General features: G+C 32.2%; 54 protein-coding genes and 2 pseudogenes (2 of these 56 only partly in view). 14 read left to right on the forward strand and 42 right to left on the reverse strand.

Annotated elements, in window-relative coordinates; genetic code table 11:
• Positions 1 to 826 carry the 5' portion of a serine hydrolase domain-containing protein gene (locus JHL18_RS16640; RefSeq protein WP_200271250.1) on the reverse strand. Its footprint begins 344 nt before the window's first position, so 826 of the gene's 1,170 nt are visible here — the first part of the coding sequence; its start codon is at positions 824 to 826; the stop codon falls past the left edge of the window.
• A 40-nt stretch (positions 827 to 866) separates the two neighbouring features.
• Positions 867 to 1,664 (reverse strand): hypothetical protein, encoded by a 798-nt coding sequence (locus tag JHL18_RS16645; protein ID WP_200271252.1) that lies wholly within the window; start codon positions 1,662 to 1,664, stop codon positions 867 to 869.
• 399 nt (positions 1,665 to 2,063) lie between these two features.
• On the opposite strand from JHL18_RS16645, the gene JHL18_RS16650 reads away from it, so the two are divergent.
• Entirely contained in the window at positions 2,064 to 2,870 is an 807-nt protein-coding gene (locus tag JHL18_RS16650) for a hypothetical protein (RefSeq protein WP_200271254.1), read from the forward strand.
• Positions 2,871 to 3,061: 191 nt separating this feature from the next.
• Here JHL18_RS16650 and JHL18_RS16655 read toward each other — a convergent pair whose 3' ends face one another.
• The 10 genes and pseudogenes from JHL18_RS16655 to JHL18_RS16700 all read right to left on the reverse strand — a co-directional run bounded on the left by JHL18_RS16655 (position 3,062) and on the right by JHL18_RS16700 (position 11,246).
• Complete coding sequence (locus JHL18_RS16655) at positions 3,062 to 3,217, reverse strand: hypothetical protein (RefSeq protein WP_200271256.1); 156 nt, start codon at positions 3,215 to 3,217, stop codon at positions 3,062 to 3,064.
• An 81-nt stretch (positions 3,218 to 3,298) separates the two neighbouring features.
• On the reverse strand, positions 3,299 to 4,363 hold the full coding sequence (locus JHL18_RS16660) for a DMT family transporter (protein ID WP_200271258.1): 1,065 nt from the start codon (positions 4,361 to 4,363) through the stop codon (positions 3,299 to 3,301).
• A gap of 319 nt (positions 4,364 to 4,682) precedes the next feature.
• Positions 4,683 to 5,978, reverse strand: coding sequence for an MFS transporter (locus tag JHL18_RS16665; protein WP_200271260.1), 1,296 nt, complete (start codon positions 5,976 to 5,978; stop codon positions 4,683 to 4,685).
• Positions 5,979 to 6,303: 325 nt separating this feature from the next.
• Positions 6,304 to 6,426, reverse strand: a pseudogene (locus tag JHL18_RS16670) (flavin reductase family protein); the annotation flags it as partial.
• Between the two features lie 26 nt (positions 6,427 to 6,452).
• On the reverse strand, positions 6,453 to 6,671 hold the full coding sequence (locus tag JHL18_RS16675; protein WP_200271263.1) for a hypothetical protein: 219 nt from the start codon (positions 6,669 to 6,671) through the stop codon (positions 6,453 to 6,455).
• Positions 6,672 to 6,686: 15 nt separating this feature from the next.
• Complete coding sequence (locus JHL18_RS16680; RefSeq protein ID WP_200271265.1) at positions 6,687 to 7,259, reverse strand: TetR family transcriptional regulator; 573 nt, start codon at positions 7,257 to 7,259, stop codon at positions 6,687 to 6,689.
• A 216-nt stretch (positions 7,260 to 7,475) separates the two neighbouring features.
• Positions 7,476 to 9,029, reverse strand: coding sequence for an ABC-F family ATP-binding cassette domain-containing protein (locus JHL18_RS16685; protein ID WP_200271267.1), 1,554 nt, complete (start codon positions 9,027 to 9,029; stop codon positions 7,476 to 7,478).
• A 308-nt stretch (positions 9,030 to 9,337) separates the two neighbouring features.
• The gene (locus JHL18_RS16690; RefSeq protein ID WP_200271268.1) at positions 9,338 to 9,613 is read right to left on the reverse strand and encodes a CD3324 family protein; all 276 of its coding nucleotides are present in this window, start codon (positions 9,611 to 9,613) and stop codon (positions 9,338 to 9,340) included.
• A 320-nt stretch (positions 9,614 to 9,933) separates the two neighbouring features.
• Positions 9,934 to 10,734, reverse strand: a complete 801-nt coding sequence (locus tag JHL18_RS16695) for an EFR1 family ferrodoxin (RefSeq protein WP_200271269.1) — start codon at positions 10,732 to 10,734, stop codon at positions 9,934 to 9,936.
• A 113-nt stretch (positions 10,735 to 10,847) separates the two neighbouring features.
• Positions 10,848 to 11,246: a MerR family transcriptional regulator gene (locus JHL18_RS16700; RefSeq protein ID WP_200271271.1), complete on the reverse strand. Its 399-nt coding sequence runs from the start codon at positions 11,244 to 11,246 to the stop codon at positions 10,848 to 10,850.
• Positions 11,247 to 11,466: 220 nt separating this feature from the next.
• On the opposite strand from JHL18_RS16700, the gene JHL18_RS16705 reads away from it, so the two are divergent.
• A complete protein-coding gene (locus tag JHL18_RS16705; protein WP_200271273.1) occupies positions 11,467 to 12,408 on the forward strand; it encodes an Rpn family recombination-promoting nuclease/putative transposase in 942 nt (313 codons plus the stop codon).
• Between the two features lie 130 nt (positions 12,409 to 12,538).
• Here JHL18_RS16705 and JHL18_RS16710 read toward each other — a convergent pair whose 3' ends face one another.
• Together JHL18_RS16710 and JHL18_RS16715 are read right to left on the reverse strand one after the other, a co-directional pair.
• Complete coding sequence (locus JHL18_RS16710) at positions 12,539 to 13,300, reverse strand: class I SAM-dependent methyltransferase (protein WP_200271276.1); 762 nt, start codon at positions 13,298 to 13,300, stop codon at positions 12,539 to 12,541.
• 103 nt (positions 13,301 to 13,403) lie between these two features.
• Positions 13,404 to 13,856: a VOC family protein gene (locus tag JHL18_RS16715; RefSeq protein WP_200271279.1), complete on the reverse strand. Its 453-nt coding sequence runs from the start codon at positions 13,854 to 13,856 to the stop codon at positions 13,404 to 13,406.
• Between the two features lie 418 nt (positions 13,857 to 14,274).
• On the opposite strand from JHL18_RS16715, the gene JHL18_RS16720 reads away from it, so the two are divergent.
• Positions 14,275 to 14,697, forward strand: a complete 423-nt coding sequence (locus JHL18_RS16720) for a hypothetical protein (RefSeq protein ID WP_200271282.1) — start codon at positions 14,275 to 14,277, stop codon at positions 14,695 to 14,697.
• 249 nt (positions 14,698 to 14,946) lie between these two features.
• Positions 14,947 to 16,296 carry a helix-turn-helix domain-containing protein gene (locus tag JHL18_RS16725; protein ID WP_200271285.1) on the forward strand — a complete coding sequence of 450 codons (1,350 nt, stop codon included), beginning with the start codon at positions 14,947 to 14,949 and terminating at the stop codon, positions 16,294 to 16,296.
• Between the two features lie 115 nt (positions 16,297 to 16,411).
• On the opposite strand, the gene JHL18_RS16730 is transcribed toward JHL18_RS16725, so the two are convergent.
• From JHL18_RS16730 to JHL18_RS16740, 3 genes are all read right to left on the reverse strand, one after another.
• A complete protein-coding gene (locus tag JHL18_RS16730) occupies positions 16,412 to 16,633 on the reverse strand; it encodes a DUF2922 domain-containing protein (RefSeq protein WP_243277908.1) in 222 nt (73 codons plus the stop codon).
• A gap of 82 nt (positions 16,634 to 16,715) precedes the next feature.
• On the reverse strand, positions 16,716 to 16,937 hold the full coding sequence (locus JHL18_RS16735) for a DUF1659 domain-containing protein (protein WP_200271288.1): 222 nt from the start codon (positions 16,935 to 16,937) through the stop codon (positions 16,716 to 16,718).
• Between the two features lie 410 nt (positions 16,938 to 17,347).
• Positions 17,348 to 18,346, reverse strand: a complete 999-nt coding sequence (locus tag JHL18_RS16740; protein WP_200271481.1) for a YeiH family protein — start codon at positions 18,344 to 18,346, stop codon at positions 17,348 to 17,350.
• A gap of 311 nt (positions 18,347 to 18,657) precedes the next feature.
• Here JHL18_RS16740 and JHL18_RS16745 point away from each other — a divergent pair, with 311 nt between their 5' ends.
• The gene (locus tag JHL18_RS16745; protein ID WP_200271291.1) at positions 18,658 to 19,545 is read left to right on the forward strand and encodes a LysR family transcriptional regulator; all 888 of its coding nucleotides are present in this window, start codon (positions 18,658 to 18,660) and stop codon (positions 19,543 to 19,545) included.
• A gap of 125 nt (positions 19,546 to 19,670) precedes the next feature.
• On the opposite strand, the gene JHL18_RS16750 is transcribed toward JHL18_RS16745, so the two are convergent.
• From JHL18_RS16750 to JHL18_RS16770, 5 genes and pseudogenes are all read right to left on the reverse strand, one after another.
• Positions 19,671 to 20,510, reverse strand: coding sequence for a P-loop NTPase family protein (locus tag JHL18_RS16750; protein ID WP_200271293.1), 840 nt, complete (start codon positions 20,508 to 20,510; stop codon positions 19,671 to 19,673).
• Positions 20,511 to 20,561: 51 nt separating this feature from the next.
• Positions 20,562 to 21,362, reverse strand: a complete 801-nt coding sequence (locus JHL18_RS16755) for a phosphotransferase (RefSeq protein WP_200271296.1) — start codon at positions 21,360 to 21,362, stop codon at positions 20,562 to 20,564.
• Between the two features lie 30 nt (positions 21,363 to 21,392).
• Complete coding sequence (locus JHL18_RS16760; RefSeq protein WP_200271299.1) at positions 21,393 to 21,806, reverse strand: GNAT family N-acetyltransferase; 414 nt, start codon at positions 21,804 to 21,806, stop codon at positions 21,393 to 21,395.
• 248 nt (positions 21,807 to 22,054) lie between these two features.
• Positions 22,055 to 22,192, reverse strand: a pseudogene (locus JHL18_RS26625) (methionine aminopeptidase); the annotation flags it as partial.
• 204 nt (positions 22,193 to 22,396) lie between these two features.
• Positions 22,397 to 23,443, reverse strand: coding sequence for a CatB-related O-acetyltransferase (locus tag JHL18_RS16770; protein WP_200271305.1), 1,047 nt, complete (start codon positions 23,441 to 23,443; stop codon positions 22,397 to 22,399).
• Between the two features lie 306 nt (positions 23,444 to 23,749).
• Between JHL18_RS16770 and JHL18_RS16775 the strand changes: the two genes are divergently transcribed.
• Positions 23,750 to 24,208 carry an NUDIX hydrolase gene (locus JHL18_RS16775; RefSeq protein ID WP_200271308.1) on the forward strand — a complete coding sequence of 153 codons (459 nt, stop codon included), beginning with the start codon at positions 23,750 to 23,752 and terminating at the stop codon, positions 24,206 to 24,208.
• A 17-nt stretch (positions 24,209 to 24,225) separates the two neighbouring features.
• On the opposite strand, the gene JHL18_RS16780 is transcribed toward JHL18_RS16775, so the two are convergent.
• Entirely contained in the window at positions 24,226 to 24,789 is a 564-nt protein-coding gene (locus tag JHL18_RS16780; RefSeq protein ID WP_200271313.1) for a GNAT family N-acetyltransferase, read from the reverse strand.
• Positions 24,790 to 25,175: 386 nt separating this feature from the next.
• On the opposite strand from JHL18_RS16780, the gene JHL18_RS16785 reads away from it, so the two are divergent.
• Together JHL18_RS16785 and JHL18_RS16790 are read left to right on the forward strand one after the other, a co-directional pair.
• A complete protein-coding gene (locus tag JHL18_RS16785; RefSeq protein WP_200271316.1) occupies positions 25,176 to 26,036 on the forward strand; it encodes an alpha/beta hydrolase in 861 nt (286 codons plus the stop codon).
• A 377-nt stretch (positions 26,037 to 26,413) separates the two neighbouring features.
• A complete protein-coding gene (locus JHL18_RS16790) occupies positions 26,414 to 26,920 on the forward strand; it encodes a hypothetical protein (RefSeq protein ID WP_200271319.1) in 507 nt (168 codons plus the stop codon).
• A gap of 159 nt (positions 26,921 to 27,079) precedes the next feature.
• Here JHL18_RS16790 and JHL18_RS16795 read toward each other — a convergent pair whose 3' ends face one another.
• The 3 genes from JHL18_RS16795 to JHL18_RS16805 all read right to left on the reverse strand — a co-directional run bounded on the left by JHL18_RS16795 (position 27,080) and on the right by JHL18_RS16805 (position 29,618).
• On the reverse strand, positions 27,080 to 27,907 hold the full coding sequence (locus tag JHL18_RS16795) for a GNAT family N-acetyltransferase (RefSeq protein WP_200271321.1): 828 nt from the start codon (positions 27,905 to 27,907) through the stop codon (positions 27,080 to 27,082).
• A gap of 14 nt (positions 27,908 to 27,921) precedes the next feature.
• Positions 27,922 to 28,794 (reverse strand): AraC family transcriptional regulator, encoded by an 873-nt coding sequence (locus JHL18_RS16800; RefSeq protein WP_200271323.1) that lies wholly within the window; start codon positions 28,792 to 28,794, stop codon positions 27,922 to 27,924.
• Positions 28,795 to 28,946: 152 nt separating this feature from the next.
• On the reverse strand, positions 28,947 to 29,618 hold the full coding sequence (locus tag JHL18_RS16805; RefSeq protein WP_200271325.1) for a hypothetical protein: 672 nt from the start codon (positions 29,616 to 29,618) through the stop codon (positions 28,947 to 28,949).
• Positions 29,619 to 29,868: 250 nt separating this feature from the next.
• On the opposite strand from JHL18_RS16805, the gene JHL18_RS16810 reads away from it, so the two are divergent.
• Positions 29,869 to 30,288, forward strand: a complete 420-nt coding sequence (locus JHL18_RS16810) for a pyridoxamine 5'-phosphate oxidase family protein (RefSeq protein WP_200271327.1) — start codon at positions 29,869 to 29,871, stop codon at positions 30,286 to 30,288.
• A 53-nt stretch (positions 30,289 to 30,341) separates the two neighbouring features.
• On the opposite strand, the gene JHL18_RS16815 is transcribed toward JHL18_RS16810, so the two are convergent.
• The gene (locus JHL18_RS16815) at positions 30,342 to 30,911 is read right to left on the reverse strand and encodes a TetR/AcrR family transcriptional regulator (RefSeq protein ID WP_200271329.1); all 570 of its coding nucleotides are present in this window, start codon (positions 30,909 to 30,911) and stop codon (positions 30,342 to 30,344) included.
• Between the two features lie 238 nt (positions 30,912 to 31,149).
• On the opposite strand from JHL18_RS16815, the gene JHL18_RS16820 reads away from it, so the two are divergent.
• Together JHL18_RS16820 and JHL18_RS16825 are read left to right on the forward strand one after the other, a co-directional pair.
• The gene (locus JHL18_RS16820; RefSeq protein WP_200271330.1) at positions 31,150 to 32,397 is read left to right on the forward strand and encodes a glycosyltransferase; all 1,248 of its coding nucleotides are present in this window, start codon (positions 31,150 to 31,152) and stop codon (positions 32,395 to 32,397) included.
• Between the two features lie 538 nt (positions 32,398 to 32,935).
• A complete protein-coding gene (locus JHL18_RS16825; RefSeq protein WP_200271332.1) occupies positions 32,936 to 33,277 on the forward strand; it encodes a hypothetical protein in 342 nt (113 codons plus the stop codon).
• Positions 33,278 to 33,434: 157 nt separating this feature from the next.
• On the opposite strand, the gene JHL18_RS16830 is transcribed toward JHL18_RS16825, so the two are convergent.
• Entirely contained in the window at positions 33,435 to 33,725 is a 291-nt protein-coding gene (locus tag JHL18_RS16830; RefSeq protein ID WP_200271335.1) for a hypothetical protein, read from the reverse strand.
• Between the two features lie 252 nt (positions 33,726 to 33,977).
• On the opposite strand from JHL18_RS16830, the gene JHL18_RS16835 reads away from it, so the two are divergent.
• Positions 33,978 to 34,373 carry a winged helix-turn-helix transcriptional regulator gene (locus JHL18_RS16835; protein WP_200271338.1) on the forward strand — a complete coding sequence of 132 codons (396 nt, stop codon included), beginning with the start codon at positions 33,978 to 33,980 and terminating at the stop codon, positions 34,371 to 34,373.
• Positions 34,374 to 34,787: a GNAT family N-acetyltransferase gene (locus JHL18_RS16840; protein WP_200271341.1), complete on the forward strand. Its 414-nt coding sequence runs from the start codon at positions 34,374 to 34,376 to the stop codon at positions 34,785 to 34,787.
• A gap of 124 nt (positions 34,788 to 34,911) precedes the next feature.
• On the opposite strand, the gene JHL18_RS16845 is transcribed toward JHL18_RS16840, so the two are convergent.
• The 12 genes from JHL18_RS16845 to JHL18_RS16900 all read right to left on the reverse strand — a co-directional run bounded on the left by JHL18_RS16845 (position 34,912) and on the right by JHL18_RS16900 (position 52,381).
• Positions 34,912 to 36,207 carry a hemolysin family protein gene (locus tag JHL18_RS16845; RefSeq protein WP_200271344.1) on the reverse strand — a complete coding sequence of 432 codons (1,296 nt, stop codon included), beginning with the start codon at positions 36,205 to 36,207 and terminating at the stop codon, positions 34,912 to 34,914.
• Between the two features lie 497 nt (positions 36,208 to 36,704).
• Positions 36,705 to 36,920 carry a hypothetical protein gene (locus JHL18_RS16850; protein ID WP_200271347.1) on the reverse strand — a complete coding sequence of 72 codons (216 nt, stop codon included), beginning with the start codon at positions 36,918 to 36,920 and terminating at the stop codon, positions 36,705 to 36,707.
• Between the two features lie 182 nt (positions 36,921 to 37,102).
• Positions 37,103 to 37,927: an SDR family NAD(P)-dependent oxidoreductase gene (locus JHL18_RS16855; RefSeq protein WP_200271350.1), complete on the reverse strand. Its 825-nt coding sequence runs from the start codon at positions 37,925 to 37,927 to the stop codon at positions 37,103 to 37,105.
• Between the two features lie 9 nt (positions 37,928 to 37,936).
• Positions 37,937 to 39,397, reverse strand: a complete 1,461-nt coding sequence (locus JHL18_RS16860; RefSeq protein WP_200271353.1) for a methyl-accepting chemotaxis protein — start codon at positions 39,395 to 39,397, stop codon at positions 37,937 to 37,939.
• Positions 39,398 to 39,431: 34 nt separating this feature from the next.
• Positions 39,432 to 40,727 carry a glycoside hydrolase family 1 protein gene (locus tag JHL18_RS16865; protein WP_200271356.1) on the reverse strand — a complete coding sequence of 432 codons (1,296 nt, stop codon included), beginning with the start codon at positions 40,725 to 40,727 and terminating at the stop codon, positions 39,432 to 39,434.
• A 399-nt stretch (positions 40,728 to 41,126) separates the two neighbouring features.
• Entirely contained in the window at positions 41,127 to 43,382 is a 2,256-nt protein-coding gene (locus JHL18_RS16870) for an alpha-L-rhamnosidase (RefSeq protein ID WP_200271358.1), read from the reverse strand.
• 132 nt (positions 43,383 to 43,514) lie between these two features.
• Positions 43,515 to 44,360, reverse strand: coding sequence for a sugar phosphate isomerase/epimerase family protein (locus JHL18_RS16875; RefSeq protein WP_200271360.1), 846 nt, complete (start codon positions 44,358 to 44,360; stop codon positions 43,515 to 43,517).
• A 35-nt stretch (positions 44,361 to 44,395) separates the two neighbouring features.
• Positions 44,396 to 46,198, reverse strand: coding sequence for a family 43 glycosylhydrolase (locus JHL18_RS16880; protein ID WP_200271362.1), 1,803 nt, complete (start codon positions 46,196 to 46,198; stop codon positions 44,396 to 44,398).
• A 122-nt stretch (positions 46,199 to 46,320) separates the two neighbouring features.
• Entirely contained in the window at positions 46,321 to 47,130 is an 810-nt protein-coding gene (locus tag JHL18_RS16885) for an SDR family NAD(P)-dependent oxidoreductase (protein WP_200271365.1), read from the reverse strand.
• Positions 47,131 to 47,486: 356 nt separating this feature from the next.
• Positions 47,487 to 48,896, reverse strand: coding sequence for an MFS transporter (locus tag JHL18_RS16890; RefSeq protein ID WP_200271368.1), 1,410 nt, complete (start codon positions 48,894 to 48,896; stop codon positions 47,487 to 47,489).
• A gap of 302 nt (positions 48,897 to 49,198) precedes the next feature.
• The gene (locus JHL18_RS16895) at positions 49,199 to 51,502 is read right to left on the reverse strand and encodes a glycoside hydrolase family 2 protein (protein WP_200271370.1); all 2,304 of its coding nucleotides are present in this window, start codon (positions 51,500 to 51,502) and stop codon (positions 49,199 to 49,201) included.
• A 54-nt stretch (positions 51,503 to 51,556) separates the two neighbouring features.
• The gene (locus JHL18_RS16900; RefSeq protein ID WP_338025477.1) at positions 51,557 to 52,381 is read right to left on the reverse strand and encodes an SDR family NAD(P)-dependent oxidoreductase; all 825 of its coding nucleotides are present in this window, start codon (positions 52,379 to 52,381) and stop codon (positions 51,557 to 51,559) included.
• A 411-nt stretch (positions 52,382 to 52,792) separates the two neighbouring features.
• On the opposite strand from JHL18_RS16900, the gene JHL18_RS16905 reads away from it, so the two are divergent.
• Positions 52,793 to 54,043 carry an AraC family transcriptional regulator gene (locus tag JHL18_RS16905; protein ID WP_200271374.1) on the forward strand — a complete coding sequence of 417 codons (1,251 nt, stop codon included), beginning with the start codon at positions 52,793 to 52,795 and terminating at the stop codon, positions 54,041 to 54,043.
• A gap of 158 nt (positions 54,044 to 54,201) precedes the next feature.
• Here the strand turns inward: JHL18_RS16905 and JHL18_RS16910 are convergent, their stop codons facing one another.
• Both JHL18_RS16910 and JHL18_RS16915 read right to left on the reverse strand, forming a co-directional pair.
• Positions 54,202 to 54,825, reverse strand: a complete 624-nt coding sequence (locus JHL18_RS16910) for a GNAT family N-acetyltransferase (protein ID WP_243277914.1) — start codon at positions 54,823 to 54,825, stop codon at positions 54,202 to 54,204.
• A 415-nt stretch (positions 54,826 to 55,240) separates the two neighbouring features.
• A protein-coding gene (locus tag JHL18_RS16915) for an ATP-binding protein (protein ID WP_200271378.1) crosses the window boundary here: on the reverse strand, positions 55,241 to 57,671 show its 3' portion. The gene runs 272 nt beyond the window's last position; 2,431 of the gene's 2,703 nt are visible here — the last part of the coding sequence; the start codon falls outside the window, past its right edge; its stop codon occupies positions 55,241 to 55,243.

Raw genomic sequence — 57,671 nt, forward strand, 5'->3', positions numbered from 1 at the left:
TAGGCTTCATAAACAAGTTACCACCGCCAAAATTATAGCCCTTTTTGTCCTTTTCCCAATAAACTTCTTTTATTCCCAAGGTTTTAAAAAGAAACTTATTAGCAAAATCATAGGTGCTCATTTTTGTTACATTGGATAAAACTCCAGATAAGAGATGGGTGTTTGCAGAATTGTATAAAAACCTTTCACCTGGGCTAGCCTCCATTGGTAAGCTTAAGATACTTTTAATCCAATCACCATCACTGAAAAGCATTTCAAAAGTTTTTGCTCCCTTTTCTATAGAAGCTAATCCTGATTTCATAGTTATGAGATGCTCTATGGTTATCTCTTTTTTGAGTTCATCATTTTCAAAATAGTAATCTGGCAAAAACTTATACACCTTTTCTTCTATACTATTTATATATCCCTTATCTAATACAATCCCTAATAATATAGACATTATGCTTTTAGTGGCAGATCTTAAGTTATAACATTCACCATGTTCATCAATTAAAGTTTCGTTTGGCTTTCCTAAAACTCTTAGCGTTTGATATAGACTCTTTCTAATTATTAATGAGCTATTTTTTTCATAAGTATTTTTATTTTGGCATTCATATATTAAGTGTCCATTTTTTATCATCATAAAGCTCCGATAGCTCCGAAAGTTTTCTTGTAGATATGGCTCAATCTTTTTGATATATAAAGAATTAACGCCTTCATCTTCAGGTTTTGAGGATTTCCACCCGTTATTTGGATAATAATCTCTTTCTTTAAATATTTGTTTAACTTCCATCTTAGATACTCGCCTTTCTAGCTTTATGTCACCTATGGATGAAAATTTATTCAAGCTTTCACCTTAACCAAACTTAAATACTCCACCAAAATACTTACATTTTAACATCAAAATGCAATCTACCGTCTTTTTCAGAAACAAATGGTTCTCTTTCCTTTATATATTTAAATTCCTCCAATCTCGTTAGACAGTTACGAAGTATATATTTATCCAATACATTAATATATTTATCATTTTCACTATTCATAACGTAACTTTTTCCTAGCTGTTGTAGAAGCATACCTCTGATATTGCTAATTTCCCTAACAGCAATTGAATTAGGCAATTCAGACAAGGTCAAACGATAATAGAACGCTGTCCCCGAATGACGTTTTTTATCACCAAAATGAGATTTTATTACTTGAATTAAATTTTGTATAAGTTCAATTTCCTCTGGAAATGCTGTTCCAATAAATCGCAAAGCAACAATAGAGATCTCAAAGTATTCACCTATATTACAGCTACTGTCAAAGTTCATCCTAGAAATCCTTTCCTTAGTTCTCTGAAGCATATCTTTCACTTTTTCACTTTGTCCATCAAATATTGCAAGAATACGTAGGATTTCAAGCTCATAAGCATTTGCAGTAAACATAAGAGTATGAGGAGTGACCATTGTTATAGTTCTATATTTCTTTCCTTCATTATATGGAGGAATATAAAATAGAGGATATATTTCAGTCAGCTTAATATTACCTTTTGGGATTTTCATATTACTGTAAAAATGTTCTATAGTGCTTTTATCTGCAACACTTTTTAATAGGATATCAGAAATTTCTCTTTTTTCATCATCAGAGATGATTTTATCTTTTATGATCGATTCGTTTATTTTAAATACAATCTCGTATGGACTCATCTTACCTCTCCTAAATTTACACAAAAAATATTTGCGGTATTCTGTCTATTTATCTATAAACTTCTTCAAATTACAAAAGTAATTGCTACATTAAAATTATATTACATTTTAATCCAATTTTATTAGGACAATAAAAAAAAGTTCTACATCCTGAAAATATAGAACTCTTTTTTACTTAAATTTAATTAATTTTACAACTAAAACGTTGTAAAAACTTTATACTTCAAATAATTTGACATCTTTTAAACATATAATTCTTTTTTTATTTTATTATCCATTTTTATTGAGCTAGGAACTCTATATTACCTACAAGTTCATATTTTAGATATAATAGTATTGAACACTTTTATAGTGATATGCAGCAACATTGCATTTTATATTTTAAGGTTGGTGATTATAGTGAATATTAATATTGGAAAACATGAATTCAGCATTATTTGGGATGGTATATATTATCATGCATTGTCCAATTATCCTAATATAACAGAATGGGAACTAAGTGGAATTATTAAGTTTGTAGACTATGAAAGTATTCATGGGAGAAAGGTCGAAATTGTTAGTGATAATCAAGAAATAATAGAAAAAGTAAATTATGCTTTATCCAATAAAAATCAGTATATAAATGTAGAAAGACCAGAAAAAATAACAGAATGTACTGCATGTAAACAAAAAGGTTGTATAACTAAGTATCTTTGCCACACAGCACCGGTTGAAAACGCTTTGTCCATTATTAGAAGTGGGCGTATACTTTCTGCTGTTAAAGCAAGAAACATATCAGCAGAGCAATTAAAATTAGAACAAAGGAATGCAGCCAAAGACCCTACAGATTATTTTGAATATTTAATGCTAGCTTGGGGGAATTGCCAGGCTGGTGATAGACTTGTTATGGAAAGAAAATTAGAGCGCCAGCCCAATGAAGAGGACTTAAAGGAAAATTTTACTCCCGGAGTACGTTTCTTTTTTAATTATGATGAATTAGTAAAACATCCTAATGCTGTTTTTGATGGATATCATCCACTGAAAATTAAATATGAATTAACATTAGCAGATAATGTATTTGCAATTATAATTCCTGAGTTATATAGCGAGATTTTTGAAAATATAATCACTGATGACATCAAAGATAGAGTGTATTACATTGATAGCATGAACAAAGATATATGGCAATGGTCTGAAAATGTTTATAACTTTATTGATACATTATAAGTTTAGCTTATCAATAAATTATTGGGTGATTTTATAATGTAATAAAAAAAGTAGCAGTTATACTTATTTATATCACTGCTACTTTTTATTATTTAATCTTCTATAAAGCAAATATAATTATACGATTTTGGTAGTATATTCCTTACAAGTAACCCCATAATAATAATTATCTTTATGTTATTAAATACTACCTACTCATCAATATCGCTGCTATCATGCTCTGAAACATAAAAGCAGATAGGAACATGTCTTTCATAACAATCTTGGCACATTTCCTTTAAACATTCAGGACATTCTGTCATATCCTCTTCTTCGAAATACTCTTCACATAGCTGACATTCTATCATAGATTTTAACCTCCAAATTATATGTCATAAGATTATACCACTAGATTGTATCTCTGTAAAAGGCTTTATTTATTTCACTTTTCAATGCACATGCCTATGATGAATATCTGGCGAATGTGAATGGATATGCTCTATGAGTTCATGACTATGAAGATGTGAATGGTTTCCACTTATGATACTACCATCTATATGCTCATGGTCATGGTGTTCATCGTTATGATTATGCCTATGTTCATGTTCAATTGCTTCATGTTTATGCATATGCTGGTGTTCTTCCCTAAGCAAAAATACTGTTCCTATAATCATAATAGGTAACGCTATAAAAAACATAATATTAGGAGTATCGCCTAGCAAAATAAAAGACAAAATAGAACCAATAAATGGTGCAGTGCCAAAAAGTGCACTTGTTCTTGTACTTCCTATATGCCTCATAGCAAATACAAATAATACAATGCTTACTCCATAACAGAAAAAGCCAATAATCATAGCGATTATTACCAGCCTAAATTCTGGGATTCTATTATTCAGTAGCTTTGCCAAGACTAATGAAAATGATCCTGCTACTATCCCCTTCATAGTAACGATAGTGAATGGATTTTTTGCAGATATATTTCTCGTAAAATTATTATCTATCCCCCAACAAAAACATGCTAGAACAACTCCAAGTGAGCCTATTGAAACTCCCCATTGATTCTTAAAATCCCATGATAAAATAATACTTGCGAGCGTAAGAAGTACTACCGCACTCAAGATTTGTTTTCCTGCACTTTCTTTAAAAAATAGAATTGCTATTATTGTGGTTGCAACACTTTCAAAGTTTAATAATAATGAAGCTGTTGAAGCAGGCGTTATTTTAAGGCTGCTCAATAAAATAATTGGAGCAATAACCCCACCTGCAATAATTGCACCCAGTAGCCACTTTAAGTCTTTTTTCTTTAAGGGAGCTTCACTTATACCTTGTCTATTTATTAATAAACTAACTAATTGAAACACTACTAGACCTATTCCACTACCAAGATATAAAAATGCAGCAAGAGCAACAGGTTCAATTTGACCTAATAATATTTTTGTTATGGGAGCACTTGCTCCAAATAGAATAGAGGCTACTAATGCCATAATAACTGGGTAAATTTTTGATTTATTCATGCATACTCCCCCACAATTCATTTACTTCTCAAGCCTAAGGATTTATTATATTTATTGTATTTCCATTATACTCCAGATCATAAATAATTGAATATAAAATAGCAGAAATACTTGGAGTATTCCTGCCGTTCTAACACAATTAGAGTAGTCCGTAATATTGTATAACATATACAGCTGTTATGCTATTTTTGTCATCCATTCCCCACACTCCCAAACCTCCCTCACAACATAACTATAAAATTCCGTTTCATAGCACACTAAAATTATGTTGTCCCATATTCCTTTACTTTTCTTTATCTTTATTATATCTATACCTTTATTAATTATTTTCCAACTGCCATATATACCTATTTTTTCGGAAGATAAGACATGTCAACATCCCTACAATACCAAGGATAAAAAACAAAAATGCCGCACCTGACCCTTTTCCCATTCCGAATATCACTGCGAATACCCCACTTGGCTTTTGCAGTGCCATAAATGGTTCAAATACTTTATCAACTAAGAACCCACCCAAGAAATATCCAATGGGGATTGTAAAAAACTGCAAGGTATTCCTTGCAGAGTAAACTCTCCCCTGCATCTCTATCGGAATGTAATTTCTAAATAATACATCCATATTAGAGCTCATAATAGGAATAGCAATCCATCCTAAAACTGCACCTACACATAATACTGGTATTGATTTTCCAAAGGCTAAAAAGAAGTTTTCAGTGCTCATTGAAAGTAGTAACGCATTGCAAATCATTCGAACACGACTTTTAGGCGTTGGAAGAATAGAAGCAAAAATGCTGCCTACCAGCATAGCAATTCCAGTAACAGTATTAATAATTCCAAGAGCTACCTCTCCATCTCCCTCTCTAGATAAAAGCATAGCTGGTAAAGTGGCATTGAACATCGAAGCAGTAAAATTTATAGCGGCCAAAAACAGAATCAAATCCAGAATTCCACGGTTATGCTTCAAGAAGAGCAATCCATTTTTTGCTGACTTAAGCACTGATTCTTTCTCCATATTTTCATGCTGCACCTTTGGTATTTTTACAAAACATAATAGAGAAATAAAAGCAACTGCAAAGGTTAATAAATCAAATACTATAATCATATCCATGCTGATTAGGGTTAAAAGGGCCGTTGCCATAATTGGAGTCATTATATTTATAAGAGAATTAGAAAAGGATCGCATTCCACTGACCTTTTGGTAGTGCTTTTTTTGTGTAAGAATACTAATAGTTACATCTGCCGCTGGTTGCTGAATTGTATTCATAAGTCCATTTAATGCATTTAGACAGTAAAGATGCCATATCTCCAGCCTACCAGTTTTCAATAGAATCAATACTACAACAGTACACAAAGCCGCAAAGCTATCGCTTATAAGTATTGTGATTTTCTTGTTCCACTTATCACTTAGAGCACCTGCAAATATACTCATAACTACATAGGGCAAATAGGTGCAGACAGAAAGTAGCGCAGTTATAAGTGCAGAGCCATGTTGCTGATAAGACCATATGATTAAGGCAAAATTGGTCATAGAACTACCTAAGGAGGAAAGTGCTTGCGTAAGCCATAAAATTAAAAAGCTTCGAAGCTCTATGATAGAAGTTTTAAAGGATTCCATATTGACCCAGCTCCTTTTTATAGAATTAAATTATAAAAACTTAAGTTATGCTTGTTCAAAAATCTAGTGTTTGAAGGTTCTCAGACATATATTAATAATAGTTAAACTAAAAACTATATGTCTCCCAGTTCAATGAGTTGAAATATAACTGTTAAAACAACCCGGTACATCAATATAGTATCATCTGGTGTTAATAGGTCCAAGGTCGCAGATACTTCTGTAGTAAATATGCTCATATGAAATAGAAAAAGGCATATTCTCCACAGAACTAACTGTGAAAAATACGCCTCATCTATCATCCTGTTACCTTAAAGAGGTACCCATTTTACTTACTGCCGCTACAGGCTTTAAATATAGAACCAACTCTACTATTTAAGTCAAAGTAACCTGAATCCATTAGTATTGTCGGCTTAACCTTTAGAGCATTTGGTCTTCCATTATCTAAACACTTTCTTATCAATCGTAAGAGTACCCTTATTTCTTTCCATTATCAAAGAAAGATTCTGTTATATGAAATAACCAAAGACTAATTAAAATCAAAATAATTGAAATAACTATGACTATTATATTTGAAAGTCCAAATATCCCAAGTTTATATCCATGTCCAAGAATGCCTGGAATTATTCCTCTTATAAGATGTTGTGCTGGTACAACTAATAGTATCATTGCTAAAATTCTTAAAACCACTTTCATCATTATTCCTCCTATTTATCTTAATACTGTAGCAGATTCAAAAATACTTTTTACCTCTTCCACTGCTTCATCTACATCTTTGATTTCATCTTTTGCAATTGCAAGACTTACAGAATCAATAATACTTCTAACACATCTTGCCATAATTTCTCGTGAAAAATCTCTATAACTTTTTTCAATTTCTTGCCCATATTTAAATATTTCAATTAAAGGTTGATATATACTATCATCTTCTCCATTAAACAACGCTTTTCCATCCTCAGTGCGGCTATTTAAAATAATATCTACTATTGCTATTGTTTCCTTCTTTTTTTTCCTTGCAAAATATAAACATGATTCAATATAACTATTCAATGTATCCATTGAGTTTTTATCAACTCGTATATGCTGCTCCATATACATAGCTGCTTCCTCATAATAATTTGCTACTGCAGATTGTAATAATAAATCTTTTGTCGGAAAATGATAAGTTATAACACCTTTACTTACATTGAGTTTATTTGCAACCTTTCCAACGGAAAAATTTGCAAATCCCAATTCCATAATTAATTCAACTACTGCATCTACAATTTGTTCTTTTTTACCCACTTCTTCGTCTCCTTATTAGTACTATCGTACTAATATATTAGCACGAACGTACTAATCAATCAATACTATAAGTATATTAAAAATAGAAATTCACTGAAATATCTAGATTTAGCTATCTTAAGTACTTCATCATCTCCTATACATAAAAAAACAGCAGTTACACAATAACTGCTGCTCCTATTCTAATTATAATATTGTTATAGCCAATATAATCTTTTATACAATTTTTGTGGCCCACTCCTCACAATCCCAAACCTCCGTCACAATATCACTATAAAACTCCGGCTCATGGCATACTATAATTATGCTACCCTCATATTCTTTTAAGGAGCGTTTAAGTTCCTCCTTAGCATGAAGATCCAAATGATTTGTAGGCTCATCTAAAACCAAAATATTAGAAGGCTTATTGATTAGCTTACATAATCTTACTTTAGCCTGTTCTCCTCCGCTTAATATATTAAAGGGACTTTCTATGTGCTGCCAGGTTAATCCGCACCTAGCAAGGCTTTTCCTTACTTCAGTGATGGTAAAGTCCGGGAATACATTCCACACATCGTGTAAAACTGGAGTAGTATTATCCTCCGTGAGCTCCTGCTCAAAATACCCTATCTTCGTGTATTCACTTAAAGCTATTTCTCCATCTATAGGTTTTAGAAGTCCAAGTAAACTTTTTAGAAGAGTTGTTTTTCCTAAACCGTTGGCTCCAGTTATTGCTATCTTCTGCCCTCTCTCCATCTTTAAATTAAGAGGCTTACTTAAAGGCTTGTCGTAGCCAATAGCTAATCCTTTAGTCTCAAAAATTATCTTTTCAGGCATTTCTACAGTTTTAAAATTGAAATATGGCTTTTTAATATCCTTTTTTATCTCTATTCTTTCAATTTTATTGAGCTTTTTTTCTCTGGCTTTAGCTTGCCTTGCTGTTGCAGTTCTCACCTTGTTTTTTCTTATATATTCCTCAAGCTTTTCAATTTCCTTTTGCTGCTCCTTATACTCTATTATTCTCTGTTGTTTTCTTATGTCATAAAGCCTAAGAAAGTAATCATAGTTTCCTTCATATCTTGTAAGCTCCTTGTGCTCAAGATGATAAACCACATTAACCACTCTGTTTAAAAAACTATTGTCATGGGATATCACTATAAAAGCACCTTTATAATCTATCAAGTATCCTTTAAGCCACTCTATATGCTCTTCATCCAGATGGTTAGTTGGTTCATCTAAAAGTAAAATATCTGGCTTTTCTAAAAGCAGTTTTGCAAGTAGAATCTTAGTTCTCTGCCCTCCACTTAGAGCTGATACCTCTTTCTCTAAAAGCTCCTTAAAGCCAAGTCCCGCTGCCGTTGCCTGTATTTTTGAGTTAATGCTGTAAAAATCATTTTTATCTAAGGCTTCTTGAATTGTTGCTATTTTGCTTAAAGCTTGATTCATTTCCTCTGTATCCATATTGCCAAGCTTATTATATAAATCATTAATATTATCTTCCATATCATATAGCTTTACAAAGGCTTCCTTCAAAAAATCTATGGCAGTAATTCCTTCTTTTAAATCCACAAGCTGATCCATATATCCTATGGTATACTTTCTATTCCACTGAATAGTGCCTCCATCAGGCAATATTTGATTTGTAATAAGCTTCATAAAGGTTGATTTACCTTCTCCATTAGCACCAATAAGACCAACATGCTCTCCTTTAAATAATTTAAAGGATGCATTGGCGAACAGTATCCTATCGCCAAAAGAATGGTTCATATTTTCAATTGTTAAAATGCTCATATGTCTGCACCTCCTTGCACTGTCATAAGATAAAGCTGTACCAGTTCAATGCCAAATCTATTTTTAAAACTCTAGCGGGGTTTGGCGAGAGAATTTAAAAATAATAAGTTTTACTACGAAGTGGTACATCAATATATAAATATTGCAGTTCCACTCTATAAATACTAAAACGAAGTGGTACACTTTTATACTATCACCGGTGGCTCAGTGGTCCAAGGTCGCAGACATTTCTGTAATAAACATGCTCATATGAAATAACAAAAGGCATATTCCCCACAGAGCTAACTGTGAAAAATACGCCTCATCTATCATCCATATTTTCTTTTATTCCTTATTATTCTTCTAATACTGCTTTCAGTTAGGAAATAATGCTCAGCTAATATCTTAACCGGTACTCCAGAGGAATACTTATAAAGAATCTCATTATCTCTATCACTAAGCTGCTTTTTAGTGTCAGTATTTTCTCCCCAAGCCTTTTTGTTTTCGTCTTTTCTAGGGATATAAATATATCCGCCATCAATGTATTTTTGAATTTGTTCTATTATATTGTTTGGTAATATATTTTGTGCTTTCTCATATCTCATAATCTTCGCTCCAATCAACATTTAGTTTCTAAATGAAGATGCAACGCTTTATAAAATATGAAAAACTAATCTTTATTTATTGGCTCCAAGCAAAAGTTTTTCATATCCTACAAGCTTTGCATGGAGCTTACTACTATTGTTAAAAGCATCATGATTCACTTCCTTTTTATCCCATGATAAACTATTTTAAGGTCACTTGTCAATTTCATTGATGCCATTGTAATACCTATCTTAAAGTCATATGAAACATTGTATCCTCATATTCTTTATTCATTTTAGTATAGAAAAATATATGAATAAATGTGCATAAACATCTAAAATCACCTCAATAGCTCAATAACTTTAATATTAGGATTTCTATATCTCTTTCTTTTGATAGTTTTATTTCTCCATTGAATTGCTTGTTTTGGACAATACTGTATACAAGCAGTACATTGCTCACAACTATGCTTCCAGGTTGGCTTGTCAGCATTAAATTGTATATTATTTACTGGACAAATTCTCTCACATAACCTACAGCTATTGCAGTTATCCGTAACCCAAAAATCTTTATCTCTTGAATGAAGATTTTCCATTATCTTATCTGTTGTATTAATAAAAATTCTATCAATTGCTGTATCAAATATTAGTTTACTCCTTTCACATTTTTGGTCTCTTCTTTCATTTATTATATGCACTATCTCCTTTATTTTTCTGTTCTCTGTTTTAAAAAGTTTGTTTTGTTTTTTCATAGAGCTAGCTCCATAAGAGAAAATATTGTTTGCAGGCATATGAATTAAAAAACCAGAATTTAATGTTATTCCTTTGCTTTGCAGCATTTTTCTCAGCTTAATTAATACCTCTGAAGGAGATCCTCCATGCGTTACTATAGCAAAAACATAAGTATCTTTATTAACCTCCAGTTTTTCTAAAACTCTTTCTAAGATTAAGGGTAACCGTGCATAAACTACTGGAAAAACTATTCCAAGGTTTTCCCCTTCAAATCTAATCTTTTCTTCCCTCATAATTGATGATATTTTGCACAAGCTAAAGTTACTTAATTCACTATTTATATCTTTAGCTACTTGTAAACTGTTACCTGTACCTGAATAATATAGTATTGTATCCTTATTTATTACCATAAAAAACTCTCCTTTTATTAATATTATTAAATGATTGTTATTCATCTTTATAAAGTTAATATCTAGTTCTCTAATGGCATTATAGACCAAGTACTATGGTACACAGTCAAGGCTTATTTTTCATGATAAATTTCTATTCCATTGCAAATTTCTAAATTAGTAGTTAATATAGTTTTCTGCACCTTTTCAAGTAAGTTCTTAGTTTCTTCTAATTCATCCATTTTTACTTTTATTTCTTTTATCTTGCTTTCAACAATTATTTTGATATCCTCAATACTATTATGTAATATTTCATCATGTAGCAATACACTTATTTCTTTCAAAGTGAAGCCCAAATTTTTAGCAATGAGAATAAATTTAATGGTTTCTATATCTTTGTTTGAATACACTCTATACCCACTGTCATCTTTTTTAGGCTGAGAAATAAGTCCAATCTTTTCGTAATACCTTATTGTTTCTTTATTAATATTTAGCTCCTTTACCAACTGTCCAATACTGTAAGTTTCCTCCATATACATCTCCCTAATCTCAACTAAGTACGAACCTATTCTTATTTTCAATTATAGCATGTTTTGTAAACTCCATATTGAACCTGATAAAAAATATGACAAGCAGCTATAGACTATTATTTTCTTTATAAACATATTAAAAATAATCGTCATAATATAGCTTCACCATACTAATTTGGATATAATATTAGTAAGACACATGTCAAAACCTAAGGAGATAATATTGAGAAAAGATTTAAATAACATACATGATAAAATCTATAAAGATTTATACTCTAACAAGGAAGTCTTTATAGACCTGGTAAAGGAAATGCTTAAAGCACCTTGGGCAAAGGATTTAACCCCTGATAAATTAAAGTTAGTCAATAAATCCTATATATCCTCAGATTACGATGAAAAAGAATCTGATATTGTTTATGAAGGAACAATAGGTGATAAAAAAGTAATTTTTTATGTATTATTAGAATTTCAGTCTAGCTTAGATTATAGAATGCCACTTAGATTATTTTTCTATATAAGCGAGATTTTAAGAGAATATGCTAAAAATGAAAATCACAAAGCTTCTGATAAAAGTGTAAAAATTCCTGCTGTCATTCCCATAGTTCTTTATAACGGTAAAAAGCCTTGGGATGTTACTCAGAGATTTAGAGATATTATTGATGGTAGTGAATTATTTGAAGACAATATAATTGATTTTAAATATAGTGTTTTTGATGTAAATAATAAATTTACTAAAGAGCAGCTTATAGAATATAATAATATAACTTCAGCAATATTTTTACTTGACCAAAAGATAGATGCTAAGGAGTTTATCGAGAGAATTAAAGCTATAGCATTATTCTTTTCTAACTTAACTGATAAAGAAAGAATGGTATTGAAACATTGGATAGAAAATACCATAGAAAAAGATTTAGCAAATACAGCTAAAGAAATATTAGATGCCAATAAAGAGGAGGTGGAGCGTATGGTAGCCAATAATGCATTTTTATTAAAAGAACTTAAGGAAGAAGCAAAAAAACAAGGTAAGTTAGAAGGTAAGTTAGAAGGTAAAAATGAAGCAAAGATAGAAATAGCCAAAAACTTACTAGACGTTCTAGATGACGCTACAATCTCAGCTAAAACCGGGCTTTCTTTAGAAGTAATAAAAGCGCTTAGAAAAGCTTAGTATAATAACAATTAATTTTCAAAAATAAATGTCCATTGATTCTTATAATTTACTATAGGAATCAATGGACATTCACTGTTTTTAAGCTAGTAGCTTTTAATCATAGGCAATACTCTAAAACAGTGAAACATCATAAATCTTTCTTTCTGCAAACCATAATAAATCTATGTTCAATACTCTCTACATATCCTTTGATCTTTACTTCTTCATGCAATTTACATAATTCCTCGAAACAATCCTCTACAGAAAAGTTTGGGAATTCCCATTCAATCTTTCTTGCAAAATATACTAAAGCTCCAATATCCTTAAAACGTAGATATGGAAAAGCCTCTCTAGCGTATAAAACCTCAAACAAATCTTTCTCTATTTCCTTCAAGTTATTATCCAACGTATTCTTAGAGAACAGCGGTTTAAAATCCTTAATTAATATTTTTGATAATTTTTCGTTATTTCTGCCGCCTACTTGTTGAGAGATAAATATTCCATTTGGCTTCAATAACCTTTTTACCTCATTAATATCAAAGGATTCATGTCTATTAATAATCATATCAAAAGCTTCATCTTTGAAAGGTAGTTCTGAATCATCAAATACCTGCTTTACTTCTATTCCAAGCGGTGTTAATGTTTTCTCACACAACTTTAAGTTAGGCTCCCACTTTTCTGTAACTGCGGTGTTACTGAAAGGATGTTTCAAGGATAATAGAAATTCTCCTCCCCCAGTCCCCATATCAAGTAGTTTAAAATCTGGTTTCAAATATGTTTTTAATATATCTTTATAGTCCCAAGGCAATTCTTCTTCTTCACATCTATTTTCTAAATACGAAAAATCCCATCCCTCAGATGTATTTCTCTCTTCTTTTTCCCACAATTCTTTTAATTCTCTATACTCCATAACTACCTCTTTATCCCCCATATAACTATTCCACTATGTAACACTCAAATTTCTTATTCCCAACTATAACATGTTTTATAAATTTCATTAACTCAAAATACTCTTAATCAAACTCGCCTTCTTCAGGGATATACTCACCTGTAACTTCAATAATATTTCCATCAGGATCTGTAAATTGAAAGAAATAATATGGACTTACATTACAAACATATCTAATCTTCGTTAGCTTGTCTGTAATATCTAAACTCTTAACTCTCTCATATTCTTTTCGAAGATTTTCATCCCAAAAATTAAGTACAACCTTACGGGTATTTATAGCAGCAGTAATTGCTTTCATATCATCAAAGTACTCTACATACTCACCTTTATGTACAACTAAATCAGGATTTTCCCTATCAAAATGTCCATTCATAATGGATATGCACTGCCCTTCAAACTCGAACATTGCAAACCTGTCCATATTTTTTCTGGTAACTGCAATCTGTAATAGCTTTTCATAAAAATCAACTGATTTATTAAAATCATCTACAATTAAATAAATTGAACCTAAATGCATTCTTCCTCTCTCCCTTCAATAGAACTCTCTAGATCACAAACCATAGATATTTTTACTTCTGGTTATCTAATAATTTATAAGTATCTCTTATGAATTTTAAATCCTTATTTTCTGCTAATTTTACTTGTACCATATTTCCTCCTATTTAGCTTTTATTTAATTAACGCAAAAGTCTAATATTCTTCTAATTATAGCATATTATGTAAATAATTTTCATCTTATCATACGTCTTTTCATCAAACAGTGTATTCTTAGATTAACCTTTTCTATCTATAGCCTTTTTTAAACTTCTCCAGTATTTTTCCACTTTTGCGTGATTAATTAATTGGTTATTTTATATGCTTATATACATTATTTTCAAGTTTATATTATAATTAGGATATCTACTAAGAGAATAAATAATTAAAGGTGCAAAATGATGAAAAATACAGCAGTTGAATATTTAATAAAAAATCCATTATTACATATTGGGATGATAGAAACAATACATAGAGATACTGCAGACATACTATATGCTGAAAGTGATGGTGTATTAATAAAAGAAGAGAAGAGTAATGCTTATATGCTATCTGTAGATAATTTTGATATAGGAAAAGAACTAATAAATACTATATCGCGCTGTAATCTAATTCTTTCACATCAAGAATTTATGGTTGATTATATAATAGATAGATTTAAGCTAAACAAAAAACTTGAATGTTTTCAAGCAGTTTATATGGATAAATCTAAGCTTATTATAAGTGAGGAATTAGAAATAAAACAGTTAGATAAAAGCCACATAGAAGTTATATTAGAGCATTATGGTAAATTATCAAAGGATCGCTTGTTTTGGATGTTTTAGAAATAAATAAGCTTAGCCTTCACCGATAGGCAGTAAATAGGAGGTTAACCTATAGTTGAGTTTACATCTTATTTTTTATATAGTTTTTTACTTTCTTAAAGCTATAATTAAATCATCAGCGCTGATATAGATAAACTACTTCACTCCTTGGCGTCCAAATAAAGATTTCGATGCTTCTACAAATCTTTATTTGGATAAGTTCTAATATGAAGTAGTTTATCAATAATAAAATTATAAGGAGAACTTTTTATGCTTGATATAAAAAAGACTGGGGTTATAATTGCTTCGCTAAGAAAAAAGAATGGTTTATCACAGGAAAGACTAGCTGAAATGTTATGCATATCACCTCAGGCTATCAGTAAGTGGGAAAATGGTCATTCACTTCCTGAAACATCTTTATTGCCTGTTCTTTGTCAAATTTTTGGTTGTACTATTGATGAGTTGATTATGCCGGCTTATTCCTTCGATCCAAAGCTTGAAGAAGAAAAACCAAATATCCTTCAAATGCAGGCGGAACAGGTTGCAAAATATGTGATTCAGCAGCTAGGAAATACTGCAGCCTCCGAACAAATAATTGGCTTGGATGATAATACAATTATACACTCTATTAAGAAGACTAATCCTAATATAGGAAATTGTACAGTAACTAGAGGAAAGCCTGAAGAAAACTCAAAATATACAATTATATATATTACCGTAGTCTCTCCACAAAAAGAGTTCAAGCTAATTGAAAAAATATACTCAGATGACGACAAAGAACTCTATGGCTACAGCTTTTTCTCCCAATATACATCGACAATTCCGTTAACATATCATATTGACCCTCAAAAAAGAATTATTCTCATGGAAGATTTGACTGATTATATTCAAGGCTTTCATTTCGATGAAGCTAATGAATACGGCAATAAAATTAGAGAGAACTATTATGCCTTATTAAAGGAAACTGCTAAGCTGCATGCAACCTTTTGGGAAAATCGTAATGCTTTAGAGAAAGTAGGACTTCACTATCGTCATGAAACAAAAGAAAACCTACTAGCTCATATAAACGGTATGGAAGCGGATTATTTGAAATATAGAAAAGATGAAGAGTGTGGTAAGATTCCAAAGGTATGGGATGTACACAAAAATAATATAGCTGCAGAGAAACTTAATCTTTTTCAAGATGCCATCAAACTATTAAAACAAGAATATCTAACTTATGTAGACACGAGATTTCATTCTGAAAAAAATATAACAATTATTCATGGTGATATGCACCCTGGAAATATATTTCTTTCAAAATCAAACAATAATGAAGTTAAGTTCATCGACTTGGAAGCAGTAAGAGTTGGTTTATGTACAGAAGATTTAGCAATGTTATTAGCACTTCATATTGAGCCTGACAAGAAATATGCTAAGCAGTTAATAGACTATTATTACAATTGTCTTTGTGAAAATATTAAAGAATATCCTTATGAAACATTTATAAAAGACTACAAGATATCAATAATGGAAAATATGTTTTTCGCAATTCGATTATTAAATAGCGGTATATACGACTTCACGATGAGAGATAAGGCTATTAAGTCTTTTGAAACCTTTGTACTTGATAAAGAATAACCTGAATTAAAATCTACATCTAAGTTAACTTATATATTTCCTAAAACGTCAACTAAGGGAAGTGATTTTTTCACTTCCCTTAAAAATTGCTCTATTTCAAGTTTTTCTTTTTCTTCTACCCCACTTTAATCTCATCAATATTCTTTGTTACAATCTGCGCTCCAACCCTCTGTACAAGCTTGCCACCAGAACTAAAAAATGCGTTCTTAGCTATTATAGTGTCCATTGTCTTTGATATTTCTGCAGAAGCTAAATTTTCTTTAATACCTTTGAGAGATAAATTCACATTATCTCCTTTCTCGTTTTTAAAGGTCATAACCAAATATTTTGTTTTCATGTTTTTCTCCTCCCTTCTATAATTTCCAGACATGCTTACCTCAAGCTATTCATATAGATGAACCACTTCAATAAACTTAGGTCTAGATACTTTCCACCAAATAATCCTGCTGCTTTCTTATATAGACAGCATCTGTAGCCATTAAGTTTTCTAACGCTTGTCCAACTTCGTAAAAATCATCATCACTTAAATCTAAGTTTACATTAGAAAATCTCTGACTGCTAAAAATATCATCACCCTTTTCATTAGTACCAGTCTTGTACTTCATTATCATTGAATTACTACTTAATATTGCTGTTGCCATAGCCTCTCACCTCACAATCATCTTTATAAAATTCGTAAAGCCTCTATGAGCTTTCAATAGGTATATATGACCGAGATTCCAGTATTACAGTAACTTTAAAAATATTTTCCTATAAACCTTTTTAAATTTTTCCATAGAAAACTTTTTAAAATTAAAAAATGTTATAAATAAAAAAATATAACTATATAACTTTTTAAATATTTACTCATAAAATCAGGGTTTGAAGGGATTTTAGTATGTCACTCAGTCTTTTATAACTATAATTGTTGACCCATATACCATAAATCCTGAACTTATTAATAAGCTTTTTATCTAACAATTGCTCGCTCATCTATAATTTAAATTGCAATACTGTTCCTTTAGAGAGAAAATCCAGATAACAAATAGCTTGCTAGACGTTCTAGATAGCGCTACACTTGCAGAAACAAAACTATCAGAATAATAGCAGATACAATTTGAGTTAAAGCAATCCCTAAGGCATAGATTGAAGCCTTAGCCCCTTGCTCTTTAAGTTGCCTAAAGTTTACTCTCATTCCTATACCAGCAAGAGCTATTATCTCAAAATTGTTGCTTATCAGCTTAAAGAGCTTAGAAACATTTTGTGAAAATACTCCAATTGTAAATAAACTGCACATAACAAAGAACCCGATTACATACCACGGCACCTTTACCTTTGATCTAGCTTTTGTTAAGCTCGATTTAGAAGATTTCTTCTTCATTTCTCCAAAACCTAATACCACAAAGACTAAGAATATTATACGAACAATCTTAAATATGGTGGCTAAATCTTTTACATCCGTACTCACCAAACTACCACTTGCAACCACTTGTCCTACCGATTGAAGCACTCCTCCTATTAAGGCAGAAGTTTTTAGGGTTTCTGACTTAAATATCACATTTGCAATAAGTGGGAGCAGCAGCATTAAGGCCGTCCCAGTAACATTTACTATTGTTATAGCTATAACCTTTTCGTCCTCCTCAGCTTCTATAACAGGAGCAGTAGCAGCTATTGCAGAAGATCCACACACCGCATTTCCGCTTGCCATCAGCAAACGAAAGTTTTCTCCAAATCCAAGTTTTTTCCCTATAAATATTGCAGCACCGATGGTTATAATCATCTGAAACACTATAAAAGCAACTCCTGAGACTCCTAACTTAAGCAAGGTTTGAGCACTTAAGGTTCCACCAAGTAGTACTATGGAGTAAGATAATAAGTCACTTTCTGCAAATTTAGATCCCTTAGTATATACTTGTTTGTTTCCAAAGGTATTTCCCACTAGTATTCCTAAAAATATTGCTATAGATGCCCCGCCTAAGCTCGGCACATAATTTCCTATAAATTTTCCGATACAAGCAATGATAATACATATAATAAGTCCAGGTAAAATCCCAACTACTTTATTCATCATATTTGTTTTATCTAGTTTCTTTGAGTTATCTCTATTAATTGAAAATAATCGTCGTCCCAATTATATCATCCTTCCAAACTGTATTTTCTGTGGTGTAATTATATATAGATATCCCATTTCCATGAATTATAAATATACTAAAGATAGCTTTAACTATTAACGGTATTTTACTTGGCAAATAGATTTTTGGGGAAGTGGTATATCTATACTCTTACAGCTTTGAGTATAATAGGTGTATAATCATAAGTAAAATACATATATTTTATGATAACCATTAATATTCTTAATGATTATAGAAAGGATGACCCTTGATGATAGATGAGCTTAGAACCTTTATAGCTGTGGTAGAACATAAAAACTTTACTAAAGCTGCAGAAGCTATTAACATATCTCAACCTAGCGTGAGCTTACATATAAAACATTTGGAAGAATATTTTAATACAAAACTATTACAGCGTTCCATTAAACAAAAAAGCATCTATATAACTGAAGAAGGAAATTTACTTTATGAACGCTCGAAACAATTAATTAAATTATTAGAGGATACAAAAGAGGATTTACTTGACTATAAAAATGTTGTAAAAGGCACATTACGTATAGGTGCCAGTTTTACTATAGGTGAGTATCTTCTGCCTGCTTTTTTAGGACAGTTTACCAAAGCCTATCCATCTCTAGAGTTAGAAGTTACTATTGAAAACACTCATGATATTTGTGAAAAGGTTAAGGATTTTCAAGTGGATATAGCCTTAGTTGAAGGTACAGTACCCTCTTCAAATTTTGAGATTACTCCTTTTTACAAGGATACAATGGTGGTTGCTGTTCCCTATAATCATCACCTGGTTGACAGAGATTTTTCAGTTGAAGAGCTAGGAAATCAAACCTGGATCAGCAGAGAGATTGGTTCTGGCACAAGAGAATACTTAAATCTATTCTTATCTAAGAATGACATTCATGCTAAAAATGTCATTGTATTTGGAAGCAATTATGCTGTAAAAGAAGCTGTTAGAAATAACCTAGGCATTACACTTATTTCCTCACTTGTTACAGAAGGAGCTGTGGGAAATAAAGAAATATCTATCTTAAAAACCTCTGATGAATACACTAGAAGCTTTTCATATATTCTCCAAAAAGGAATAGTTCCATCGAAGGGTACACTATTATTTATAGATATGTTGAAAAGTTATATTGAGAATAAGTAGGTAATCTACAGAATATCTACATAAAAAAAAACAGCTTGGATTATTATTCAAGCTGTTTCTATACGCTATTCCTATTAATCTATTTTAAAATCATCTGTATATCTTAACAGTGTCAAATTATAGACCTAATCCCTACTAATCAAAGTTACTGGAATACCTAAATTTTTAATCATCACTTTATCAATTCTTAGTCTTTCTTTGCAAAAAGCAAATACACCTTCTTTTCCTTTTAACCCATGTTTTCTACCATAATTGTTGTTACTAATCCAATCAGCAATTTCATCTATCCAGTCTTTTCTTGACTCATTTGGCGCCCTTCTCTCGTCTGCTGCTTTCATTATCACTTTCTCAACATCAGTGGGCTCAATATAAACAATACGTGGATTCAGGGATTTAACTGTATTTAATAAATTTGTAAGGTGGATTAAGATTTCTTCATCGCTTTTCTCATATACACCTAATAACTCAAATATATGATTTTGAAGAAAAGCACATTCAAATATATAAACTGTATCATCTAATAGTGCCTCTTCCCCAAACCTCTTCCATCGCTTTAGATGTATTTCTGTAAATTCTTCTAAGCTTCGTCTTCCATCACATATCTCTTTTGCTGCAACTTCACCCACTAGATTCCAGTAGCATCCCTCTGGAAACTCTAATTTTGTATAAGCTAAGATAATATGGTTGTCTTCCCTTCGAACTTGTCTTTCAACTATACGCTTCAGTTCCTCTTTACTAACAGTCTTTTCTGAGCTTTCCCACATTTCTAAGCACTTCGATAAGAAGTTATTGTATTCTTCTTCACTAAGATAAGCATTCCAGGACATATCTGCTGGATGAGACATTCCTTCTTCATAAAGTACTGCCTTTTTCCCCTCTGCTAAGAGTTTTTCTTTTATTTTTCTTGCTGTAGTAGTTTTACCAGCTCCTGGTATACCTTCTACTAATATAAGTTTATTTTCCATAATTCTCTCCCTTTTTGATTGCACTTTATTACTTTTCATAAAGAGTCTTTATTACAACCACTCTTTGGCATGTTCTTTAATAAAATCGATTTCTGCTAAATACAAATCCCTATGCCCCTCTTCCATCATTTTTTGAAAAGCACTATTCCCACTTTTAGCTTCCTCATAAATTAAGTCAGCAAGTACCTGTAATCTAGCTATCATTTGTTCAAATAAGTCATTGGGACACTCAATTCCGTAAGCTTTAAAAAATACCTGAAGGCTCTTCTTCCTCAGTTCTTTATCTCTGGTCCCATCATAATATCTATATTCATGTTTTTCTATATCATAAAGCTTGTTGCTAAAGGGTACAAATCTATAAAGTGCATACACAATATCCCATATCCTAGGTGCAGGACAACATGTATCAAAGTCAATGATCCCATATGGCATATCGTTAACAAAGGTAATATTATACGGTGCGATATCATTATGACATATGACTTCCTTTTCTAAAGTCCCTTTGTAGGAAAACATCCAGTTATCTGATTCAGTTCTTTCAAAGGATAGAGTTGCATCATGATATTTCCGCATCATTTCACCCAATCTTTTAATAATCAAAAGCTGCTTTTTCTCATCATTAGTAAAAGGATAATTATCAATGCATTCTCCATGAACATATGATAATACTTCCATCCCACTTTGATCTATTCCTAAAAATCTTGGACAGCTAGTAAATCCAACCTTTTCTAAATGCTTAAGTACTCTATGTATTGTTGAACTCCAAGCCTTTTGTTCCCTAAGAACAGTTTCATTCTGCTTATATACATTTGATAAATTACCACCTGATAACTTCTCACAGTCTTTTACCACTGATATTCCTCCACTAATTTATATTTAAAATTAAAGATTCTTAGTAAAATAATATCGCTTTCCTGTCACGGGATAGTTTTCTACTGCAAACACTTCTTTGTACCCATATTTTTTATAAAATTCAGGTGCCTGAAAACTAAAGGTATCTAAGAATACATACTTACAGCCTCTCTCTCTTGCTGTTTTTTCTGCCTGCTTTAAAATTTCACTTCCTATATTCTGACCTCTTAACTCTTCACTCACCCACAAATATTTCACGGACAACCAGTTTCCATGAGTATCTCCAATGAGCCCTGCAACCTTTTTACCTGCTTCATTCTGTAAATAAATTCCTAAGTCCTTTGGGTTCTTATCTTCAATTCTCGCCAAATTGTATTCTAGTAATCCTTGAAAAATATCATCTTTATCTTGCTCATTAACTTTATCAGTAATTTCAAAATTCATTTTTGCTCTATCCCCCTTTGTATGTCATTTATCCTTGTTATTATAACATATTTTGTAAACATACCATTAGTTTGTATATACTTTTTCAATATATTTGCTTATTTGTATCCAAATGTTGTAGTAATTCTAACTATGGATATTGCTTTAAAATAAATTGTAAAAACGCCTTCCCTTAAATTCACATCAAAGGAGGGCGCTTAATATTATGCTCTTCTTACACTTTAAACTTACCATTACTAACTTAAAAGTTAATGTGCTAATACCTCATATCCATCACTTGTAACCAATACCATGATTTTCTCTTGAGCTGAAGGCTGCCCATCTGCCGTATAAAAAGTCCAACCATTCTTCTCATCTAAAAATATTTCATCCGTCTCTGATGATATCCCGTGACACACCTCTTCGGAAACCCTTCATACCCAAGTTGTGCCTGTATAGCACCAAACTCCATTGTTTTTTCATACACAAGTCTATTAATTTCCTCTGTAGTCATACCTTCCTTTTTTGAATGCCTTATTAAATATTGTATACCTAAAATCACTGAACCTTCAATTGATGTTATATTGTCAAAGGTGTTGATTCCGTTAGATTTAGAATATTGGCATATCAACACCTGATATTACTTTAACTTTGTTTTCATATGCATATTCTGAGTGGAGGATTGTGGACTTGCTTCTATTTGTAATAAAGTAATCTGTTTTTCTAAACATAGCCCTTTCATTTTCTTTATTTTCTATACAAATACTAACACTACATATAGGGTTTTCAGTTACTAATTGTTCAGCTATAAATTTATTAAGCAAATGGATTGCCTCTGTATTGTTATTTGCAAATTCTTCATCAATATATAAAATTAATAAATGGTCAGCCTTTAATTTAAATTTTTTTATAAATTCCCTAATTACTCTCTGCCAAATAGCATATGGCTCAGTAAAATCCATGAAAAATAGATATGTGTTGTCCATCTTCTGCATTTGAATATCTTTTACTTTTTTCTTATTCTCTAATGCTTCATAATAAAACTTATTGCAAAAGGCAACTACATCTTCACTTTTGAAAAACTCGTTATTTTCTATAATCTTATCACTGCTCCAATTCCACCATTGAATAGTAAGAAGCTTATCTATTATCTCTTCACTAAATCTATATTTTATTATCTTTGCAGGGTTTCCTCCTACTATTGCATAGGGTGGCACATCTTTAACAACATGTGAGTTAGATGCCACAATCGCTCCATTATGAATTGTTACTCCGGCCATAACAGTTACATTATGACCTAACCATACATCATTTTGAATTAATATTTGTCCCTTTTCTCTATAACTACTGTCATAGTTATACTCATTATTTTCTTTAAATAACTTTGACACTCCTGTGGCCAAATTAAGATAATCATGTCCTAGCCCCATAGTAAAATCTGAACAGTGTGCAATTGAAACAAATTGACCTACTTGTAAATTATGGATAGCGTATCCTTCCGATATGGTAAAGTCAGCTCCACTAGTAATTTTTCCACCTACTATATAAGACTCTCTACCAACACAGGCAATAGGGAATTTATCTCCAATACCAAGATTAATATAGTATATATTAGTTTCAGGATTTGTTGTAAAAGGTACTGAGAAATCAAGAATCATGTTTTATCTCCCCTTCATTTATATTAAATGCCATTATACAAGCTTTTTTACTGTTATTTTATAGATAAACAACAACTAACTAGAATAACTTATAACTATAATACTTATTATTATGTCATAAGCATCAATTTGTTTCAGAGGTTTCTGATTCTAAGTAGTACATTTTTAATTATAATAGATTAAAATAAATCTACAAATTACACACCAAATATTTGTAATTCTTCAAATTTATACTGTATAATTATAGATAAAGTTTTTCATTTTATTGTGAGTTTTTACATTGAATTTTAAAGGAGAATTACAGCTATGGATAGACATTTTACTGTTTCGGTTTTTATTGTTCATAAAGATAAAGTATTATTACACTTACATAAAAAGGCGAAAAAAATACTTCCTCTAGGTGGTCATGTAGAAGCTAATGAACTACCTGAAGAAGCATGTATTCGTGAAGCATTTGAAGAATCTGGCTTGGAAATCACCCTATATGGTCCAGCAAATAAAGAACTAAAGGAATCTTGTGAATTAGTAAGTGAAAAGCTCTTAATAAATCCTATGTACACAATTTTTGGTGAGATAGCCCCAGGACATTGCCATATAGACTTTGTTTATTATGGAACTGCTAAAGCTTACGAGACAAGCCCCGCTGATGGTGAATCTAATTTACTTCATTGGTACACTAAAGAAGACTTAAAAAATGCTGACAATATTCAAGCAAATATCTTAACACTAGCTACTGAGGCATTAGAATTATTAGGTGAAAGATAGATATAAGTCATTATGTATTATTTTCTTTTTACATAATAATCACTATAAGGAAAGTTGTTGTTTTCTAATTTATCAAAGTTACTATTTTCCAAGGCTAAAACTCTTTCCCCATCGTCTTTAGTTGCTTTAATGATGATATCTTTAATATCAAAGTCTGTATAAAAATTATCAGAAACTACTCTTAAAATTTCAGATAAAACTATTTCATTTTCAAGAGATGAAATAATGTCTATTCTTAATATACCAGTCTGACAATTACCATCGCAAAATCTTGTTGTATTAGGAACCGGTGCTATTTCCATAGTACCTACTATCTTATTTGTGTGCTTATGATTAATACTCCATCTTATATAAAATCTGTCGTCAAATTCTTGCTCCCATCCTTTAATCCCCTTTATTACAGCATCAATATTACGTGTATCCCATATACCGCCACAATTATCATTATTCATACGGTTTTTAGTAATCGGATCAGAATAGCACTCAAATAAGTCTATTGCGTCTTCCTCTTTAACTTTTGTAAATATTAAATTATTACTTTCATAAACTGGACACTTATCAAATGGATTAATACTACACATTAATAGATCCCCCATCTTTCTATATATAACTTCCATATAATTATATAGCATATTGTTATTTAGTTTCAATTTTTTGTAATAACTGTACGTAAGTTACTTGATGACACTAAAAGAATAGTCTTTGATAATGCTGTGAAACAAGGAATATTTAGTTTGGATGAACGTAATAAATTAAAATGCTTGAAAAAGAAAATAAGGAGCTTAGAGAACAACTTAAAATTAATTACGCAGATATTTACAGACAATTATGCTTTATAAAAATTATGGTATAATCAAATATATAATTTAAGGTACAATTGTAAATTAATACAATAAAACCGTTATATGATATATCGCGAAAAGCCGCGGTTATCCGAGCCGCAGATTAAAATAGGAGGATAATATTGATGAGATTAAAAGATATAAAACTTTGGGAAAAAAATGTTCCTGATGCCGACTTATTTTCTACTATTGGGGACTTGAATAACGAAGGGTTACCTACCCTGACCCCTTATTTATTAAAAGGGGAGAAACCCCGCGCTGCAATTATTGTTTGCCCTGGTGGATCATTTCAATTTAGAGCGTCAAGTGAAGGAGAACCAATTGCAAAATGGCTAAATCAAATAGGAATAAATGCTTTTGTTTTAAATTATCGGGTTGCTCCTTTTACTCCATTTACGTCAACCAAAGATGCAGTCCGAGCGGTTAGGTATATTCGGTATCATGCCATAGAATTTAATATTGATCCGGAACGAATCGGCATGATAGGATTTTCAGCTGGCGGTTATCTCACCTCTTTTGTAGGAACTCATTTTGATAATGGAATTATAGAACCGGATAGTCGAGATGCCCAAATTATGTCGATGCTTTTGGGAGAACCAGATTTTAACGATCCGATTGATCAAACGAGTTCTAAACTTAATGCGATGATTTTATGTTATGCTGAGACATCCCCCTTTTCTAAGGAAAAATTGCCCCCAGATTCTCTATTAACAAAAGATATTACAGTGGATGAATTTATAGACTTTACCTCAAATCATAAACATGTTACAGCGAAGACACCACCGACTTTTCTATGGATTACAGCCACCGATCACTGGAATTTTCAGCGCCAAAACTTACTTTTTGCTCAAGCTCTAAATGAGCTAAATCTACCATTTGATTTACATATATTCTCCAAAGGTCCCCATGGTTTAGGATTAGGTGAGGATGAACCTACGGTAGCAATCTGGACAAAAATTTGTGAAAATTGGCTTCAAGGATTATAATATTACGTTTTTTGATTCCATTGTTGTAATCTCAGTATGGAATGATGTGTTTTTATCCATACCGTATTAATCAAAAAACTGCATTATTCATAATTGAATTCTGCAGTTTTTTTGTGTCTCAATATGAAAAAAAGACGACGTAACTTGTGAAATTTAAGATACGAACAGTGCTCTCTGAAAACCGAATAATGCAGTGAAAAAATATTTTTAAACCCCTTTCGGTCTACGCTTTTAATAGAGTCAATTGGTATAACATGGTATAATTAATGGTGATTAATACAGAATGGTAGAAAAAATGCGAATGATGCAAAAGGTAATGTTAATAGCTGAAACATTTTTGTAAGAATTATAACTGATGGTTACGGAGGTCATGATAAATGTACAAGACAATAAATAATCTACTTCATTTTTTTACTATCATAGTTTACATCGGATTTGGAATGCCCATCATGGGCTTGCTAAAAGATAGAGGTAGAGGAGTCACGGACTCTCTTTTTCATTACAATAAAACTATCTATTTAAAGTCTTCATTAATTGGAATAGTTATCGCAATACTATCCATAGCTATTTGTATTGTCTTGAAAAAGAAAATTAAGCAAATGGACTGTGAAATAAAGTCGTTACCTCCTTATAATGCACCTGTGGTTAAATATCAGCTATATAAAAGTAGTATATATTCAGTTGTCTTTAGTATAGATGGTAAAAAGTATCAACATAAATTTAAAGCAATAGGAGTTAAAAAAGTTTATGACTTTAACAAAGGGTCTTACGTAAGATATAGGAATTATAAAGATGAAATTATCCCCGAAACATTCTATTTAGCAATTCCTAAGTATGAGAAAGGTATTAAAAACAAGTGGGCTTATTTAAGCGAAAATCAATAGGCAAAACAATATTGAGTCACATTCTTCTATTATTACGAACCACCCCCAGCAAATTTATTGCTGGGGTTTTTAATACAACATACTATACATATATAATATATTGAAAGTAATATTTTTTGAAAGTTTTAAAAAAATTACTCTTGATAAACATATAGTTATCTATATATTCCTTCCCGGAAACATCAAGTTCTTTTCTATTTCATTAAACCCAAAAGATTTATAAAGACTTACTGCAGGCTTGTTTAACTCCCACACCTCAAGCTTTGTTTGGCTTAATCCATTTACTAAAAAATAATTAAAGATATAATTAAGTATAACTTTTGCTATACCTTTTCCACGTGCCTCTGGAAGAACATATATAGTTTCTATATAGCCAAAAGTATCATCTTGAAAAATTGTACACCCACCACATCTTTTGCCTTGTACTAAAAAGTATAAGCTCTTAAAACAAGCTCTTTTACTTTGTTCTATAAAACCATCCATATCTACTGGTGATATAAATATCTCGTCGTACATTTTCTTATAATCAACAAGCTCTTCTTCAACTTCTAAGTTCACATCTACTATCTCAACTTCTTTAGGCAGTGTATACTTAAAACCATCATCAATACTTGCTTCCATTATGATACTATAATCTTCTTCAAAGCCATTTTTAATATAGAAATTCATATTTTCCATATTGTACTGAAAACCAGAGTATATTCTCGCATTTAAATCAGGCCTTTCCTCACGAAGCTCCTTTGCTCTAAGAAAAACTTTATCGAATAGCAATTGTTTAACTTCAGCTTCTAAAGACTTGTCCATATTTTCTGCTAAATTTATATCCATAAAAATAAGATAAGGTATTTCCTCAATCTGTCTATGATTCGTATTAGGGTATACATAGGAGCTACCTAAATAATTTCCATCATCCTTAAACGCTATAAAAATATTATCCTTACTATTACCATACTGATCTTCCATTGGATTTTTTATCTCAATACCCATATTTTCTTCTCCTTTTATCTTCTTTCTACAGGAATCCATACCTCACAGGTATACTGATTATATTCACTGTCATCCCAAAAATACTTTTCTATATATGCTCCCTCAACTTCTTTAAAGCCTGACTTTGGAAACCATTCTAAATATATTCTCTTCCACAAATCACTTATGGCAAGTCTATTTAAGCTGTCTCCCTTACCATCAAAAACAGCAAAAGTATAGGAAGGTATCTCTAACACCTTGTATTCCTTTGGTATATCACGCTCCGGTGCTTCCCACCCCATCATATATTTTCTGCTGCCATCTTCCTTAAAATCATAATGAATTCCGTGTAACATATGCATCTTAGGATATCCTAAAAACTCATTAATTTTTTGATGGGTTCCATCAACCCAAATCTTATCACAGAATTTAGGTATCTCTTCATAAAGCAGATTATCCGCTATGGTGGTTTCAAACTCTACACCAAAAACCTTAAAACTATCCTTTTCAATTATCCTATAATTCAATTCGCAGTTCCCCTTAATTGATATTTGAAATGAAAGTTTAGGAAATGCTTTTAGCCTTATATTACCCTTTTTTATCTTTGAAGGAGTTACTCCGTGCAATCTTTGAAAGGCTTTGGTGAAAGCGTCTATGCTTTCATAGCCATACCTTATAGCTACATCAGTAACCCTTACATCCTTAGAAGTCAATTCTTCTGCAGCAAGAGTAAGCCTTCTATTTCTTATGTATTCACCTATAGTAAATCCAGTTAACGCATGAAACATTCGCTGAAAATGAGACCGTGACAAGTACGCAACCTTTGCTACGTCTTCAATCTCTATAGTTGAATTCAAATTATCTTCAATATAATCAAGTGCGTTATTAAGACTTTTAATTATTTCCAAGTTTTCAACCTCCACTAAAGTATATAAAAATGTCTAACTTTATTCTCGACTTTTTGTGCTTTGTTTTGTCCATTTTAATTATCACTTTACCTTAATCAAACTAATTCCTATTATACTATTTTTTGTAATCAATTGTATTTAGCAATAAACATCTATTTTATTTCTCCATTTAATTCTATAGTAAAATATTCTTTACTTTTTATAATTTCATATGTGGCTAATAAACCATCTGAATCATCATGTATTGCTATCTTCTTAATTAATCCAGTATGTGATAACATATTTACAATATCTGTTACTTTATCTGTAGAATAGTTTGCTAAATGTTGTAATCTTTCAAGCCACGTTTCATTATAATTTTTTTTATTTTTAATTAGGTTAAAATACTGATATGAATTGATATTTGAATGAATTGTAATATCTTTAGGTTCAATACAGTAAGGTATTATTACTTCAGGAGCTCTAAACATACCATTTTTATATTCATCAATATGCACTGCTGAATTATCATAGTATGAAACTAATTCTTTATATAAAGGTAGGTTTGCAACCTGTTCTCTTGTCCCAACAAAATTAACAAATGCTGATGAAATAATATCCATATTTGCAACAATGCAATCTTTAGGTGTAACTTTTATTCGTAAACATACATACTCTTTATCATTCAAATATCCCATCTTATCATGCTCTGGTATAAGCCAAGCATATATCGCCTTTTCTCGTATTATACTATTCAGTTTATTAAATTTTGAAACAACCATTAATCCTTGTTCCAAGATTATTGGAACATTTTCTCTTTTTGTAAAATGATATACATAAGTCAATTGATACCCCTCCTTGAATTCAATACGCTAACTGTCTTTGTTCTATCCATACCACACAAAACGCAAACCTGCGCCCTTGATATACCTATTTTCCTCTTGCCCTACTGTCCTTAAATCCTCTATATCCTTTTTTACTGACTCTATCGTTGTCATAATAAGACCTCCGTAATCATTTGGCTTGAAGCCACTTCCTCATTATGGTACAATAGCCACAAAATAGTTAAATTTATGAAATTGAGAGGTCTTTTTTATGGTTGATGCAAATATTTTAATTGAAAGTAACGATCTAGTTGAGAACTCAACAGTTGTAATGGTTAGTACAAATGGTGAAGACGGTTATACTAAGATAAAAGCTATGATGAGATTAAAACATGATGGTTTAAAGAAGTTTTGGCTTAGCACCAATACCTCAACCAGGATGGTAGAAAGATTAAAAAGCGATAATAAAACAAGCCTATATTTTGTTGATAATGAAAGATTTGCAGGTCTTATGCTTACAGGAACAATTGAAATACTACAAGACAGAGCTACGAAGGAAATGTTATGGTCTGATGGTTGCGAGGTTTACTATCCACTTGGAATAGATGATCCAGACTATACTGTATTGCGCTTTACCTCTAAATCCGCCAACTATTATCGCCATCTAAAAAATGTAACCTTTCAAGTATAGACAAACTACTTCAGTCATTAAACTCCTAGGATAAATTCTAATAATAAGTATATCTATAACTCACCCTTTATACGCTTCATAACTCCATTTTCCATAAGATCATGCATCAGTAAGACTAACTCTTCTGCACGTAATACTTTATCTTCCCTGAACCAATAGCTCATTATACCTATCATAGCTGAAAGCACAAACTCTAATATAAAATCAAATTCTATAGGATTTATATTAGACTTTTCAAGAAATGCTTGCTTAATCACAGGCTTAGTGGATTTTTTTAACTTGCTTGCAAATGCAGGATCACCCTTATCTCCAAGTAGCACAGAGTAATATTTACTGTTTTTCTCATAAAGAGTCATGAACATATCAAGTGGCATTTCCATATCTTGATTTTTAATAGAAATCGGAGGTAGTCCGTGAATATCTGGTATGAGAGAATCTTCAAGCTTCTCAAGTACATCATAAACATCCGTAAAATACTCATAAAAAGTCCCTCTATTATAACCAGCCTTCTCTGCTATTTCCTTTACAGTTATCTTCTCAATTCTCTTTTCGCAATATAGTGCCCAAAACGCATCAAGTAGGTTCTGCTTGGTCTGAGCAGTTATCTCCGGTTTCTTTTTCATATTCTCACTCCTGTTCTGTTCTAAAGATGAACAACTTCAGTCCGAAATGTATTTTCAAAACTCCTCTGGATTCTGAGAGGAGAATTTGAAAATATAAATTCAATTATGAAGTGGTTCATCTATTCATTCTAATCCAAATCCGACATTTACGATATGTTTGTTGGTTGATGAATGATTGAAGCACATTTATACTGTGAATATACAGTAAGTTGTCGGATAATTCAAGGAGGAATAATATATGATTACAATACTTTGCTCAGGCTCAAGAGGAGATTTTCAACCCTACATTGCTCTAGCACAGGAGTTAAAAGAACTGGGAAAAGCTGTTCGTATTACTGGCATGAAAGAATTTGAAAGCTTTGTTAAAAGCTATAACATAGATTTTTATCCTATACAGGCAGATTTTAAATCCCTTAATGTAGACGAAAATATGCTTAAGGAAGCTCAATCAGCTGATAACCCATTGAAGATGCTTCTAACCTTCAACAAAATGAAAAAATATGGTCTAGATATAGCTAATGAATTCTATGCTGCCTGTGAAGGAAGTGAACTAATTATTTATCATCCTGGCTGCACCATAGGTTACTTTGCTGCTGAAAGACTTGGTATACCTGCTATCTTGGCTTCTCCATTCCCAATTCACAAAACTAAGGAGCAGACCTCTGTAATTCAGTATGGGAGAGTGAAATCTACTCCATTTAAAAATATAATCAGCTACCATATGCTTCAAGGGATGCTGTGGCTTGCATCAAATAATTCTGTAAAATATTTATGGAAGAAAGAATTTAACGGCCTTCCAAAAAACTTTGGCAAACCTTATGAACGCCATACAAACAAAAGACAACCAGCGGTTATATCCTGCAGCAACTTTGTATTTAAAAGACCAAGTGACTGGAATGAAAATATACACCAATATGGATATTGGTTTGTAAAGGAACCAACTGACTATATACCATCAAAAGAACTATCTGACTTTTTAAGTTCTGGCGAAAAACCTATTTACATTGGATTCGGAAGCGTATTTCATAAAGATCAAAAAGAAACTCTTTCAAAACTGATTATAGAAGCTCTTTCAAAAACAAATAAACGTGGAATAATCTGCGGAATGGGCAAGATTGATAATCTTCCAAGTAATGTAATAGCTGTAGACAGCCTACCTCACACTTGGCTTTTTGATAAAGTGGCGGCAGTATGTCATCACGGAGGGGCAGGAACTACCTCTGCAGGTTTTAAAGCTGGTGTTCCAAGCATAATTGTACCTTTTGCCAATGATCAACATGCCTGGGCTCATAGAGCCTATGATCTTAAAGTTGCTTCAAAGCCTATTCCTATAAAAGAACTAACCTCAGATAATCTTGCTGAAGCCATTAACTATGCTCTTCAAGATAAAATTGTTCAAAATGCAAAAAAATTAGCTCTAGACATATCTAGTGAAAATGGAGCTAGAGATTGTGCAAAGGTTATTGTAGATAGTATAAGTTTGTAATTTTATTAAATAGAACTGGATTATCTATTTCGATGAACTGATAAACTACTTACATTTTATAAAACAGCCTTAAGCAAGGTCATCGCTTAGGGCTGTTTTAGTGATTACTTTTAGAGTATGTATTTACCTTTAACTTATTGCTCATATATTCAATTATAGTTAAAACATCCAATCATTTCATTCATTATTCACAAAGATTTGTTACATAACAATAGCGTAAAACCTGTTTTTTCAATCAATATGATAATTACATTAACTCATTACTGTTATTTAGTGTATTATTTATGAGTTATCTTGAGTTTTAATAACATAATAGCACCATATCGTGTTAAATGAATTGATATGACAAATTATAGAATTTGCTATATTTTTACACTTAATATATTATCTAACTTGTCCCACATGGTTAATAAACAAAAGAAAGCCATATTAAAAAGTGAAAAATCATGTTACTCGAGCAACATGCCTAGCTGGATATATTACTTGAAAAATAGAAATCAATGTAATATAAATCTATAATTTTGGGAGGAATTTTCTTATGAATAAAAAAATATTAAGTTTAACTATTTCAGGAGTCCTTGCATTAACTTCATTACCAGCAACAAGCGCATTAGCAGCAACTTTAGATACTACAAATAAAATATCCAGTAATTTTTCAACTGCTAGCACTTCTTATACACAGCTAGACTCAGCATATTTTGTAAGTGCAAAAATATATGCAAGTAAAAGTACTTCTTCTAAAGTAGTTGCAACAATTTCACATTCAACTTTACCTATTTACGATTGTGGTAGTAGCAAATTTTATGCAGTAAAAGACATCCCTGGAACATCAGGCTGGTGTTATGTTAAAATTTCTGATGTAGATCATATTGTCCCATAAGAAGTATCTTTTCTTAAGATAAACTTAATAAAGAGCTAGTAAAACATAATTGTTTTACTAGCTCTTTTGCTTATTTTAATAAATTATAGATTAATCCAGTTCTATCTATATATCTTCTCTTAATGATTCATAGAGAAACCAATATATATTTAAGCAATTACGCTACACTATAAATCTTTACATCTGGGTCAGCACTCCATAGTGGCTTAAGGCCAACGAAGACATCATTTTGGAACATATCACTGGATAAATAAGCCTTGGCTTCTTCTACGCTATCAAAGCCGTGGAGTACTTGAACGTCCTCATCACGAATTAATAGTTCTTTTGTTAGAGCTCCTTCAATTGTTTCTAAAAAAGGTCCTCGATAATCGCTATAAATCTTTGCAGCTGCTGCACGGTTTACCTCTTCTATTTTCATTGTGATTTCTAAATAAGCATTTACTTTCATGGTATTACCTCCAATTTTGTTATGTGACTCTTTCTTTTTACTTGAGCCTGGTATAATTATATTTCAGTCACTCTAAGAGAAAAAGATATCAGCAAATTTATGAGTTACTAATAAATTTCATAGTTACTTGTTAATATACAAATATCCTTCTATAATAATCTTACTTTACCAAAAACAATACAAGCTTATCAATTTCATATTGAACCTATTTTTGCTGTATTGTGCTTTTGATATCATAAGGGGATGAGTTAATTGTATCAACATAAAATGGAAGGGGACATACGCTGTCCACTTGAGTATGGTCTTGAAATTTTCGGTGGGAAATGGAAATCTCGAATCATATGTGTTTTAGCTGAAAAAGGGACTTTACGATATAGCTTACTTCGAAAAGAAATGAGTAATATCACTGATGCTGTTTTAGCATCTACTCTTAAGGAGCTCACTGCGGATGATATCGTTCAAAGAAAGTCCTTCGATGAGATTCCTCCTCGTGTTGAATATTGCCTCACCGAGAAGGGAACTTCTGTAATTCCTATCTTACAGAGTATTTGCAGATGGTCTGGAGCCTATCACAAGGAAGATAATGAAAATACAATGGCACAATGTAGAAAATGCGACTATAAACAAGGAAACGGAGGAACTTCTTAAATGATGATTACTTATACTGAGGAAAAAAAGTTTACCAAAGAAGAAGTACAACAATTATTTTTATCTGTTGGATGGCTATCTGGACAGTATCCAAGCCGACTATATAAGGCCTTAAAAAATTCTTCTACAGTTTTAACTGCTTGGGATGAAGACAAACTAGTTGGTCTCGTAAGAGTACTAGATGATAGTGAAATGGTAGCATACATGCATTATGTTTTGGTACATCCTGATTATCAAGGTCAGAAGATTGCTGGAACAATGATTGAAATGATTAAAGAAAAATATAAAGAGTATCTATATCTTGAAATAATGCCTGAAGAAAGAAAAAATGCAGCCTTCTATGAAAAGTTCGGCTTCAAGATCATGACAGATGGAGTAGCAATGCAACTTTGCAACTTTAATAATAAGTGCTAATTAGTTCATAAAACTTCACATGTTTGTGTTAAAGGTATATTAATGTACCAATTCATTTTGTAAATAACACCTATAATCAAAATAACCCTTTTAGTTCTCTTTATAACTAAAAGGGTTATTTTGATTAATTTTCGGACACACTTTTAATAAGCACTTTACTAATTCTCTTTCTATCACATTTTAACACTATAAACTCGTAATTCTCATAAACAACCTTATCATTAACTTGTGGGTAAGATGTTAACTGAGAGTAAATCCATCCTCCAACGGTATCAATATTCTCTGATTCAATAGAGGTATTTAATAATTCATTTATATCATCAAGAATAATTTTGCCATCTACAATGTAATTATTATCTTCAGTTTTAGTGATTTCCTCAACTTCATCATCAAACTCATCTTGAATCTCGCCAACGATTTCCTCTAAGATATCCTCATTTGTTACAAGTCCAGAGGTTCCACCGTATTCATCTATAATTATAGCCATCTGCGCTTTTTCTTTCTTAAATACCTTTAGTAACTCACTGATTGACATAGACTCAGGAACAAACTTAATCTCCCTAATAATATCTTCTATATTTTCATTACTTCCTTCTATTTTCAGCCTATACAAATCCTTAATGTGAATAAATCCAATTACATTATCTTTACTTTTTCTACATACCGGATATCTAGTTAACTGTTCCTTAAGTGCATATGCTATTATTTCCTCAAAAGAATCCTCAAGAAAAATGCATGCCATATCAGTACGAGGTATCATTATATCTTTTACGGTTGTTTCTGAAAAGTCAAATATATTATCTACAAAGGTTAATTCAGTTTTATCTATTAAACCGTGGTTATAGCTCTCCGCAACCAATATCTTTATTTCTTCATCGGTATGAGCTGCTTCATGTTCGTCAACTTGGGAAATTCCAAATATCTTTAATACCAAGTTTGTACTATGGTTGAAAAGCCACATTATTGGATAGGATATTCTATAAAACATTATAAGCGGTAAAGCTGTGTACATGGCTACCTTCTCTGCACTTATAATTGCAAGTGATTTAGGCGCCAACTCTCCAAGTACTATATGAAAGCCAGTTATAATTGCAAATCCTAACACAAAAGAAATCGAGTGTATAGCACTTTCTGGTAGATGAAATAAATGAAATAACGGCATTAACATATCTGCAACAGTAGGCTCTCCTACCCAGCCTAAACCTAAAGAAGCTAAAGTGATACCTAACTGACAAGCTGATAAGTATGAATTTAGATCCTTAACAACCGTTAAGGTATGCTTTGCGTTTCTATCCCCTTCAAGCACCAAGGTTTCTATCCTAGACTTTCTGACTTTTACCATTGCAAATTCTGTTGCAACAAAAAAAGCATTCATAAATACAAGTAATAATACAATAGCAACATTTATTAAAATAATCATAAATAAGTAAATCCTCCTCAAGTCATACGTAACGTGTTCTTATTTATATACTTTTCTATATTAAGATATTGATGTACCAATTCATAATAAAGCTCATTATTTTTAAATTCTCTCACCAAAAACCGTGAGAGTTTTAAAAATGTATTTCGGTTTTAAGTGTTACATCTAGATTTAGCTTATATTATATCATATTTATGTAATGCTTTTGCATAAAGTAAATCGATAATTGTAAATAAACAAAGTTTTATGTCAAACAACTGTATATTTTCTTTAATTCTTTTGGGTTTGATGATTCAGGAATAATAACACCCCTTTGTACATGAAAAAGTCCAGTTGTAGCACTTTTCTTAAATAAAACAAAAAAATGTCAACATCTTTATATTGTTGACATTTTTAACTACTATAATGAATATTTTCTATATTTAATTAACATTATTTAAAACAGATAAATCACGTATATCCTAAAGTTATTTTTTAAATTCTTTAACAGGTTATGCTTATTCTATTGTTACTTCTATCCTTTTTAATTTTTCTTGCACTTCGAAAAATTTTTCTGCTAGTTCATCATACTTATCATCTAAATATTTTCTTACTGCTTCATCTTCCGTTTTCCCCTTTTCTTCCATCAACTTATCCATATCACTCATTATCGAAAAAAACTCCATAGCTATAATATATGCTGATCCAGCATTTGATATAAAATCTGCTATCATATCTCTTGTCCCCTTTTTTATGATATTTTTAATATGTTCTATCAACTTATTTAATTTACAGCTTGTATTATCTTGAGAGTTTTAGTGGAGCAAGCTTCCAGCATGAATCTTATTTGACAACTTCATATACAAGTCCAATCTATCTAGAAATACTATTCGTTAGCTTTAAAATTAGATATTATCTACTTCATCTTTAGAGGATTCACTCCCGATGCCACACACCCTCCATCGCAAAGTATATCTGTTCCTGTTAAATAGCTTGCCTTATCGCTTACACAAAAAGCCAATAAGTTTGCAATCTCTTCTACATCTCCATAGCGCTTTATTGCACAGTGTTCTATGAAGCCATCAGTATCTTCTTTTTCTAGTTCTGCCATCGGTGTCTTAAAAGACCCCGGAGTTATTGAGAGTACTCGAATTCCCTTTTGTCCAAACTTTGCAGCATCAGTTTTGGCGTACCAGATAACAAAGTTTTTAGAAATACTATATGCCACTCCTGATCTTTGTTTTTTGGGAAAAAGATTTACTCTTGCCATCATCTTTTTCATAAAGATCTCTTTATCGATTCTACTGTACTTATACCCACTCACTGGCATAATAATTTTTGGTGTAAGATATGCTGACATAGATGATACATCTATAATACAGGATCCTTCCTCCATAACATTATAAAAAGCCTCATTCATATTTATAGTACCTATAGCATTGGCTTCCATAATTGTTCTTGCTTCACCCATATGAGGTGACATACCAGCGGCATGTATAACTGAAGAAACAGTTCCTACCTCTTTTGCATGCTCAGCTAATTTATCCACAGAAGTACGATCCGATATGTCGCAGGCAAAAGCTTCCGCTTCAATTCCTTCCGTTTCTAATTCCTTTAATGCACTTTCAAGCTTTTTTACTGTTCTTCCTACAATAATGATATGATTTTCTTTTCCTAATATCTTAGCAGTAGCAAGCCCAATTCCACTTCCACCACCGGTTATTACGCATACTTTCTTCATTAAATACTCCTACCTATCTTTCTCAATCAATTCCTGTAATCTTGTGCTAGATTTACTAATTTGTTTAACTACTCCATAAATATCCTCTATATTAGCATTCTGCTCTTCTGTAGTTGCAAGCATTTCTTCTGTTGCTGCGGAATGCTCTTCAGATATCATTGCAATATTTTCTGATTGTTGCCTTATTTGTTTAAATATTAAGCTTATATTCTCTGTCATCTTTAGTTCGTCTGATATATATTCATCAATATTTTTGAAGGATGATTTAATTCTCTCAAAGCCTTCATTTACCTCATTGGTTAATGCTTGTCCTTCTATTACCGCAATACTTCCATTATTGACTTTCTCCAATACTAATAAGGTTTTTCCCTTTATTTCATTGATAATCTTATCTATCTGTTTAACTGTACTTGAACTTTGCTCAGCAAGCTTTCTAACTTCATCTGCAACAACTGCAAAGCCTTTTCCAGATTCACCAGCTCTTGCAGCTTCAATTGCAGCGTTTAATGCCAATAAATTAGTCTGTTCAGAAATACCTACTATGCTAGTAAGTAATTTATTTATATCATCCATGCTGTTATTAAGTTCTTGAACAGTTTTTACAGATTCACCTACTGCAACACTTATGACTCCCATATGCTTATCCATGTGATTTATTTTGTTTGATCCTTCAAAAACTGTTTGTACAGTTTCAGTTGAAGTTTCAGCAAGATAATTTGATAAATTATTGATTTCTGTCATCTTTTCATCTGCTTCATTGATTATCTGACTTATATTATTAATACTTTCAGTCTGTTCCACAATACCTTTTGTTATTTCCTTCACCGTAACGGCCATTGAATCACTTATTTTTTTTACTATTTCAACACTTTCATTACAACTGGATATATCATCATTTAGTAAAACGGTGCTATTGTGAACTACTTTTACAGCATCATCTAAGGAGTTTAAGGTCTCCTTTGCTTCTACTTCTTTTTCAGTGGCAATACTTATTAAATCCTTTCCCCACTTACATAAATAAAATAGAATTGTGGTAACAACCCCGATGCAAGCTATCGTAGCAATGAAAATCCATCCTTCAAAGCTTTTGCTTATTAATTGAGTTATTACTAACATAAAATTATAAAAAGTGCCACAGATCAATAGATATACCTTATTTAAATATAATGCTGAAACGCAAAGTCCAATCATTGCTAACATTCCTGCAATATATTGGTTTGATAGAGTAAATAAGGTTGGAAAAATATAACTCATTATTATTATTAAACCTGTGGCGTTTGGAAAAATCTTTTTATATACGAAGATTGAAGACATAAAAACTCCTATGATGCTAACCAAAAGTCTCATAGCACCTATAGTTGTGGGCTGTTTCATAACGCCATATGTAGAGCCTATTAAAAAAATCCATAGTATTGGTACAATTGCTTTACTAACCTTTATTGTATGGTTTAGCATATTATCATTTTTCATTAGTACTTACTCCTCGCATTTTTAGCCAAAAAGTTTAAAATCTAGAATTACTCATATTTCCTAAAATAGTAAGACTTTCTTTTGGATATCTGATTTGAGTTGCTCTATCAACGGCTATAAGACCAAACTTTGGCGTATATCCTAATTGCCATTCAAAGTTATCAAGCAATGACCAGTGCATATATCCGATAACATCAATACCTTCTTCAATACAGTCATATAAGCCTGCTATTGCCTCTTCTATTAGCTCTACTCTATCCTTGTCGTTGCTTGTTGCTATTCCATGTTCAGTTACAATAATAGACTTCTTCCAATGCTTTGCTACAAATCTAATCACTCCAGCTAAGGATAAAGGATAAAATTCATTGCCAACTTCACTTAATCTAGTATTTTCATCTGGTTCAATCTTACCATTTGGTCCAAAAACCTTACGAGTATAATTTTGAACTCCAAAGAAATCATCTTCTTGGATATATGGCAGATAATGAAGAAAATCCTCATCCCACAATTTCTTCACAAGTTCTTCTCCACCTGGTTGTGCCTGATAGTCATAAAGTGACATAGTTAGTCCTACCTTTATCTCAGGATTGATTTCCTTTATGACTTCTCTTGCTTTTTCATGGCACTTCATTATGATTAAATCACCGTGCTCAGTTCTAGGATCATGAAAAGTGTGTAGTTTTCTTGGATCTATTCCAAAGGCTTCTCCAGCAGCTCTATAATATTTCTCCATTGAGCTTTGACTATCAACATTGATTCCAACTTGAACATCTGCATTTGCTGATTGAACCTTGGTTGCTTTAGCCATCTTAGCTTGATACTCTTTCATAATTCTAGCAATTTGTACCCCCATATTTGCTTCATTAATGGTACAAATATATGGCATTAGTTCTCCTAGTTCTGAAACAACATATTTACAGTATCTACCGAAATACTCAACGGTAGTTTCACTTTCCCATCCACCTTCTGAAATCAGCCATCTTGGTGATGAAAAATGGTGTAAGGTTACAATAGGTGTTACTCCATTGTCATGGCAGAAATTTATCATATCTCTATAATGTTCAATCTCATTCTTATCAAAGTTACCTTTCGATGGTTCAATTCTTGCCCACTCTAATGAAAATCTGTATGAGTTTAAGCCTGCATCTGCAAGTATCTTGATGTCTTCTTTGTATCTATTATAATGATCAACAGCATCTAGAGATTTTTCTTTATATAATGATCCTGGTATATTTTCAAGTACCCAGAAGTCACTGTTTTTATTATTTCCTTCTACTTGGTGAGCTGCAGTAGCTGCCCCGAACATAAACTTTCTATTAAATTTTTTCATATTCAATTCCTCCACAAATATATTGATAATGTTTTACTGTTTTTTGTATAGGTTTACTTTTTGATTGTACCCTCTTATAACTCTCATATTTTTTTAATTTATCTATATTAAGATATTACACTAAACCCTTTTCAACTTCTCGCATTATTTTGCTCTAAATCGTAAATTTCGTACTATAAGTTTTAAACTTTAGTTATTAGTTTGTGTAATAACTCCTATATAGATAACCTATTTGCATTCTATAAGATCTAAATATCATTAAAAATAACTTGTAGTACCTAAAGATAGATTTTGATATTTCTACAAAAAAGTAACTGCTGTGCAAAAATAAATATGTTCAAATTGCGCAGCAGCCAAAGATATATTAAATTATTTTGTTAGCTCTTGTTTGTAACTGGTCTATATATAATTTACTGACAAACTAATCTCATATTGATAAGTCCCTGCTGACACCTGATACATCGATCCATCAGGTAACCTGATTTCTGCCTCCACAGGTGTTTCTACTGTAAACTTAACGCTCTTCTCTTTATCTTCCACTTCATTATTTTCAAAAGACTGTGAAACAAATTCCCATGAAACCTTTATTAATCCTACTCTGGATTCATAAGAACCAGAAACACTTCCTAAACGTTCATCTACTTTTGGACATATAAGCACTTTTTTATACCCTGGAAGTAATGGTTTTATACCAAGAATATATTGATAATAAAATTCTCCCACACTGCCAAAGGCATAATGGTTAAAGGATACCATGTTGTCATTACTCATTTTTTCTTCATTTACTTTTCCATCTGGCATAAGAGCATTCCATCGTTCCCAGGTAGTAGTAGCACCGCATTTTATTTGATACATCCAACCCGGACAACCTTCCTGTAGCAACAGATCATAGGCAAGCTTATTCTCACCTGCCTCCGCTAATATAGGTAAAATATGTTCAGTGCCAAAGAACCCAGTCTGCATTCCATTAATACGAATATGCTCTATCAACTTTGCTAAAACCTTTTCTCTTAGTCCTACCTCTAGAAGCACAAACTTTAAGGCCATGATATAGGCTCCCTGATAGTCATCTGTCATCTTTCCATCTTCTAATATAAAGGCTTTAATATATGCATTTCGAGTTTTCTCTAGCTGGATGCTGTATCTTTCTGCGTCTTCTATCTTTCCAAGACGCTTTGCAGTATCAGATAGCACTTTTAAATCATGTATGATAAATGAGTTAGAAACTGGATTGTTATGCATTGCCATCCACTTTACGTCTTTTCCAAGCATCAGCCAGTCACCTAAATTAGCGCCAAGCCATAAGTTGGCATCTCCCATTTTTCGGATTTCTGCCTCCACAAAAAGCTTCATGCTCTCATATTGGTCTATAAGATGCTTTTCTTCCCCATATTGCCAGTAAAGCATTTCTGGAAGTATAGTTACGGCGTTTCCCCATCCAAGCATATTAAGAAAGCCAATTCCTCCCGGTCCATTTGCCGGAATTGTGGAACCTATATACCCTTCTGTATTATCCATCTGACTATAGCGTATATCTTTAAGAAACTTCTTCCAAAAATCTTCTGTGTCAAAATTATAACTTCCGGTGAGAGCAAATACATGACCATCCCCAGTATAACCCATACGTTCATCACGTTGTGGGCAATCTGTAGGCACTTCAATATAGTTAGATTTCTGTCCCCAAATTTGATTTTCGTATAATTGCTGTACCATTTTATTACTAGATGAGAAATATCCTGTGCGCTTCATATCGCTATAAAGAGCATACGCTGTAATCATTCCATCTACATATTCCGTACCAGAAACCTCTATGTAGCGAAAGCCCATATAAGTAAATTTAGGACGATATTTTTCTGTTTCTCTTCCCTTATGATAAATTATCTCTGCTTTTGCCTTTCTTAAGTTTTCTGTATAAAGGCTGCCATCAGTATTTAATATCTCTCCATGACGTAGCTTTATGGTGTTTCCTTTAATCTTAGATGGATCAATTTCCACAACACCTGCAAAATTCTGTCCAAAGTCCAAAATTATCACATCGCCTTGCTTAGTTACTTTCTTTACAGGCATTTCTTCCTGAATTTTTACTGTAAGGATTGTTTCTTCTATTACCTCTGGAAGTTTCCCTTCATATTTTATAGGTGTTCCAATTGCCTTTTCTATCCCCTTCAGATTTCCGTCTCCATTATAAACTTCCCCATCATAAAACCCTGCATACTCATATGGAGAGTCTACCTCAACAACCTGGGCTTCATCAGAGGTATAGGTCAATACACTTCCATCCTCATGTTCTATCTGAAGTATCCAGGAAACAGCAGCTTGATCTCCATAAATCTGCACTTTATTATCAAAGGTAAACCTACCACAATACCACCCCTGTCCTAAGTATACACGTAACTGACTTTCACCTGACACCAACAGTTCTGTCACATCGTATGTCTGATACTGCAAATCTCTATGATAATAGGTAAAACCAGGTGCAAACATCTGATTTCCTACTTTTTTACCATTTATCTGCGCTTCGTAGATACCAAGTGCAGTAATGAATAATGTTGCTTTTCTGATATTTTTTACGTTTATCTGCTGTCTGAAAACACTGACAGCACCTTCTTTATATTCCTTTTGGGATTTAATAAAATGCCCTCTTAATTCCTCCATGTTTACCTCCTGGTATTTTTACTTTCTAGCTCTATAGATATATCCCTTCGTAATTAAATCTATTATTTAAAATTCTCTTACCAGAACTTGTGAGAGTTTTTAAAATAGGTTTCTGTTCGAACGGGTACATCTTTAAACATATTTATTTAAAAAATCTGCACTTACTTGAAATGATTTTATTGGTGATTTATCTACCCAATTCTTGTGACTTTCAAGAATAATAGCTTCTACTCCATACTTTTTTGCAGTTTCAATCATAGCTATCAGATTCATATTTCCATATCCTAATTCCATACTATCAGACTTCAAAATGGAGCCTGTCTTTCCAGTTCTTCTTGTCCCTCTATCATTAATGTGATAAAGCCTCATCCTTTCACCAAGAGTTTCCATTAAATCCAGGGCATCAACTCCTGCTTCAGTGGGCCAGTATGAATCAAATTCAAAGTTCACATATCTCGGATCTGTATTTTCTATAATCAAATCATAAGCAGTTTTTTCAGGTTCTATCTTACGAAATTCGCAATTGTGGTTGTGGTAGAGAAAATGTATCCCACCTGCTTCAAGCAGTTTCCCTCCATAGTTTAATTTGTCTATAAGTTCTAAAACTGCTTTTTTATCTGAATAATCGAAATGATGCATTCCTGTCACTACAACATATTCTGTACCAAAAGCTTTTGCTTCATCAATGATTTCCTGTGTTCTGTTTAAAATACTACCTAAATCCTCATGAACACTGACAACTTTTAAATTTGATTCTGCCATTAACCTTTTCCACTCAAGATTTCCGCTACGTCCCATAGGCATTCCTGCCATTCTAGTAAGCATACGAACAACCATTGGCATCTTCTTTATCATAAATCCATTGAGTTCTATGCCGTTATATCCTGATTTTTCTACTAGCTGCAAGGTGTCACGAGCTTTTTTCTCCGTTCCTAAAACTGTCCGAAGCTGAAATTGTTGCACCGCCTTTATGGTCATACTCTTCGACTCTCCATTCTATTTTTTATGGTTTTCTATTGCAAAACCTGTGTTGTCCAGCCTTCTGTTATACCTGATTCATTAAAGGCATCCACTCTTACATAATATTTTTGTCCCTTTACAAGAGCACCAACTCGCTTCTCTGTGTCAAAAATCATGTAATTATGATAAAGCTTATCTGGTTCATGTCCCCATAAAATATTGTACCCAACTGCACCGTTATCCTTAATAGTAACATCCATGTCTATATCACTTACTCTTACTGCACTAAACTCAGGTGCTGCCGGCTTCTCACTATTACCAATGCCAAAAACTCTAAGCCCGGAAATGCACGGCTTCTGATTATAAGGAATTTCAAGTATTGTAAGTTTTAGAAAACGTAACTTTATGCCATTGTCCTTAACTGCTAGATCATGTGGTAGATTAGTATCCACTTTTGACTTATCCTCTAATGTAAAATACTCTTTTCCATCTAAAGATCCTTCTAGAATCCAGCGTGTTACTTGATCTACCTCTTCAATATACCTCGCTTGAGTAGTACCTCGTATCTCACCTGGAATTGGAATTTCTATCTTGTCATCTGCAAAGTTAATCTGTACAGCTCTTACATCATACTCTTTTCCTAAATCCATCTGTAGCCACTGTCCAGGCTGAGAAGAATCCGCTCTCCACCAAGTCTGAACGTTTTCATCTGCAGCTCTTTCTGGTTCCTTTCCTTCTTCATAAGAAGACGCTGTCATTGCCTTGTTATAGCTTAGGAGATACCACTCTGGATTTCTCCAAGGATCTAACTTTCCTTGTTCAACTCTCAAAGGCCAATCACCATATCTTTGATTGCAGAATAATTCTCCGTCAGAATCAAAACCAGCAGGCCATATTCCAACCCTACGCTCAAACTGATGGTTTACACTTATACGCATTGTAGCTGAATGCCATAGGTTATCAAACCAATCTCTCATAGTAGACCCATGTCCAGCTCCTGGCAAAAAACCACCTGGTTTATAAGAATATGGATTGTTTTTTGCTAAAACAAAAGGCCCAAGTGGGTTATCTGATACATATACACCATCTGCATAAACATTGTACTGCGCACCATTGCAAGCATATTGTAGATAATACTTTCCTTGATACTTATCCATCCAAGCCCCTTCAATATATGGAGCATTGCTTAGAAAACCTTTTAATAAAGGTAGTAGTTCAGGGGAAATAGTATCTTCTTTAATTTCTTTGGATTTTAAGAAACCTTGAAAACGCATCTCCAATTCTTCTCCAGATACTGGCATGATGTTGTTATCTTCACCTATACGCTCATACCCCTTGGTATAGACATCTCCGTAAATCAAACCTTTTTTTTCTCCAATTGGTTTTAGGCTCACTAGATCAAGTTCCACACCCCAAAGTGGTGTTGTGTTGGTACACCCCCAATAGAAGTAGAGTCTTCCATCATCGTCCAAAAACATATTAGGATCCCAGAAACTAAAAGTTCCTGGTATTTCCTCATATGGCCCATTTAGAATATCCTTTGTACGGTAGTAATTACAATTTTCTTCTCTTTTAGAAGCACAGAAATATACATAATCTCCTATAACTCTAGCATCTGGTGCATAATCATAAAGTGGTAAGTTCTCTGGTAACTTGTGGTTTTCCCAGTGTACCATATCTTCAGACACCCATACCCCTAACGTCATTGAAGCAAAAATATAATATTTTCCCTTATAGAAAATCATAGATGGGTCAGCAGCCTCTCTAGCTACCTCTATAACTCCATGGCTCTGCATACTCTTATTAAACTGATAACGATAATCTATATTTAAAGGATTACAATAATATTGTTTCATTTCCTAGCACCTCCTTTATTTATATAAAAGTCAATGAAACGATCTTCTACAGTGTGTTTTTTGCGCATCTGCCTTTCCGAATATATATGAGAAAAACCTGGCAGGCGGCATAATTTTAATCACTATTTACTTAATATTTCCGGATGCTTCCACATAGTTACATTTTTAGCTCCTGCTGATAATCCACCATCTACTGGAATTACAGCTCCATTAATATATCTAGCCATATCAGATGCAAGGAATAGTGCCAAATATGCACATTCTTCTGCCTTTCCCATTCTTCCACTTGGACAATCATTTATAAAATATTGCTTTGCCTGTTCTGGTGCTCCATCGAAAATAGGTGTTTCAGTATAACCAGGACAAATTGCATTCACAGTTACATTGTATGGTGCATAATCAAGAGCAGCAGATTGAGTAAGCCCAACAACACCAAACTTAGTTGCTGTGTATAATGCCTGTCCACGTTGAGGCATAATTCCTGCTATTGATGCAACATTAATGATAAACCCATTTTCTGCTTTACTTTTAAATATTTCTTCTGCCGCATATTTTACTCCTGCAAATACACCTTTTAAATTAAGGTTAAATATCTTATCACAGTCTTCTAGTGAGTATTCATGAAGTGGATTGCCACCCATTCCTATACCAGCATCATTTACAATCCCGTCTAATCTCCCATAATACTCAACAGTAAATTCTACAAGAGCCTTGATATCTTCTGCTTTGCTGCAATCTGTGCGAAGAAATACTGCGTCACCTCCTGACTTCCTTATGGAATCTGCCACTTCCTCTCCACGGATAGGATCTCTATTTGCACAAACTACTTTCATACCATGTTCAGCATAACATCTGGCAATTGCTTCACCAATTCCTTTACTTGCACCTGTAACAATTGCTACTTTCCCATTTACACTACTAAAATCTAACATCTCATTACCTCCATTTATTTTTAGTTTCCCTCTTTATCAAACTATTCACCTAACAGTGAGTTTAAAGATGAACCACTTTACATTAAAATTTATCCTAATATAGATTCATAGAACCGCCTAAATCATTATTTGGAGTTTAATGCTTGAAGTAGCTATATTAATCTTTCATTTTAATACTATACCAAAACCTTTTTAAGCTCTCGTACTATTTTGCGTAAAATAGTAACTTTTTCACCATAATAAACTTAGTCTTTCATGACTATTGTTATTTAATATGCGAAAATGAGTATCATACAAAGCTCTTATCACTATGTACAATACTCAAAAATTTTTACATCTCAAATACCTTAGTTATTCTAAATTTCTGCTTTTGCTTCAGCTATTTTTCTGCGTTCAGCAAGTTCTTTTGTAATTTGAACCTGCTTTTCTTCTGTAAGGTCAAACTTTATTACTACAAGAGTTAATAACATTATAATTGCAGGTACAATACTCATTAATATCTTTATACCAGTAATTGTAGCGCTACTTTGTTGAGCTGCCCCACTTACATACCCTATAATTGACAGAGCTGTAGCAGCTATGGACCCAGATATAGCAGTAGAAAAGGTTTGCAAAAATCCCTGAAGTGACCCCATAAACCCATTTATGTTCTTACCAGTCTTCCACTCAGTATAGTCCATTGCAGCAGGCATCATCGTACCTGAAGCAGGAGTTGAAATTCCAGAAAATAATCCTGCGACAACATATAATACTATGAATGTTATTAATCCAACCTTAGTTGGTGGAACTACTATAAGTACAAATGTTGTTACTACAGAGATAATAGACCCCATAACCAGGTTGTTTCTAATTCCGATACGTTTTGTAATAGGTCCACTTAATGCTACACCAATCAAAGTTGGAACCATACTAAGTAATCCTACTATAGCCACTAACCCTTCATTATTAAAATAATATTTATAATAATATATAGAGAGAGTAGCCTTGAACCCATTTGATAAGTTTAATCCAAGTATATATCCATATACTATAAGTGCGGTCTTATTTGAAATCAAAGCAGAAAACATTTCTTTAAGTGAAAGTGCTTTTTCATCTTTTTTAGGTTGTGCAGCATATCTTTCTTTTACTTGAAATACTTGAAATACTGCAATTAACATAGTAAATATTGCAACTGTTCCCATGATTATCGAGAAACCTTTAGCGCCATTGCCTCCTCCTAATTTTTTATATAAAGGCTGTATAGCAACACTTGCAACCATTGCTGATATCATCATCAAAAAATATCCTATTTGATTCATTGATATTCTATCATCAATTCTCTTTGTAACTACAGGAACTATAGCCATTTGTGGAGCAATTTCAAGTGTTTTAAAGGTACTATAAAGAAAATAAGTGATTGTAGCATATATTAACTTTGCATTGCCACTTAAGCCAAAGTCTGTAAAGGTAAGCCAGCCAAAAACTGCAGCGAATACAGCAACACCTATGAACCAAGGCTTATATTTTCCCCAAGGTGTCTCTATCTTATCAATAAAGATCCCGAATGCTGGTGCTGCCACAGCATCAAAAACACGGATAAACAAAAATAGTCCTGCTGCATAAGCTGCACTTATTCCCATCATGTCTGTATAGAAGAAAAGAAGAAACATTTGAATAACTTGTGAGTGAAAAGTTCCCAGTGTTCCTGGCATAACAACAGCCAATTTCTCACTAAATTTAAGTTTACTATAATTCTCGTTATCGTTTACAACTGAAGTTGTACTCATTATATTTTCCCCCTCTTATTTGTTAGATATTATACTCAAATAATATATTAAATCGTTTTCTTTTTCTCGTAGTATCTTGCCTAAAATAGTAAAATACATATTATCAATCAAATTTTTCCTGATCAAGCCTTTGTAAATGTAATCTTCAGATGTTTTTCTTATAAAGGGTTCACATATCTAAACTTAATTTATCCTTGTTTGATATTCACAGGTATGTATAAATTAGTAGTTGAGTCGAGAACTCTCTACTATTTATCTAGAAGAAAAGAGGCTTTTATAGTTTTAGAGCCTCTTTTCTCTATCTAAGATTTCTTAATTTTACTTAAATCTCTGTTAAGTACATACATCATTTTTTCATTATAAATTTCCTTTGCTAATGCGGATATTTTGTCTATTGTCATACCCATGGTCATAGCAAAAGAAGGATGTTCATCAAGCTTTCCTAGATACTTTCTAAGTACAGCTTTAGCTTCTTCATTCTTTATAAGTTCTCCAAAGGTGCATCTAGTTGAATATACCTCATCAGAAATCTCTATAGCCTCCACTTCCACATCATTTAACTCTGGCATCTGGAACCAATTTTCTGCTGATTTCCCCTTGTCATCCACAGGGGCCTCATAACTTGTATTTTTCTCATTTACCTTGTTAAATAATGCAGAATCCTCTAACCTAATATCATCACACTGAGCTACAGCTTTAAGCACATTTATTCCATCCTTCAGAATGACATCTTCAAAAATAAACACTTTATCATCATTTACTTTCGTTTCTAATTCTTCTCCATTTACATATAGAGTCACTATACTGCAGTTTGAATAAACTTTTACTGTTATTTTATCTTCAATTCTATCTAAAAATCTTTTGCTTGTTATATGAACAAATTTCTCGTCACTCCAATGTGACTTGTACATATAGAATGCATCCTTTTTGATCTTTCTATCGTAGGTTACAAGACCTTTATTATTCCTTCCCTTTACTCCACCTTCGTCTCTTATATTTGCACCAAAGTCAAACATATTCCACACATAGGTTCCCCAAAGGAAAGATTTATCTTTAAAAATATTCCAAACCTTTTCATGCAGTAAAGCATGATATTCTTCTGTATAATCCTTTACCTCTGGATTGCTGCTGTGATACTGCACAATCCCCTCGGCACCATACTCAGATATGCATAAAGCTACGCTAGGATTAACCTTATGATAGTTATCAATCCATTCTGAAAAATCCTCCGCTTTACCACTATACCATCCATAATATTGATTATATCCTAATATATCAGTAATATAGTTATACTCATCATTTTCATCTACAAAAGCAACATTTGCCATGGTAGATAATCTTGTTGGATCTTCTTTTTTAGTGAGCTCATTAAGTTCTTTTACTAGCTTCCTTACCTCAGACCTTTCACCACCGATTTGTATTTCGTTTTGTATTCCCCAAAACATAATTGAAGGGTGATTGAAGTTCTGTCTAATCAATTCTGTCATCTGCTGTTTTGCGTTTATACCTTCAAGCTCTTCCTTTGACATAGTTGATATAAATGGTATTTCTGCCCACACTACCATACCTTCCCTATCACATAAATCATAGAAAATTTGGTTATGTTGATAATGAGCAAGCCTTATTGAAGTAGCTCCAATCTCCTTGATCAGTTCCATATCTTCTATTTGATCTGCTTCTGTTATTGCCCATCCCATATCTTTTCTATCCTGGTGTCTTGAAACACCTTTTAGGGCAAGATGTTCACCATTTAAATAGAAGCCTTTTTCAGCATCAACCTTAAAGTATCTTACCCCAAAAGGAATTGAAAGTTCGTCAATTCTGTCATTATAGCTTGTGATAGAAACTTTAACTTCATATAAATAAGGATTTTTTCTTCCATTCCATAGTATTGCCTTTTCTATTATAACAGGCATGTCAACTTCCTTTGTTTCACCAGAAGGTATTATAACTTCTTTCGCTACATAAGTTACGACTTTGCCTTCCGAATCATAAATATCTGCCCAAAGCTTTACTTTCTTTTCTTCTTCATTTGCATTTACTAATCTTGACTTTATAGCCAGTGAAGCTTTCTCCTCGGTTACTTCATCTTGGACTATATATATTCCTTTTGAGCCATAATCCATAAGATCAAAATGTACCTTATCAGCAATTATAATATTTACATCTCTATAAATTCCTCCATAGAAAGTAAAATCAGCCATCTGAGGATATACATCGTCTACTACAGTATTGTCAACCTTTACTGCCAATAGGTTTTTACTTCCGTATTCCACAGCATCAGTAATATCAAATCTGAAGGTAGAGTATCCGCCTCTGTGCTGACCTAAGAGTTTACCATTTACGTATACATCAGTAATACTGTTAGAACCCTCAAACTCTATAAAAACCTTCTTTCCCACAGATAATGCATCAACAGAAAACACTTTTCTATACCAACATGTCCCTTTATAAAAATCACACCCATTTGCGCCATCTATAGCGTTCCATGTATGCGGCAGGTTTAGAATCTCCCATTTCTCATCGTTATAATCTTTATCAATTGGCTGCTCTTTGTCCTGTTTTATAAACTTCCAATCATCGTTAATATTAATAACCCTTCTCATAGAGCTTTCTCTCCTTATTATCAGTGAAATTTAAGTGCACATTCTTTTAATCTTTTAAGCCTCCATAGTCATTTTTGAACCTATGGCACGTTTGATTAGCCTGGTTGCAAAACCTGCATTAACACCGTACATAAAGTTCATAAGCTTAGAATCCTTTCCAATAAAGAATCTATACTTATTTTTTTCCATGCCATTAATTATTTTTGAAGCTGCCGATGCTGGTGATAATAATAACTTAGAGTTTTTCTCCGAATCTGAGGCAGACTTATCTGTAATCTCTGAATTTTTCATAATATCTGTTGCTATCCCGCCTGGGAACACAAGAGAAACATGTACATTTGTCCCTAATAATTCTGAATATAAACCTTCAGTCATTAGCTTTACTGCTGCCTTTGAGGCACCATATGAATTCTGTCCTGGGAAAGGAAAAAATCCTCCCATACTTGCAACATTTACTATATGAGCTTCTGGTCTAGTCAATAAATGGTTTAAAAACGCCTTAGTCATATACAAAGTTCCAAAAAAGTTAACGTTCATAATTTTATCAATTTGCTCAAATTTTAGATCTTTTAAATCGATAAAAGGTTGTATTATACCTGCATTGTTGATAACGCCATCAACGTGACCTAATGATGAAATAGTTTCCTCTGCAAATTTAAATACAGACTCTTTATCTGTAATATCTAAAACTCGAATTAATAAATTTGGGTTTTTACCTGATATTCTAAATGTTTCGTTAAGTGCAAACTGGTTTACATCAATTGCTATGACCGTTGCACCTTTGGATAATAGCTTTAGAGTTAACTCTCTCCCTACGCCATTTCCCCCGCCTGTAACTACTATATTTTTATTTGCTACTTTCATATCTTGTCCTTTCACTCCCAGTATTCATCTATTTTATAGCCGTCTGTAAGGATAAATAATAAAGTCTAGAATTCAACACATTCCTATACTGAATATTTAAGTAAATTTGTATCTCATGATATTTTTATAAGTAAGAACGATTTCAGATTAGATCTTTACCATCAATATAACAGCGACTCTTTAAATCAATGATATATTAAAATATCTTTATACACTCGTAATATATCGCTTTTTTTAGTAATATTTTAACCTTCGCTTATTCTCAACACTGCAGATTATAGGTTATAATATTGATAAACTAGTTCTAAATTAACCATACAGATGAAAAACTATTAATATTAATAGTTAACAGAAGTATCACTTAGTTTTATTGGATAGAACCGAATTAACTGTATGTAATTTACAAAAGTGAAAGGGTGTCTTTAAATGTCTGAATATATATCTTCAATTGAAAAAATCTGCAAATTTACACTTAACCTTACCAATATGGATGTTACTTTTATAGATTCTTCCTCAAATGTCCTATTTGAATATGGACATACTCAGGTACCAGAAATACTAAGACCTTATTGGAAAAGTGTGAATCAGTTATTAAGTCTTCATGATAGTAATTCCAGTGTCGACGCCTTGCTGCATTCAACCTCTTACATGACCAACTTTATCTCCGTTAAAGTATGTAGTAACAACGTATTTCTTGGCAGTATTGTTGTAGGACCTTATCTCATTGAAGAACCTAATATATTAATGATTGAAAATATAATCTTTGAAAATAAGCTTTCAATTTCCCTAAAGAACACAATTAAACAATATTATCTTTCTCTTCCGCTAATAAGTACCTATAAAGCTAGAATTATTGCTGAATCACTATCCTATAGTGCGCTGAATATCCAATTTATTAAGTCTCATAGTATTACTATAGAAGATAAAAAATATGATTTTCAAACTGACACTGACACCCCAATTTCACGTGATGCCTTAAAGAAAACTACGGAAAAATCTATAGATAGTATTGAACAAATTTACAAAAATGAAAACGATCTTCTTCACGCTGTTGAAACTGGGAATGTTGAAAAAATTGAAGAAATGTTCGAAAAATCTTCTATTACATCACGGGATTTACAAGATCGAGTTCCTAATGATCCACTACGCACAGGAAAAAATTTAGCTTTTGTGTTAAACACACTCCTCAGAAAGGCATCAGAAAAAGGTGGGCTTCCCCCTATGGATATTCACAGTATGTCAGGTAAATATGCAGTGCAAATTGAGCAAACCACTACCTCTAATCAGCTATCAGAACTAATTATGAAGATGCCTTCTGAGTACTGCAAAGCTGTAAAAAAGCTATCACTGAAAAATTTTAATTATCTTACACAAAAGGCTATAGAATATATAAGAATAAATCTAGATGGTGATCTTAGCCTAGATGCCATTTCAAATGCTTTAGATGTTAGCTCTACTATGCTATCTAGACAGTTTAAGAAAGAAACAAAACAAAATATTACAGAATATATTAATATCCAAAGAATAAATGAAGCAGTATACATCATGGAAAATCAAGGTATATCTATAACTGATATAGCTTATATGGTTGGATTTAATGATCTTAATTACTTTACAAAGGTATTTAAGAAGCTTAAAGGAATGACGCCTTCAGAATATAGAAAGAACAAAAGCTAAATCTAAAACACTGAAAAAAATAAAATTAAGATAGACTTTAGCGGTCTATCTTAGTTGTTTTTATTAAGCTATAAAAGTGTCATAAATTAAATATTCCATTTAATAGCAGTTATTAATTCTTTTAACTTTGAACATAAACTTAATCATAACTTTAGATTTTATTTGACTTCTTTACTTTTATTTTCCCAATCACTTTTATTGAGTTTATAGTAGTAAAAATCTTTTCCCTCAATATTCATAGTCCCCATTAACCTAAAGCCACATTTTTGTATTACCTTATTTGAAGGTTTATTATATGTTAATGCAGTGGCATTTAATACCTTAGTATTTGTATTCTCAAATAAGTATTTAATTAGACCTTCTGCAGCTTGGGTTGCATATCCTTTACAAGTATAGTCTTTTGATATAGCGTATCCGATTTCTCTATTTGGTGGTGGTAATTCCTCTTTTAAACCAGACGTAATCCAGCCGATTAGCTCATTGGTGTCCTTCAATATTACTCCTAATCTTAGAACTCGATTTCTAATGTTAGCTATATTAGGTACTGAATCCAAGAACTCTTTATTCTCCTTAATTTCATACTTAACTAACCATTCTCTACGTTGCTCCTTGGTAGCTATCCAATCTGGCAGAAACTCCTCTATTTCAGGCTGCAACGTAATATTATATATCGCATCTAAATCTTCCATTTGAAACTCTCTTAGAACTACATCTTTGCAATCTATTGTAAAAACCTTTTTAGATTTTATATTGTTTGGGGTCATAATTTCACTTTTACACATAATTATCATTCCTTTCAAGTTACTGAGAATAAACCACAGCACTAACCATCTTAACCTTATAATTCTGAAATAATATTTCAATCAGAATCTTTATCCCATCCAAACACTCAAACACATAATTTTAATTAATAAAATATTCTCCTCATTATACTCACCTGCTCTTTTAAAAATGAACTTTTCTACTTACATATAATACCATCCGACTTTTATTAGAACAACCTCGCACTTAGTTCACAAACAAAAATGCGCCACCTAGCACAGGCTAGGTAGCACACCTTAAATTATCATATATATTTTCTCTTTTTAATTTAAAATCAATATTCTTAAAACACTTGTTATTACCAACATTAAAAATCTATATTAAATAAATTCTTGTTCCTTATTCTATACATCAATAAAAATTATTGCGTTATATCTAAAAATAAATATCAGAAAACTCAACATTTGTAACGTCCACAAGACGATTGTTTAGTAAATCAGTACCAGTAGCTTCGTCAACCTCTTCACTCACTAATTCTTTTGGAATTAGAATAGTAAAGGTACTTCCCTTATTCTCTTTACTTTTAACAGTTATACTTCCCCCAAGCGCTTCTACAAACCTCTTAACTAAGGATAATCCAATTCCTGTCCCCTCTGATTGTCTGGCGAAAGAACTATCTACTTGTTCAAACCTTTCAAATATAGTACCTAATTTATCTTTTGGTATACCTATCCCGCTGTCTTTTACTTCTATATAAATAAATCCATTTTTACTCTGCATTTTCACATTAATCTCTCCACCTTCAGGAGTAAATTTAACAGCATTAGCAAGAATATTTAACAGGATACGTTCGTATTTTTCATCATCAATTGCTATTACTTTTTCATTAAAGCTACTTTTAAAAATAAGCTTTATTCTCTTATGCATTGCATAGGTATCTACTGAATCTACAATCGATCTCGTTAGAAAAACAATATCAAGATTCTTTTTCTTTATCTTGATTCTTCCAGCATCTGCACGAGTTATATCCAGCAAATTATTTACCAATCTCAGAAGCCTATAGGTATTTTGTTGAACCATCTTAAAATACTTTTTAGCTCTTTCGTCTAAGTTATCTACACAGAAATAGTTTATAGCCTGAATAGCTGAATTAATAACATTAAGTGGAGTTCTGAACTCATGGGATATAAGTGAGAGAAAATCATCTTTCATTTCTATTGATTTTTCTAACGAATATCTTTTATCTATTTCAGCCTTTAGTAACTGTTGTTCTTGAAGCTTTATAGCCTTTTGATAATTAATTAAATCAGTTACATCATGGCTTGTTACTATACCATAGATCAGGTTTCCCTTGTCATCAAATATAGGAGAACCACTGACACTCATATAGCTCTCTTTATCAGGGGTTTTCATGAGTATCACCATATCACTAACTGATTTACCATTCAATGCGTGGTAATTTGGAGTATCTTCATATGGAACTTTATTACCATAGATATCATAATAAGCTATAAACTCATATGTTTGTCCAACTTTATTTAAGGAACGACCTACTCTTTCACGTGCAGCCTTATTTACAAATACGTACTTACCATTCTTATCAAATATAAAAAATGCACTATCCATATTTTCCATTATTATTTCTAGCTGCTCTTTTTTTTCTTTTATTATTTGCTCCTTGTTAACCGAATCTGTTATATCACGGCTACACAGTATCCCCATATAAAAATTGCCTTTATCGTCATATAAAGAAGTCCCACTTACTGATATATGAAGCACTTTATCTGGAAATACGGCTTTCATCCTCATTCCAATAAAACTCTCTCCTCTAATCACTTTTTGCGCAGGTATTGAATCATTGGGGATAATATTATCCTCTTCATCATAGTATTTAGCTTGATAGTAACCATCACCAACTTTATCAAGGTTCTTATATGATGGTGAAATCATATCCTTAGCAGCTTTATTGAATAAAATATACTCACCTTTACTGTTAAATATTGAAAGACCATCAGCCATGTTCTCAACAACAGCTTCCAATAATTTTTTCTGTTCCTTGATTTGTTCTTCTTTTTCTATGGATTCGGTAATATCGTACGAAATAATAATACCTAGTTCAAGTTCTCCATCATCATTAAATATACTTACTCCATTATGATTTAGATAAACCTTCTTTCCTTTTATAATAGCTAAGGTCTTATAATTCTTTACCTTGTCTCCTCTTAAAACCTTTGCAACAACGGTTTCTTCCAACGGAATCACATTACCATCACAATCATAAACCTCTATTTCACTATAGACCTCTTTATAGGTTCTTCCGTCATTCTTAAATTTCTCATTTATGCTATCTGTTACCTCAATGTATCTGCCATCTTTATTTATAATCGTAATGTTGTCGCTTATGCTATCCAAAATCAGCTTCAACTGTTTGTTTTTTTCCTCAAGTCGTATATGACTAAAAACCCTATCTGTTACCTCTTGAGTATCTACAATTATATATTTAATCTCCCCGTATTCTTTTATGGGGGTTATCATCATATCCCAATATGTTACGCCTCTAACAAAGCTGTGATGCTTATATTCTTTTATTTCCTGCGTAATACCTGACTTTATTAAATTATCTAAAACATTTTCTATAGGACAGTGTTTCCAACCTTCATTAAATTGCCCCATCTGCTTACCATACATAGCTTCAGAAGTTCCACAGGGCAAATCATAAAAATCTAAATACCTTTGATTAGCCTTAAGAAGTATAAGTTCTGGAAAACTATAGATTGCTACTCCATTTTTATTCATAGGAGCAAGTTTATATAAATACATAAACTTGTCTTCTAACCTTGAGCTTGGTTTTTCTTTAAAATAATAA

It is taken from the genome of Clostridium yunnanense (genome assembly GCF_016595795.1).
Lineage (GTDB): Bacteria > Bacillota > Clostridia > Clostridiales > Clostridiaceae > Clostridium_AR > Clostridium_AR yunnanense.

What these genes read in the sequence shown, in the direction of transcription:
- JHL18_RS16700 (WP_200271271.1), bottom strand. Translation starts at nt 11,246, where the DNA reads ATGGAGGAAACTTACAGTATTGGACAGTTGGTAAAGGAGCTAAATATT.
- JHL18_RS16645 (WP_200271252.1), bottom strand. Translation starts at nt 1,664, where the DNA reads ATGAGTCCATACGAGATTGTATTTAAAATAAACGAATCGATCATAAAA.
- JHL18_RS16655 (WP_200271256.1), bottom strand. Translation starts at nt 3,217, where the DNA reads ATGATAGAATGTCAGCTATGTGAAGAGTATTTCGAAGAAGAGGATATG.
- JHL18_RS16840 (WP_200271341.1), top strand. Translation starts at nt 34,374, where the DNA reads ATGATGATTACTTATACTGAGGAAAAAAAGTTTACCAAAGAAGAAGTA.
- JHL18_RS16885 (WP_200271365.1), bottom strand. Translation starts at nt 47,130, where the DNA reads ATGTTAGATTTTAGTAGTGTAAATGGGAAAGTAGCAATTGTTACAGGT.
- JHL18_RS16790 (WP_200271319.1), top strand. Translation starts at nt 26,414, where the DNA reads ATGTACAAGACAATAAATAATCTACTTCATTTTTTTACTATCATAGTT.
- JHL18_RS16910 (WP_243277914.1), bottom strand. Translation starts at nt 54,825, where the DNA reads ATGTGTAAAAGTGAAATTATGACCCCAAACAATATAAAATCTAAAAAG.
- JHL18_RS16825 (WP_200271332.1), top strand. Translation starts at nt 32,936, where the DNA reads ATGAATAAAAAAATATTAAGTTTAACTATTTCAGGAGTCCTTGCATTA.
- JHL18_RS16720 (WP_200271282.1), top strand. Translation starts at nt 14,275, where the DNA reads ATGAAAAATACAGCAGTTGAATATTTAATAAAAAATCCATTATTACAT.
- JHL18_RS16810 (WP_200271327.1), top strand. Translation starts at nt 29,869, where the DNA reads ATGGTTGATGCAAATATTTTAATTGAAAGTAACGATCTAGTTGAGAAC.
- JHL18_RS16870 (WP_200271358.1), bottom strand. Translation starts at nt 43,382, where the DNA reads ATGGAGGAATTAAGAGGGCATTTTATTAAATCCCAAAAGGAATATAAA.
- JHL18_RS16830 (WP_200271335.1), bottom strand. Translation starts at nt 33,725, where the DNA reads ATGAAAGTAAATGCTTATTTAGAAATCACAATGAAAATAGAAGAGGTA.
- JHL18_RS16775 (WP_200271308.1), top strand. Translation starts at nt 23,750, where the DNA reads ATGGATAGACATTTTACTGTTTCGGTTTTTATTGTTCATAAAGATAAA.
- JHL18_RS16750 (WP_200271293.1), bottom strand. Translation starts at nt 20,510, where the DNA reads ATGGAAAATAAACTTATATTAGTAGAAGGTATACCAGGAGCTGGTAAA.
- JHL18_RS16715 (WP_200271279.1), bottom strand. Translation starts at nt 13,856, where the DNA reads ATGCATTTAGGTTCAATTTATTTAATTGTAGATGATTTTAATAAATCA.
- JHL18_RS16860 (WP_200271353.1), bottom strand. Translation starts at nt 39,397, where the DNA reads ATGAAAAATGATAATATGCTAAACCATACAATAAAGGTTAGTAAAGCA.
- JHL18_RS16780 (WP_200271313.1), bottom strand. Translation starts at nt 24,789, where the DNA reads ATGTGTAGTATTAATCCATTTGATAAGTGTCCAGTTTATGAAAGTAAT.
- JHL18_RS16660 (WP_200271258.1), bottom strand. Translation starts at nt 4,363, where the DNA reads ATGAATAAATCAAAAATTTACCCAGTTATTATGGCATTAGTAGCCTCT.
- JHL18_RS16675 (WP_200271263.1), bottom strand. Translation starts at nt 6,671, where the DNA reads ATGAAAGTGGTTTTAAGAATTTTAGCAATGATACTATTAGTTGTACCA.
- JHL18_RS16880 (WP_200271362.1), bottom strand. Translation starts at nt 46,198, where the DNA reads ATGAAACAATATTATTGTAATCCTTTAAATATAGATTATCGTTATCAG.
- JHL18_RS16865 (WP_200271356.1), bottom strand. Translation starts at nt 40,727, where the DNA reads ATGAAAAAATTTAATAGAAAGTTTATGTTCGGGGCAGCTACTGCAGCT.
- JHL18_RS16735 (WP_200271288.1), bottom strand. Translation starts at nt 16,937, where the DNA reads ATGGCAACAGCAATATTAAGTAGTAATTCAATGATAATGAAGTACAAG.
- JHL18_RS16770 (WP_200271305.1), bottom strand. Translation starts at nt 23,443, where the DNA reads ATGATTCTTGATTTCTCAGTACCTTTTACAACAAATCCTGAAACTAAT.
- JHL18_RS16695 (WP_200271269.1), bottom strand. Translation starts at nt 10,734, where the DNA reads ATGGTAATAAATAAGGATACAATACTATATTATTCAGGTACAGGTAAC.
- JHL18_RS16905 (WP_200271374.1), top strand. Translation starts at nt 52,793, where the DNA reads ATGTCTGAATATATATCTTCAATTGAAAAAATCTGCAAATTTACACTT.
- JHL18_RS16850 (WP_200271347.1), bottom strand. Translation starts at nt 36,920, where the DNA reads ATGATAGCAGATTTTATATCAAATGCTGGATCAGCATATATTATAGCT.
- JHL18_RS16875 (WP_200271360.1), bottom strand. Translation starts at nt 44,360, where the DNA reads ATGACCATAAAGGCGGTGCAACAATTTCAGCTTCGGACAGTTTTAGGA.
- JHL18_RS16855 (WP_200271350.1), bottom strand. Translation starts at nt 37,927, where the DNA reads ATGAAGAAAGTATGCGTAATAACCGGTGGTGGAAGTGGAATTGGGCTT.
- JHL18_RS16690 (WP_200271268.1), bottom strand. Translation starts at nt 9,613, where the DNA reads ATGAGATATGAGAAAGCACAAAATATATTACCAAACAATATAATAGAA.
- JHL18_RS16895 (WP_200271370.1), bottom strand. Translation starts at nt 51,502, where the DNA reads ATGAGAAGGGTTATTAATATTAACGATGATTGGAAGTTTATAAAACAG.
- JHL18_RS16795 (WP_200271321.1), bottom strand. Translation starts at nt 27,907, where the DNA reads ATGGGTATTGAGATAAAAAATCCAATGGAAGATCAGTATGGTAATAGT.
- JHL18_RS16725 (WP_200271285.1), top strand. Translation starts at nt 14,947, where the DNA reads ATGCTTGATATAAAAAAGACTGGGGTTATAATTGCTTCGCTAAGAAAA.
- JHL18_RS16665 (WP_200271260.1), bottom strand. Translation starts at nt 5,978, where the DNA reads ATGGAATCCTTTAAAACTTCTATCATAGAGCTTCGAAGCTTTTTAATT.
- JHL18_RS16785 (WP_200271316.1), top strand. Translation starts at nt 25,176, where the DNA reads ATGAGATTAAAAGATATAAAACTTTGGGAAAAAAATGTTCCTGATGCC.
- JHL18_RS16730 (WP_243277908.1), bottom strand. Translation starts at nt 16,633, where the DNA reads ATGAAAACAAAATATTTGGTTATGACCTTTAAAAACGAGAAAGGAGAT.
- JHL18_RS16740 (WP_200271481.1), bottom strand. Translation starts at nt 18,346, where the DNA reads ATGATGAATAAAGTAGTTGGGATTTTACCTGGACTTATTATATGTATT.
- JHL18_RS16685 (WP_200271267.1), bottom strand. Translation starts at nt 9,029, where the DNA reads ATGAGCATTTTAACAATTGAAAATATGAACCATTCTTTTGGCGATAGG.
- JHL18_RS16820 (WP_200271330.1), top strand. Translation starts at nt 31,150, where the DNA reads ATGATTACAATACTTTGCTCAGGCTCAAGAGGAGATTTTCAACCCTAC.
- JHL18_RS16890 (WP_200271368.1), bottom strand. Translation starts at nt 48,896, where the DNA reads ATGAGTACAACTTCAGTTGTAAACGATAACGAGAATTATAGTAAACTT.
- JHL18_RS16710 (WP_200271276.1), bottom strand. Translation starts at nt 13,300, where the DNA reads ATGGAGTATAGAGAATTAAAAGAATTGTGGGAAAAAGAAGAGAGAAAT.
- JHL18_RS16815 (WP_200271329.1), bottom strand. Translation starts at nt 30,911, where the DNA reads ATGAAAAAGAAACCGGAGATAACTGCTCAGACCAAGCAGAACCTACTT.
- JHL18_RS16760 (WP_200271299.1), bottom strand. Translation starts at nt 21,806, where the DNA reads ATGAATTTTGAAATTACTGATAAAGTTAATGAGCAAGATAAAGATGAT.
- JHL18_RS16845 (WP_200271344.1), bottom strand. Translation starts at nt 36,207, where the DNA reads ATGATTATTTTAATAAATGTTGCTATTGTATTATTACTTGTATTTATG.
- JHL18_RS16745 (WP_200271291.1), top strand. Translation starts at nt 18,658, where the DNA reads ATGATAGATGAGCTTAGAACCTTTATAGCTGTGGTAGAACATAAAAAC.